Source organism: Hyphomonas oceanitis, from assembly GCF_036964545.1.
Lineage (GTDB): Bacteria > Pseudomonadota > Alphaproteobacteria > Caulobacterales > Hyphomonadaceae > Hyphomonas > Hyphomonas oceanitis.
The window spans coordinates 898,116-954,613 of sequence record NZ_JBALTL010000001.1 but is presented as its reverse complement, the minus strand read 5'-3'; the positions used below and the strand labels follow the sequence as shown (position 1 = coordinate 954,613).

At 62.0% G+C, this 56,498-nt stretch carries 52 protein-coding genes (1 of these 52 only partly in view); 29 read left to right on the top strand and 23 right to left on the bottom strand.

What is annotated here, in order from left to right; genetic code table 11:
• Positions 1-1,001, top strand: partial view of an IncP-type conjugal transfer protein TraG gene (traG, locus tag V7651_RS04690; RefSeq protein ID WP_035535047.1) — the 3' portion only. It extends 952 nt beyond the left edge of the window; 1,001 of the gene's 1,953 nt are visible here — the last part of the coding sequence; the start codon falls outside the window, past its left edge; its stop codon occupies positions 999-1,001.
• Between the two features lie 2 nt (positions 1,002-1,003).
• On the top strand, positions 1,004-1,417 hold the full coding sequence (locus V7651_RS04685; protein ID WP_051624406.1) for a ribbon-helix-helix domain-containing protein: 414 nt from the start codon (positions 1,004-1,006) through the stop codon (positions 1,415-1,417).
• 8 nt (positions 1,418-1,425) lie between these two features.
• Here V7651_RS04685 and V7651_RS04680 read toward each other — a convergent pair whose 3' ends face one another.
• The gene (locus V7651_RS04680) at positions 1,426-2,484 is read right to left on the bottom strand and encodes a site-specific integrase (protein WP_035535045.1); all 1,059 of its coding nucleotides are present in this window, start codon (positions 2,482-2,484) and stop codon (positions 1,426-1,428) included.
• 111 nt (positions 2,485-2,595) lie between these two features.
• Between V7651_RS04680 and dusA the strand changes: the two genes are divergently transcribed.
• Positions 2,596-3,597, top strand: a complete 1,002-nt coding sequence (gene dusA, locus V7651_RS04675) for a tRNA dihydrouridine(20/20a) synthase DusA (protein ID WP_335612402.1) — start codon at positions 2,596-2,598, stop codon at positions 3,595-3,597.
• A 374-nt stretch (positions 3,598-3,971) separates the two neighbouring features.
• Here the strand turns inward: dusA and V7651_RS04670 are convergent, their stop codons facing one another.
• On the bottom strand, positions 3,972-5,189 hold the full coding sequence (locus V7651_RS04670) for a hypothetical protein (protein ID WP_335612401.1): 1,218 nt from the start codon (positions 5,187-5,189) through the stop codon (positions 3,972-3,974).
• Between the two features lie 160 nt (positions 5,190-5,349).
• On the opposite strand from V7651_RS04670, the gene V7651_RS04665 reads away from it, so the two are divergent.
• Genes V7651_RS04665 through V7651_RS04655 form a run of 3 tightly spaced genes read left to right on the top strand, consistent with a single transcriptional unit; the run spans position 5,350 to position 10,181 of the window.
• Positions 5,350-6,897 carry a YifB family Mg chelatase-like AAA ATPase gene (locus tag V7651_RS04665; protein WP_335612400.1) on the top strand — a complete coding sequence of 516 codons (1,548 nt, stop codon included), beginning with the start codon at positions 5,350-5,352 and terminating at the stop codon, positions 6,895-6,897.
• A 45-nt stretch (positions 6,898-6,942) separates the two neighbouring features.
• Positions 6,943-8,433, top strand: a complete 1,491-nt coding sequence (locus tag V7651_RS04660; RefSeq protein WP_335612399.1) for an ATP-binding protein — start codon at positions 6,943-6,945, stop codon at positions 8,431-8,433.
• On the top strand, positions 8,430-10,181 hold the full coding sequence (locus V7651_RS04655) for an MFS transporter (RefSeq protein ID WP_335612398.1): 1,752 nt from the start codon (positions 8,430-8,432) through the stop codon (positions 10,179-10,181). The genes V7651_RS04660 and V7651_RS04655 overlap by 4 nt, the downstream gene beginning before the upstream one ends.
• 2 nt (positions 10,182-10,183) lie before the next feature.
• On the opposite strand, the gene V7651_RS04650 is transcribed toward V7651_RS04655, so the two are convergent.
• Positions 10,184-12,460: an NADP-dependent malic enzyme gene (locus V7651_RS04650; protein ID WP_035535031.1), complete on the bottom strand. Its 2,277-nt coding sequence runs from the start codon at positions 12,458-12,460 to the stop codon at positions 10,184-10,186.
• A gap of 180 nt (positions 12,461-12,640) precedes the next feature.
• On the opposite strand from V7651_RS04650, the gene mutS reads away from it, so the two are divergent.
• Positions 12,641-15,352 carry a DNA mismatch repair protein MutS gene (mutS, locus tag V7651_RS04645; RefSeq protein WP_335612397.1) on the top strand — a complete coding sequence of 904 codons (2,712 nt, stop codon included), beginning with the start codon at positions 12,641-12,643 and terminating at the stop codon, positions 15,350-15,352.
• Between the two features lie 146 nt (positions 15,353-15,498).
• Entirely contained in the window at positions 15,499-15,750 is a 252-nt protein-coding gene (locus V7651_RS04640; RefSeq protein WP_035535027.1) for a hypothetical protein, read from the top strand.
• Between the two features lie 21 nt (positions 15,751-15,771).
• Here the strand turns inward: V7651_RS04640 and V7651_RS04635 are convergent, their stop codons facing one another.
• From V7651_RS04635 to V7651_RS04600, 8 genes are all read right to left on the bottom strand, one after another.
• Entirely contained in the window at positions 15,772-16,173 is a 402-nt protein-coding gene (locus tag V7651_RS04635; protein WP_335612396.1) for a helix-turn-helix domain-containing protein, read from the bottom strand.
• 157 nt (positions 16,174-16,330) lie between these two features.
• Complete coding sequence (locus V7651_RS04630; RefSeq protein ID WP_335612395.1) at positions 16,331-17,719, bottom strand: efflux transporter outer membrane subunit; 1,389 nt, start codon at positions 17,717-17,719, stop codon at positions 16,331-16,333.
• Positions 17,712-18,944 (bottom strand): ABC transporter permease, encoded by a 1,233-nt coding sequence (locus V7651_RS04625; protein WP_335612394.1) that lies wholly within the window; start codon positions 18,942-18,944, stop codon positions 17,712-17,714. Before V7651_RS04625 ends, V7651_RS04630 begins: the two co-directional genes overlap by 8 nt.
• Complete coding sequence (locus tag V7651_RS04620) at positions 18,941-19,642, bottom strand: ABC transporter ATP-binding protein (RefSeq protein WP_335612393.1); 702 nt, start codon at positions 19,640-19,642, stop codon at positions 18,941-18,943. The genes V7651_RS04625 and V7651_RS04620 overlap by 4 nt, the downstream gene beginning before the upstream one ends.
• Positions 19,643-19,644: 2 nt before the next feature.
• Complete coding sequence (locus tag V7651_RS04615) at positions 19,645-21,147, bottom strand: efflux RND transporter periplasmic adaptor subunit (RefSeq protein ID WP_335612392.1); 1,503 nt, start codon at positions 21,145-21,147, stop codon at positions 19,645-19,647.
• A gap of 198 nt (positions 21,148-21,345) precedes the next feature.
• Complete coding sequence (locus tag V7651_RS04610; RefSeq protein WP_335612391.1) at positions 21,346-21,717, bottom strand: hypothetical protein; 372 nt, start codon at positions 21,715-21,717, stop codon at positions 21,346-21,348.
• A 28-nt stretch (positions 21,718-21,745) separates the two neighbouring features.
• The gene (gene gshB, locus V7651_RS04605; RefSeq protein WP_335612390.1) at positions 21,746-22,696 is read right to left on the bottom strand and encodes a glutathione synthase; all 951 of its coding nucleotides are present in this window, start codon (positions 22,694-22,696) and stop codon (positions 21,746-21,748) included.
• A 55-nt stretch (positions 22,697-22,751) separates the two neighbouring features.
• The gene (locus V7651_RS04600) at positions 22,752-23,435 is read right to left on the bottom strand and encodes a BON domain-containing protein (RefSeq protein ID WP_335612389.1); all 684 of its coding nucleotides are present in this window, start codon (positions 23,433-23,435) and stop codon (positions 22,752-22,754) included.
• A gap of 201 nt (positions 23,436-23,636) precedes the next feature.
• Between V7651_RS04600 and rsfS the strand changes: the two genes are divergently transcribed.
• The 3 genes from rsfS to V7651_RS04585 all read left to right on the top strand — a co-directional run bounded on the left by rsfS (position 23,637) and on the right by V7651_RS04585 (position 26,295).
• On the top strand, positions 23,637-24,035 hold the full coding sequence (gene rsfS, locus V7651_RS04595) for a ribosome silencing factor (protein WP_418887218.1): 399 nt from the start codon (positions 23,637-23,639) through the stop codon (positions 24,033-24,035).
• Positions 24,036-24,041: 6 nt separating this feature from the next.
• Complete coding sequence (locus tag V7651_RS04590; protein WP_335612388.1) at positions 24,042-24,506, top strand: 23S rRNA (pseudouridine(1915)-N(3))-methyltransferase RlmH; 465 nt, start codon at positions 24,042-24,044, stop codon at positions 24,504-24,506.
• 487 nt (positions 24,507-24,993) lie between these two features.
• Complete coding sequence (locus tag V7651_RS04585; RefSeq protein WP_335612387.1) at positions 24,994-26,295, top strand: TAXI family TRAP transporter solute-binding subunit; 1,302 nt, start codon at positions 24,994-24,996, stop codon at positions 26,293-26,295.
• Here V7651_RS04585 and V7651_RS04580 read toward each other — a convergent pair.
• Positions 26,292-27,032 carry a LytTR family DNA-binding domain-containing protein gene (locus V7651_RS04580; protein ID WP_335612386.1) on the bottom strand — a complete coding sequence of 247 codons (741 nt, stop codon included), beginning with the start codon at positions 27,030-27,032 and terminating at the stop codon, positions 26,292-26,294. The genes V7651_RS04585 and V7651_RS04580 overlap by 4 nt on opposite strands.
• 147 nt (positions 27,033-27,179) lie before the next feature.
• On the opposite strand from V7651_RS04580, the gene V7651_RS04575 reads away from it, so the two are divergent.
• The 8 genes from V7651_RS04575 (at position 27,180) to V7651_RS04540 (ending at position 37,490) form a co-directional block, all read left to right on the top strand.
• On the top strand, positions 27,180-27,734 hold the full coding sequence (locus V7651_RS04575) for a DUF2306 domain-containing protein (RefSeq protein ID WP_335612385.1): 555 nt from the start codon (positions 27,180-27,182) through the stop codon (positions 27,732-27,734).
• A gap of 75 nt (positions 27,735-27,809) precedes the next feature.
• Positions 27,810-28,979 (top strand): alkaline phosphatase D family protein, encoded by a 1,170-nt coding sequence (locus V7651_RS04570; protein WP_335612384.1) that lies wholly within the window; start codon positions 27,810-27,812, stop codon positions 28,977-28,979.
• 39 nt (positions 28,980-29,018) lie between these two features.
• Entirely contained in the window at positions 29,019-30,263 is a 1,245-nt protein-coding gene (locus tag V7651_RS04565; RefSeq protein ID WP_035535004.1) for an MFS transporter, read from the top strand.
• Positions 30,264-30,387: 124 nt separating this feature from the next.
• Complete coding sequence (gene sucC, locus V7651_RS04560; RefSeq protein ID WP_335589993.1) at positions 30,388-31,575, top strand: ADP-forming succinate--CoA ligase subunit beta; 1,188 nt, start codon at positions 30,388-30,390, stop codon at positions 31,573-31,575.
• Between the two features lie 9 nt (positions 31,576-31,584).
• Positions 31,585-32,487: a succinate--CoA ligase subunit alpha gene (gene sucD / locus V7651_RS04555; RefSeq protein WP_335612383.1), complete on the top strand. Its 903-nt coding sequence runs from the start codon at positions 31,585-31,587 to the stop codon at positions 32,485-32,487.
• Between the two features lie 160 nt (positions 32,488-32,647).
• Positions 32,648-35,656 (top strand): 2-oxoglutarate dehydrogenase E1 component, encoded by a 3,009-nt coding sequence (locus V7651_RS04550; RefSeq protein ID WP_335612382.1) that lies wholly within the window; start codon positions 32,648-32,650, stop codon positions 35,654-35,656.
• A gap of 37 nt (positions 35,657-35,693) precedes the next feature.
• Entirely contained in the window at positions 35,694-37,223 is a 1,530-nt protein-coding gene (gene odhB / locus V7651_RS04545) for a 2-oxoglutarate dehydrogenase complex dihydrolipoyllysine-residue succinyltransferase (protein ID WP_335612381.1), read from the top strand.
• A gap of 6 nt (positions 37,224-37,229) precedes the next feature.
• Complete coding sequence (locus V7651_RS04540) at positions 37,230-37,490, top strand: CBU_0592 family membrane protein (RefSeq protein WP_335612380.1); 261 nt, start codon at positions 37,230-37,232, stop codon at positions 37,488-37,490.
• 4 nt (positions 37,491-37,494) lie between these two features.
• Here the strand turns inward: V7651_RS04540 and V7651_RS04535 are convergent, their stop codons facing one another.
• Positions 37,495-37,923 (bottom strand): hypothetical protein, encoded by a 429-nt coding sequence (locus tag V7651_RS04535; RefSeq protein ID WP_335612379.1) that lies wholly within the window; start codon positions 37,921-37,923, stop codon positions 37,495-37,497.
• Between the two features lie 218 nt (positions 37,924-38,141).
• Positions 38,142-38,855: a class I SAM-dependent methyltransferase gene (locus V7651_RS04530; protein ID WP_335612378.1), complete on the bottom strand. Its 714-nt coding sequence runs from the start codon at positions 38,853-38,855 to the stop codon at positions 38,142-38,144.
• 147 nt (positions 38,856-39,002) lie between these two features.
• Here V7651_RS04530 and V7651_RS04525 point away from each other — a divergent pair, with 147 nt between their 5' ends.
• Positions 39,003-39,347 (top strand): chorismate mutase, encoded by a 345-nt coding sequence (locus tag V7651_RS04525; protein ID WP_335612377.1) that lies wholly within the window; start codon positions 39,003-39,005, stop codon positions 39,345-39,347.
• Here the strand turns inward: V7651_RS04525 and V7651_RS04520 are convergent.
• Positions 39,308-39,700, bottom strand: a complete 393-nt coding sequence (locus V7651_RS04520; RefSeq protein WP_335612376.1) for an Hpt domain-containing protein — start codon at positions 39,698-39,700, stop codon at positions 39,308-39,310. The genes V7651_RS04525 and V7651_RS04520 overlap by 40 nt on opposite strands.
• 182 nt (positions 39,701-39,882) lie before the next feature.
• Between V7651_RS04520 and V7651_RS04515 the strand changes: the two genes are divergently transcribed.
• The gene (locus tag V7651_RS04515) at positions 39,883-40,026 is read left to right on the top strand and encodes a hypothetical protein (protein WP_335612375.1); all 144 of its coding nucleotides are present in this window, start codon (positions 39,883-39,885) and stop codon (positions 40,024-40,026) included.
• A 77-nt stretch (positions 40,027-40,103) separates the two neighbouring features.
• Positions 40,104-42,182: a hypothetical protein gene (locus V7651_RS04510; RefSeq protein ID WP_335612374.1), complete on the top strand. Its 2,079-nt coding sequence runs from the start codon at positions 40,104-40,106 to the stop codon at positions 42,180-42,182.
• Here V7651_RS04510 and gcvA read toward each other — a convergent pair.
• Complete coding sequence (gene gcvA, locus V7651_RS04505; RefSeq protein WP_335612373.1) at positions 42,179-43,111, bottom strand: transcriptional regulator GcvA; 933 nt, start codon at positions 43,109-43,111, stop codon at positions 42,179-42,181. The genes V7651_RS04510 and gcvA overlap by 4 nt on opposite strands.
• A 109-nt stretch (positions 43,112-43,220) precedes the next feature.
• On the opposite strand from gcvA, the gene cysG reads away from it, so the two are divergent.
• Genes cysG through V7651_RS04475 form a run of 6 tightly spaced genes read left to right on the top strand, consistent with a single transcriptional unit; the run spans position 43,221 to position 48,398 of the window.
• Positions 43,221-44,612 (top strand): siroheme synthase CysG, encoded by a 1,392-nt coding sequence (cysG, locus tag V7651_RS04500; RefSeq protein WP_335612372.1) that lies wholly within the window; start codon positions 43,221-43,223, stop codon positions 44,610-44,612.
• A complete protein-coding gene (locus tag V7651_RS04495) occupies positions 44,609-44,914 on the top strand; it encodes a DUF2849 domain-containing protein (protein WP_335612371.1) in 306 nt (101 codons plus the stop codon). The genes cysG and V7651_RS04495 overlap by 4 nt, the downstream gene beginning before the upstream one ends.
• Positions 44,911-45,522 carry a glutathione S-transferase family protein gene (locus V7651_RS04490; protein WP_335612370.1) on the top strand — a complete coding sequence of 204 codons (612 nt, stop codon included), beginning with the start codon at positions 44,911-44,913 and terminating at the stop codon, positions 45,520-45,522. The genes V7651_RS04495 and V7651_RS04490 overlap by 4 nt, the downstream gene beginning before the upstream one ends.
• The gene (locus V7651_RS04485) at positions 45,515-47,173 is read left to right on the top strand and encodes a nitrite/sulfite reductase (RefSeq protein WP_335612369.1); all 1,659 of its coding nucleotides are present in this window, start codon (positions 45,515-45,517) and stop codon (positions 47,171-47,173) included. The genes V7651_RS04490 and V7651_RS04485 overlap by 8 nt, the downstream gene beginning before the upstream one ends.
• The gene (locus V7651_RS04480; protein ID WP_335612368.1) at positions 47,160-47,648 is read left to right on the top strand and encodes a DUF934 domain-containing protein; all 489 of its coding nucleotides are present in this window, start codon (positions 47,160-47,162) and stop codon (positions 47,646-47,648) included. Before V7651_RS04485 ends, V7651_RS04480 begins: the two co-directional genes overlap by 14 nt.
• 6 nt (positions 47,649-47,654) lie before the next feature.
• A complete protein-coding gene (locus V7651_RS04475; protein WP_335612367.1) occupies positions 47,655-48,398 on the top strand; it encodes a phosphoadenylyl-sulfate reductase in 744 nt (247 codons plus the stop codon).
• Between the two features lie 75 nt (positions 48,399-48,473).
• Here V7651_RS04475 and V7651_RS04470 read toward each other — a convergent pair whose 3' ends face one another.
• The 4 genes from V7651_RS04470 to V7651_RS04455 form a co-directional block, all read right to left on the bottom strand.
• Positions 48,474-49,352 (bottom strand): TrmH family RNA methyltransferase, encoded by an 879-nt coding sequence (locus V7651_RS04470; RefSeq protein ID WP_335612366.1) that lies wholly within the window; start codon positions 49,350-49,352, stop codon positions 48,474-48,476.
• 53 nt (positions 49,353-49,405) lie between these two features.
• Positions 49,406-50,320 carry an RNA polymerase sigma factor RpoH gene (rpoH, locus tag V7651_RS04465; protein ID WP_035534953.1) on the bottom strand — a complete coding sequence of 305 codons (915 nt, stop codon included), beginning with the start codon at positions 50,318-50,320 and terminating at the stop codon, positions 49,406-49,408.
• A gap of 245 nt (positions 50,321-50,565) precedes the next feature.
• On the bottom strand, positions 50,566-52,218 hold the full coding sequence (locus tag V7651_RS04460; RefSeq protein WP_335612365.1) for a SulP family inorganic anion transporter: 1,653 nt from the start codon (positions 52,216-52,218) through the stop codon (positions 50,566-50,568).
• Positions 52,219-52,241: 23 nt separating this feature from the next.
• The gene (locus V7651_RS04455) at positions 52,242-52,910 is read right to left on the bottom strand and encodes a carbonic anhydrase (RefSeq protein ID WP_335612364.1); all 669 of its coding nucleotides are present in this window, start codon (positions 52,908-52,910) and stop codon (positions 52,242-52,244) included.
• Between the two features lie 288 nt (positions 52,911-53,198).
• Between V7651_RS04455 and V7651_RS04450 the strand changes: the two genes are divergently transcribed.
• Positions 53,199-54,146 carry a hydrogen peroxide-inducible genes activator gene (locus tag V7651_RS04450; RefSeq protein WP_335612363.1) on the top strand — a complete coding sequence of 316 codons (948 nt, stop codon included), beginning with the start codon at positions 53,199-53,201 and terminating at the stop codon, positions 54,144-54,146.
• Here V7651_RS04450 and zapE read toward each other — a convergent pair.
• The 3 genes from zapE to V7651_RS04435 all read right to left on the bottom strand — a co-directional run bounded on the left by zapE (position 54,133) and on the right by V7651_RS04435 (position 56,422).
• Positions 54,133-55,260 carry a cell division protein ZapE gene (gene zapE / locus V7651_RS04445; protein WP_418887217.1) on the bottom strand — a complete coding sequence of 376 codons (1,128 nt, stop codon included), beginning with the start codon at positions 55,258-55,260 and terminating at the stop codon, positions 54,133-54,135. The two genes, V7651_RS04450 and zapE, sit on opposite strands and share 14 nt — an antisense overlap.
• Positions 55,261-55,267: 7 nt before the next feature.
• Complete coding sequence (locus V7651_RS04440; RefSeq protein ID WP_241765624.1) at positions 55,268-55,897, bottom strand: rhomboid family intramembrane serine protease; 630 nt, start codon at positions 55,895-55,897, stop codon at positions 55,268-55,270.
• A 93-nt stretch (positions 55,898-55,990) separates the two neighbouring features.
• Entirely contained in the window at positions 55,991-56,422 is a 432-nt protein-coding gene (locus tag V7651_RS04435) for a response regulator (protein WP_035534944.1), read from the bottom strand.
• Between the last annotated feature and the right edge of the window lie 76 nt (positions 56,423-56,498).

Genomic DNA, 56,498 nt, shown 5'->3' with positions numbered 1-56,498 from the left:
AGCGCTCGGGTGTCTTGTCGACAGCGCTCAGTTTTCTGGATCTCTATCAGGATCCGGTCGTCGCGACTGTCACGGGTGCAAGTGATTGGCGCATTGCTGATCTTGTCGGTGCGGACCGGCCTGTTTCGCTCTACCTAGTGTGTCCGCCATCAGATCTGTCGCGCACCAAGCCTCTTATGCGCTTGCTACTCAACCAGATCGGACGAAGGTTGACAGAAGAAAAGCCGGACCCGGCACGACGCAAATTGCTCCTGATGCTGGATGAGTTTCCGGCGCTCGGGCGACTCGACTTCTTTGAGCAGACTTTGGCGTTCATCGCGGGGTTCGGCATCCGGGCCTACCTGATTGCGCAATCCCTGAACCAGATAGAAAAGGCCTACGGTCCCAACAATTCGATCTTGGACAACTGTCACGTACGCATCGCTTTTGCGACGAATGATGAGCGGACCGCCAAACGGGTTTCAGAGGCGCTCGGAACGGCGACAGAGCTGCGCGCGCAAAAAAACTATGCGGGGCACAGGCTGGCGCCATGGCTGGCTCACATGATGGTCTCGCGGCAGGAGACGAGCCGACCGCTTCTCACGCCCGGCGAAATTATGCAGCTGCCGGCGGCTGACGAACTGGTCATGGTGTCCGGTGCACCACCCGTCAGGGCGCAAAAGCTTCGATACTACGCCGATCGGAGTTTTGTTGATCGTGTCATTCCCCCCGCGCCCAGACAACTTAGTCTACGCTCTTCGTATGATGAATGGAGCGATACCTCTCTGGCTGATGCGAAGGGCGACGGTAGTCGGCGAAGTGGCGGTGAGCGCTCGGATGGCGGTTTGGAAACTGTTCCGGAACTTGCCTTGGCTCCCGAACTGCGCAGCAAGGACGTCGCCAGCGATGAACAGCCGGATCTGGAAGATACACAGGATGCCGGTGATGCCGATCACCTGGACGCGGTTCGCCGCGCCGTCGCCATGGATCGCGGCGACAAAGACATGCTGCCGGATTTCTGATTATGCCCAAACCGCGCGCCAATCTGAGACTGTCACCCAAACTGAATGATGCGCTCTGCGCAGCAGCGGAACGTCCAGGCGTGACGAAAACAGCGATCTTGGAAGCCGCACTGCAGCAGTTCCTGTTCCCGGAAGAGGATCGGGGGCTGGAAGCGCGACTTATCGGCCGCATGGATGCCTTCGATGCGCGGCAGGGCAAGATTGAGCGAGACGTCACTCTGACGATGGAAACACTCGCACATTACGTCTTCTATTGGCTCACGCGCACAGATCCGATTCCGGAAGGGGACCGTGATGCGGCTCATGCGCTCGGGCAGCGCCGGTTTGACTTCTTCATCGAACAGGTTGCCCGAAAAGTATCCGGGCAGGGTTCCTTGGCGGATCGCATTCCGTTGGAACATGACGATCTGGACTAGTTTAGCGATTAGGCACTCCGGCCGCGCGCAAAATTGACGATCATGTCCGCACTGAGATGGGTGTATCGCTTCAGCATTTTCCAGTCCTTGTGGCCTGTCACGAGCGCAACCTGTTCGATCTGGAGACCCGCTTCGAACAGTCGGCTGGTCCCTTCATGTCGAAGATCGTGAAAGTGCAGGTCTTCAATCTCTAGTTCCTGGCAGGCGCGGCGGAACGCTGTGCCAATCGAACGCGGATTGTATGGGAATATCCGGCCCTTGGTGGGCCGGGATGCGCGCTGTTCTGCAAGCAATGCCCACGCGTCATATCCCGCCAGGTCGACAAGCGGCACACGCTGGTCGTTTCCATCCTTGTTGCGAGGGTCCTTGCGGTCGCGGACAAGAACCGTACGCTTGCGCTCATCAATGTCCGACCATTCGATTGAGCAGATTTCTGACTGGCGCATCGCGGTAGCGATCGCGAACTTTACGATCCGGGCCATGGGTGACTTCAGGCGTTCATTGGATTCGAAGTGAGCAATGAGTTGGTCGAGTTCTTCCTGTGTCGGGCGCCGGTCACGCTCACGGCCCTTTCCGACAAGGCCGAGCCGGAAGAGAGCCACCCGCGCAAGATCAACTTGTTCGACTTGAAGGGGCACGCCGTGAACAGCGGTCGCATGCAGCATGATGGTCTTCAGGTAGGAGATGTCCATGGCAATGGTGACGGGGCCGGCACCTTCGCTCCGGCGATCCCTTGCGAACTCGATGATCCTCTCTCGCTCAATCTGGTTAAGGCGTAAGTGGCCGATATCGTCTCTCAGCTTGTTCAGGGAGTATGCCTTCGAACGGCGCAGCGGTTTGCGTACATCCAGCATGTCGGCAATGTGGAGATCGACGAGATCGGCAACCGTGTTTATAAGGTCCGGGCGGTGCTTGGAGACGCTTTCTCCACGGTCCACCCGGCGCTCCATTTTGAGTGCCCATTCTTCGGCGTCCTTGCGGCGCAGGAATGACTGGGAGACATACCGTCCTTTGCGGCGGACCTGTGCCCGCCAATTGCCGGAAGGAAGCTTCGTGATTGACGACATTTCGTGTGCGCTCCGTGTGCACAGAGGGATCAAAACCGGTACAAACGCGTGCAAATCAGTGCACACGAATTGCACACGTTCTCGTTATAGTCCTTTGAAACTACTGAAAAAATGAATAAAAATCAAGTACATAGATTTTCTGTCGCACCTATGATGGACTGGACCGACGCGCATTGCCGCGCCTTCCATCGCTGCCTGACAAAAAGCGCGCTGCTCTACAGCGAGATGGTCACCGCCGACGCCGTCATCCATGGCGACCCCGACCGCCTGCTGCGCGAGGATCCCGCCTGCCACCCGACCGCGCTGCAGCTTGGCGGCTCCGACCCCGCGAAGCTCGCGCAAGCCACCAGCATCGGCGCCAGCTGGGGCTATGAGGAGATCAACCTCAATTGCGGCTGCCCCTCGTCGCGCGTCCAGTCCGGCAGTTTTGGCGCCTGCCTGATGGCCGAGCCGGACCTCGTGGCCGAATGCGTCGCCGCCATGGCTGAGGCGGAGCCAGAGCTGCCCATCACGGTCAAATGCCGCATCGCCATCGACGATATGCCCGCCCGCGAAACCCTCTTCACCTTCATCGACAAGGTCTCTGCCGCAGGCTGCAACCATTTCACCGTCCACGCCCGCAAGGCCTGGCTGAAAGGCCTCAGCCCCAAGGAAAACCGCGACATTCCCCCGCTCGACTATGCCCTCGTCGCAGACCTGAAAGCAGAGCGCCCGCACCTTTCCATCACGCTGAATGGCGGCATCACGACGATCGAGGAGTGCCGCACCCACCTGAAAGTCTTCGACGGCGTCATGCTCGGCCGTGCGGCCTACCAGAACCCGTCTTTGCTGGGCGAGGTCGACGCAGCTTTCGGCTGGGCAGGCGCCCCGATTGTCTCGGCCCATGACGCGACCATCGCCTATATGCCCTATATGGCCGACCAGCTCGAACGCGGCACCGGTCTTCATGCCATGACGCGCCACATGCTGGGCCTCTTCAATGGCCAGCCCGGGGCCCGCGCCTGGCGCCGTGTCCTGTCAGAGCGCGCGCCCAAGCCCGGCGCGGGGCTCGATGTGCTCGACGCCGCCGTCGAAGCGATCACGGGGCATACGGTCAATCTCACCGAAGTCTGAAGCCGCCTCTCCCACACAGTCCGCGCCGCACCCTGCAGCGCCTTCGGCAAAAGCGCCCGCGTCTCTCCGCCCCCGCCACAATGCGCGTATAGTCTCATCCGTCGCCGGATTTCCTCCCCGGCGGCAGGTCCGGGGCACTTGCCTGCCCCACGCGGATGGGACGGCGGCCAGCTGTGCACGGCAGGGCGCAACACTATCCAATAATAATTGAACTATCAGCCTTGCCCAGGCGGCCCCGCCGCCCATCCGCAAGGACCTTGCAAGCAAAGCAAAAACCGGAAGGGCAGGGCCCTGCCCGGCTTTTGGTGCTGGGTGCTTGGGCCGCTCTGCCGGCTCGGCAGTCTAAAGCTCGGATATAGGATTGTTTGGCTGGACTAAGTGGCGCCCGCATTCTCGGGATCATCCTCAATGCCATCGAAGTACTGCGAGCGCTTGCCAATACCTCGCGCAAACTTTTTGATCCGTTTGTGTTGTATCGGGCGGATTCCTCTGCGTGATTCTGGTTCAATGCCCTCAAGTTGGAATATCGAATAATTTGCGAATGGGAAGCTAACGCCGTCCCATGGGGGAGTATAGACGTGTGGTCGCGTAAAATGCTCGTCCCCATCCTCATCGACCGCCAAGATGTTTTCGTATGGCAGAACCAAATACATTTCGAGCCAACCCTTGTGGTTTGGTGGCAGCGCGTTCCAAACACTACTTGCACTCTGACGGTCAGGAGCATCATACCGATCCCGCTCTGACCACGGGTCAGTGGAATGGTGGACTGGGCCGTCATTCATCCTTTCCGCGTAGTCCCATTCGCCCGTTTCCACGTCCAAGAATGCGAGGTGTCGGTGCCGCAGTACTCTAACCCCATCAGAGGCGCAGTCCTCTATCCTATAGACCTTCCAATGGCCCTGGCTAACGCGGTCCGGCCTGCTGATATCTAGGTAGGGATATCGAGAGTCTGCTACGTCGCGAATAAGCACATCGTCGTAAGGGTGCAGCACTTTCTTGCATTTTCTTTTGGTGGCGAGCTTTGTTCTAATCTCTGTCTTCAGCGACCGCTTTCGCGTTTGCAGTGAGATCCCATAGTACGCGAACAACAGACCGTCATTCTTGGGCTGGAATAGCTGATCCTCAAGCTCGCCACTGCCCCACAGGTAAGCCTCAGCTATGCCCTTTTTGCGAACAACCTCAAAAAACACCTTATGAGATGCCATCGTGAAGTTGCAGGCGGCGGCGAATATAAAGCCATGTATCGGCTCATCATCAGATACAATGATTGACTCGAGATATTTGCGAAGCTTTGCCGGGCCGATTGATTTTTCGCGCTTACACTGGACCATCCATAGACGGTCGCGTTGTGCGTCTTCGCCCTCAACCTCTTCTTCGCCGTCAGCAGACGCCACCTCTGGGCCTTGGGCGCCAACTATCTCGTAGCCCCGGGCATCAAAGCCTTCGTCGCCGCCGCCTCTGCCTGTGGCTTCGAGCTTTCGCCAAATTCGGAAGTCATAAGCGAGTTGCCGCACAAGGTCTTCAAATCGCTTGGGCTCCAAGTCCTCCGGGTGGAGAGGCCCAATGGTCCGCGTCGTTACAGGCTTTGCCATTTATGTCTCCGAGTATGACTCATCGACAATAGCGCAAATCACACCCCAATCGAAATCCGTGGTTAAAGAGTCTGATCACGACAGCTTTCTCGGACAGTTCGTTCTTCCTTTGTTCGTTAACGTGTGTTAACGCTTTTCCCGCTGACGGGGAAAGGCGCACATGGTTTGCCGCATTACGACATTTGCGTTCGAGGGCGTTGAGGCGCAGCCGGTTGATGTGCAGGTACAGCTCACCGGGGGCCAGCCTGCCTTCAACATTGTCGGCCTTGGCGACAAGGCGGTGACCGAGAGCCGCGAGCGTGTTCGCGCGGCGCTGGCCGCGCTCGGCCTCGCCATGCCGCCCAAGCGCGTCATCGTGAACCTCGCCCCGGCAGACCTGCCCAAGGAGGGCAGCCATTACGATCTCGCCATCGCGCTTTCCATCCTCGCCATCATGGGTGTCATCCCGCCCGACATGCTCGAAGGCCACGCGGCCATTGGCGAGCTGTCGCTCGACGGCCGCCTCGGCGAGACGCTCGGCGTGCTGCCCGCCGCCATGGCCGCCGAGGCGCTGGACCTGAAACTGATCTGCCCGGCCCCCTGCGGCGGGGAAGCGGCCTGGGCCGGCGGCAGCGTGCTCGCCGCGCCGAGCCTCATCGCCCTGATCAATCATTTCACCGGCCGCGCTGTCATCGGCCCGCCCGCCGCCGGTGTGCTGGCCGAGCCGCCGATGGGGCCTGACCTGCGCGACGTAAAGGGCCAGGAAGGGGCCAAACGCGTCCTCGAAATAGCCGCTGCGGGGGGGCATAACCTCCTCTTCTGCGGCCCGCCGGGGTCCGGGAAGTCCATGCTCGCGCAGCGCCTGCCGGGCCTCCTGCCGCCGCTTTCGGCGCGCGAATTGCTCGAAGTCTCGCAAATCCAGTCCATCGCGGGCCTCCTCGAACGCGGGCGCCTCTCGCGCACACGGCCCTTCCGCGCGCCGCACCATTCCGCCTCCATGGCCGCCCTTGTCGGCGGCGGCATCAAGGCCAAGCCCGGCGAGGTCTCGCTCGCCCATCACGGCATCCTCTTCCTCGACGAACTGCCCGAATTTCCGGCCCATGTGCTCGACAGCCTCCGCCAGCCACTGGAGGAGGGCGAAGCCGTCGTCGCCCGCGCCAATCGCCATGTGCGCTATCCCGCCCGGTTCCAGCTTGTCGCCGCGATGAACCCCTGCCGCTGCGGGGGCGGCCCGGGCGCAGCGGCCTGCACGAAGGGGCCGAAATGTGCCCAAACCTACCAGTCGCGCCTATCCGGTCCGTTCCTTGATCGCATCGATCTCTACTATGACACGCCCCCCGTTACGGCCGTCGATCTGGCCTTGCCGCCCGCCGCCGAAGGCACGGCAGAGGTCAAGGCCCGCGTCCTGAAGGCGCGCGACATCCAGACCGAACGCTTTGGCGAGATCACCAGCGACCAGCGCCGCCCCGTCAATGCCGATGCGCCCACCGGCGACATTGAGCGTCTCGCCGCGCCCGATGCCCCCGGCGCGGCCCTGCTTGCCGATGCCGCTGTCAAGCTCCAGCTCACCGCGCGCGGCTATCACCGCGTCCTCAAAGTCGCCCGCACCATTGCAGATCTCGATGGTGCGACGGGCGTGCGCCGTCTCCACATTGCCGAGGCGCTGACCTATCGCCGCCGCGCGCCGGGGCAGGCCGAAGGCGTCCAGGCCGATGCCCTTGCGCGCTAGGCGCATTAAACGAATGCTAAAGCCTTGAACCTAGGGTTCCTCCCTATGACTGACGCATCCGACACGCACAAATCGTCCCCTTCGCCCGAGGAAACCTTCCTCGCCACGGCGAGCCATGAGATTCGTACGCCCCTCAATGGCATTCTCGGCACCGTGTCACTGCTGCTGGAAACCGACCTCCAGCCCTCCCAGCGCGAATATGCCGAAGTCATCAAGCAGAGCGGCGCCCGCCTGCTCGAACTCCTGAACAATGTGCTCGACTATGCCCGGCTCGATGCTTCCGCCGTGGAGCTGGAAGCCGAAAGCTTCTGCCCCGCCCAGCTCGGCCGTGAAGTGATCGAATTGCTGAGCCCCCGCGCTCATGCCGCCGGGCTCGACCTGGCCACCCGCAAATCGCAACTGCCCATGCCGACCTATTCGGGCGACTCGGGCCGCATCCGGCAGATCCTGTTCAACCTGGTCGGTAATGCGCTGAAGTTTACGGAGAAGGGCGGCGTCCTTCTGGACATAACGGCCCTCGAGAACGGACTCGAATTCCGCATCATCGACACCGGCCCCGGCATCGCAAAGGACGATCTCGCGCACCTGTTCGAGGCCTTCCACCAGGCCGGCCGCGCCGATGCCTACAAGGATGGCGGCGTCGGCCTTGGGCTTGCCATCACCAAACGCCTGACAGATCTGTTGGGCGGCCGCATCGATGTGCACAGCCTGCCGGGCGTGGGCACGGCGTTCTCTGTTTTCCTGCCGCTGGCGCGCACCGGTGTGGATCCCGATGCGACCCATGTGAACCTCGGTGGCCGTGTGGGTCTTGTTGGCCTGCCGCTTGTCACGAGCCTCTCCATTGCCGCTGCGCTGGAGGAGGTTAACGCCGCGCCAATCCTCGTTGATCCGTCACGCGGCCAGTTGCCGGAAGGCGTTGATGTCATGCTGATCGGCGCCGACCTGCCGGAAGCGACCGTTCGGGCCTATGCCAAAATGGCGCCTGCGCTGGTCGTCCTGCGACCGGAAGACCGTGGCGCGCTGCCACGGTTCCGCTTGCTGGGCTGCGTCGGCTGGCTCGTGCGCCCGCTACGCACATCATCGCTGGCGGAACGTATCTTTCTCGTGCGCGCAGGCGGCGAGGCGCATGAAGAGGAAGAGGCGCAGACCGGCGCCGGCCACGTCCTGATTGCGGATGACAACCCGGTCAACGCGCTGATTGCACGCCGCGCCTTGGAATCGGCAGGATTTACCGTCACAGTCGCCTCGACTGGCAGTGAGGCACTGGAGGCCGCAGGCAATATGAACCCCGCACTCATCCTGATGGATCTGCGTATGCCCGTGATGGATGGCTTCGAGGCCATGCGCCAGCTAAGGGCAGGGGGCTCACGCGTGCCGATCATTGCGGTCTCCGCCGAGGTGAATTCCGATATCGAGCGTCGCGCCGTGGCTGCGGGCGCTGACAAGGTCGTGGCCAAGCCGCTGGACGCTGAATCCCTGCGCATGCTGGCCATCCGCTGGACGAGCCCGAAACGTCCCGCCGCAGGCGCCGCATGAGCGAAGCGGCGATCCCACCTCCGCCGCTGAAAAAACCGCCCCGCGCTGTGCGCGCCCTCAAGGCCCTGCGCGACAGGCGCATGGCCGCGATGGCTCTGTTCGCCTTCGCGGCGGGCCTGCCAATGGGCGTTACGCTGGGCCTGCTGAATGCCTGGCTCACTAAGCTCGGGATCACGCCGTCAACGATCGGCACGCTATCCCTGCTGACGCTCGGCTATTCCTTCAAATATCTCTGGGCGCCAATCTTCCAGACGGCCCGGCCTGCGCCGATCACCGGATTTCTTGGGGGGCGGCGGTCATGGCTCCTGCTGTTGCAGGGCGTCATGGTCATCCTGATTGCCATTTTCGCCTTCACGAACCCGGCGGCCAATATCGGCCTTGTTGCGCTGATTGCGCTGGCCATCGCGCTGATCTCACCGACGCATGACATCGTGCTGGATGCCTGGCGCATCGAGGTTGCCCGGTCGGACGAGGACAAGGACCTCATGTCCGCCCTCTACCAGTTCGGCTACAAGTCGGCGGGCTTTATCTCCGGCTTCATTGCGCTGCTGGTGGCAGCCCGTGCGGGCTGGACGGTTACCTTTCTGATGGTCGCCTTCGTGCTCGCTTTGTCGATGATCGGCAGCATCATTGCGCCGGAACCGGCCAGTTCGAAAAAGCCCAATGCCGACCGGCTCTCCTTCCTGCCCAGCCTGCCGCGCGGCGTGTCCGTGCCTGCCGTGACAGTCGTGTCGATCGGTTGGCTGATCGGCTTTGTCATGATCCTCACTTTCGTGATGCAGGCCCTGTTCTCGGCGACGCCGCCCTCCGGCGGTACATTTGTGCGCTCGGAAGGCCCATGGATTGTCGGGCTGACCGTGCTTGTGCCAGCGATCGTGTCAGCCATTCTCGTCTTCCGATTCGGGGCGCAGGCAGCTGAAACGCCAGTGCGTATTGCCAATGAGACGCGCGCGGATTCCGTGCTGCGCAATCTCTTCCGGGCGATCTTTGACCCGCTTATGGAGCTGATCTCGCGCCTCAAATGGGGCGCTGTTCTGGTCCTGCTTTTGGCGCTGACCTATCGCTTTACCGATGCCGTGTGGGGCGCTTTTGCGTATCCGTTCTATCTGGGAGACCAGTTCGGTGCGCTCGGCCATTCGCTGGACGATGTGGCCATTGCGTCGAAGTTCTTTGGTGTCATTGCGACCATTCTCGGGTCGTTGCTGGGGGCTGTTCTAATTGCCGTCCTTGGCCGTATGCCGGTCTTCTTCGTCGGTGGCGTTGTCGCAGCGGCGACGAACCTGCTCTATGCAGACCTCGCAGCGGGCGCCGTCGTGCTCGACAGTTTCCTGCAGGTATCTCATCTCGGCCCACCGCTCAGCGCGCTGGCGGACTGGGCGGCGAAGCTTTCACCCGATGTTGTCGCCGCAGACCAAGGCCAGCGCATGGCGCGCCTGATGGTCACCATTTTTGCCGAGAACCTTGCGGGTGGTTTCGCGCTGGTGGCGATCACGGCCTACCTGACGTCGGTGGTGAACCCGCGCTTTGCGGCTGTGCAATATGCGCTGCTGGCGTCGCTCACCATGCTGATCGGAACGCTGGGACGGCCATGGCTCGGCGAGATCATTGAGCGGCAGGGCTATTATTCAGTCTTCATGATCACGTTCTGGCTCGGCGGTGTCGCCGTCGTGCTGTCGATCTTTGAATGGATCCGTCAGGCCCGTGACACCAGTCATGCCACGAGCCTTGTTCTGGATCAGGACGACTAGGCCTAGTCTGGGTGGACGCGGTCCACGTCATAGGCGGCAATCGTCGCGAGATTGACGATATCGCCAACCGTTGCGCCGAGTGAGGCAATCTGCACCGGCTTTTCAAGGCCGAGCAGCATCGGGCCAATCACGGTCGCGCGGCTCATGGATTCCAGCAGCTTGGTCGAGATCGACGCGGCGTGGATCGCCGGCATGACCAGCACGTTGGCAGGGCCCTTCAGGCGCGAGAACGGATAGAGCAGGGAATGGCCCGGGTTGAGCGCGATATCGGCGTTCATGTCGCCTTCGTATTCGAAGTCGACATCGCCCATCTCGTCGAGAATGGCGACGGCCTCACGCACTTTCTCGCCGCGCTCGCCCATCGGGTTGCCGAAGGTGGAGTAGGAGAGGAAGGCAACACGCGGGACAAAGCCCATGGCGCGCACGGCGGCGGCGGCTTCCAGTGCGATATTCGCAAGGTCATCGCCCTGCGGCAGTTCGGTCACGCTTGTATCGGCGATGAACACGGTGCGGCCGCGGTTGATGACCATGGACATGCCAATCAGCGCCTTGCCCGGCAGCGCGTCGAGCACCAGGCGGGAATCGCTGAGGGCCACGTCGTAATTCCGGGTCACGCCGGTGACCATGCCATCAGCATCGCCATTCTTCAGCATGCAGCAGCCGAAGATGTTCCGGTCCTGGTTCACGAGACGTTGTACGTCGCGCTTCAGGTAGCCATCGCGCTGCAGGCGGGCATAGAGGAAGTCTGTGTAGATGGGATTGTTGTCGGAGAGGCGAGCATTGATGATTTCCAGCGTACCGGCCGGCACGCCCATCTGTTCCATCGTCCGCTCGACCTGGGCTTCGCGGCCGATCAGGATCGGATGGCCAAGGCCCTGGTTCTTGAAGCTGAAAGCGGCGCGCACGACGGCGGGCTCTTCCCCCTCTGCAAACACGATGCGGCGCTGCACGTCGCGAGCGCGGGCCTGAACACCCTGGATAAAGGCGGCAGCCGGATCGGCGCGCTGGGCCAGCGAGGCGCGGTAGGCGTCCATGTCGGCAATCGGCTTGCGGGCAACGCCTGTGTCCATGGCGGCCTGCGCCACGAAAGGTGGAATGAAGCTGATCAGGCGCGGATCGAACGGGGTGGGGATGATGTATTCACGGCCAAAGCTCGGGCGCGCACCGTGATAGGCAGCGGCCACTTCATCCGGCACGTCTTCCCGTGCCAGCTCAGCCAGCGCGCGGGCGGCAGCGACCTTCATTTCCTCATTGATGCTTCTTGCGCGCACGTCGAGCGCGCCGCGGAAGATGTAAGGGAAGCCGAGGACGTTGTTGACCTGGTTCGGGTAGTCCGAGCGGCCTGTCGCGATGATCGCATCGTCACGCACCGACTTGATCTCTTCGGGTGTGATCTCGGGATCCGGGTTCGCCATGGCGAAGATGATCGGGTTCTTGGCCATGGATTTGACCATGGCCTTGGAGACAGCACCCTTGGCCGAGAGGCCGAGGAGGCAATCGGCGCCTTCGCAGGCTTCCGCCAGCGTGCGCTTGGAGGTTTTCACGGCGAAGGCAGACTTGAACTGGTCCATCTTGTCGGTGCGGCCTTCATAGACCACGCCGGTGGAGTCGCACATCAGGATGTTCTCGGCCTTGACGCCGAGATGGCGGATCAGGCCTGCGACCGAAAGGCCCGCAGCGCCGGCACCCGAGACGGCAACCTTCAGGTCCTTCAGTTCGCGGCCCGTGATGTGGCACGCATTGATGATGCCGGCGGCGGCGATGATGGCTGTGCCGTGCTGGTCATCATGGAAGACCGGAATATCGAGCTCTTCGCGCAGGCGGCTCTCGATGATGAAACAATCGGGCGAACCGATATCCTCGAGGTTGATGCCGCCCCATGTGTCGCCAATGTTACGGACGGTGCGGATGAAGTCTTCGGCATCGGTCGTGTTCACTTCGACATCGATACTGTCGATATCGGCGAAGCGTTTGAACAGGACGGACTTGCCTTCCATGACTGGCTTGGAGGCCATGTGGCCGAGGTTTCCGAGGCCGAGGATCGCGGTACCGTTGGAAATGACCGCGACCATGTTGCCCTTGGACGTGTAGTCATAGGCCTTGTCGATGTCTTCCGCGATTGCCAGTACCGGAATCGCAACACCGGGGCTGTAGGCCAGCGACAGGTCGCGCTGCGTTCCCATGGGCTTTGTTGGCGCCATGGAGATTTTGCCGGGTGTCGGTTTGGAATGGAAATCGAGTGCTTCCTGATCAGTGAAGCTAGGACGCTTGGAGGTCATGGAGAGGGGTAGTCCGATGCTAACGAGTGAGAATGAACGCTAGCGGTCGACCCTAGGCCCCGTGGCCAAGCGTGCCAACCGCAAATGTGGACCATGTGGTCACGCAATCAGGCGATTTGATGGCCAATCGCAGTGCGAACGCTTTGCGAATCTACTGGCGAGGCGCTAGCGTCCGCCACCATGGCTGACACTGCTCCCCCTTCGAAACAGGCCGCTGCCAAGGGCAGTGAACCGACGCCGTTCATGGCGCAATATCTCGGTATCAAGGAGCGCCATCCTGAATCGCTCCTGTTCTTCCGAATGGGCGATTTCTATGAGCTTTTCTTCAATGACGCGGTCGAAGCAGCCCGAATCCTCGATATTACGCTGACAGCTCGCGGGGAATACAATGGTAAACCAATTCCTATGGCGGGCGTGCCTTATCACGCCGCCGAGGGCTATCTGGCACGGTTGATCAAGTCCGGTGCGCGTGTCGCCGTGTGCGAGCAGACCGAGAGCCCGGCTGAAGCCAAGAAGCGTGGGTCGAAGTCCATCGTCAATCGCGACATTGTCCGCATTGTCACACCCGGCACGCTGACCGAGGATTCGCTGCTTCCCGCGCGGCAGGGGCAGGCATTGGCCGCCATTGCGCTTGCCAAGGGCGGCACGGAAGCGGCGATAGCGGTCTGTGATGTGTCGACAGGCCGGTTTGATGTCGCCCCGGTCCTGCCGGGTGCGTTGGCGGACATGCTGCTCGGCTGGCCGCTGAATGAATTGCTGGTCAGTAGCGGCGATATGGACCGACCGGCGATTGCGGCGGCGGCCGAGGCATCGCGTGCCCCGTTGACCGAGCGGCCCGCGCGCGCCGCGACGCCCAAGTCCGGCGAGGACCTGCTGAAGGAAACGTTCGACGTGGCGGCGCTGGAAGCCTTTGGCGATTTCAGCAAGGCGGAGCTGTCGGCGATTGGGCTCTTGCTTGATTATGTAAAGCTGACGCAGGCCGGGGCGGATATCAGGCTGGATGCGCCGCAAAGACCGCCGGTAAGGGGGCATGTCGCGATCGACCCTGCCACGCGCGCCAGCCTCGAGATCGACCGGTCGATGAGCGGCGGCCGGGACGGGTCGTTGTTGGGCACGATCGATCGGACGGTGACCGCCCCGGGCGCGCGCCTGCTGGCGACGCATCTTTCGCGTCCATCCCTGGACCGTTCCGAGATCGAATCGCGGCTGGAGGCTGTGGCCTGGCTGGTCGATGATGCCGACATGCTGGAGCGTTTGCGCGCCCGGCTGAAGGCGGCGCCTGATATCGAACGCGCGCGCTTGCGGCTGCGTCTTGGCCGGGGTGGCCCGCGTGACCTGCAGGCCATTGGCCGGGCCCTTGCAGCCGGGGATGCTGCTGCGCGTGGCCTCTCTGCCATGGATGGCGGACTGCCCGCCCGGCTCGCGGGGGCCGTCGAGAAGCTCTTACTGGACAATGCGCCAGCGCTGGAGACCTTCGCTGCAGACCTTGGCCGTGCGCTGAATGAAAGCCTGCCCATGCTGGCGCGCGATGGCGGCTTCATTGCACCGGGCTGGGACGCAGCGCTGGATGAAGCGCGCGGGCTGCGGGATGACAGTCGCCGGATCATTGCGGAACTGCAGGCGCGTTATGCCAGTGAGACCGGCATTTCGGCGCTGAAGATCAAGTTCAACAATGTGCTCGGCTATTTCATCGATGTGCCGGCCCGACATGGCGAGGCGCTGCTGGCGCCGCCCTTGTCGGAGACATTCATCCATCGCCAGACGCTGGCCGGTAATGTGCGTTTCTCGACGCGTGAGCTGTCAGACCTTGCAGGGCGCATTTCGCGGGCGGAGGAAGAATCCAAGGGCCGCGAGACGGCGCTGTTTGATGAATTCTGTGGCCGTGTTGATGACCTCAATGAAGCGCTGGCCGTATCCGCTGGTGCGCTGGCCGATCTCGATGTTGCGGCGGCCAATGCGGCGTGGGCGGTCGAGTGCGATGCGGTGCGGCCAGTGATTGCCGATGCGCCGGAATTTACCGCTGTCGGCCTGCGGCATCCAGTGGTCGAAGCGGCGCTCAGGCGTGACGGCAAGGGCTTTACCGCGAATGACCTGTCGCTTGATGCGGGCGGGGATGGGGCGCCGCGCCTCCTGCTGGTCACTGGCCCGAACATGGCGGGTAAATCGACCTATCTGCGGCAGGCCGCACTGGCGGTGATCCTGGCGCAGGCGGGCTGCTTCGTACCCGCCCGATCCATTACGCTGGGCCTTGCAGACCGGGTGTTCTCGCGCGTCGGTGCGTCGGACGATCTCGCGCGCGGCCGGTCGACCTTCATGGTCGAGATGGTGGAGACAGCCGCGATCCTGACGCAGGCGACGCCCGACAGTTTCGTTATCCTGGACGAAGTCGGCCGGGGCACGTCGACCTATGATGGCCTTGCCATTGCCTGGGCGGCGGTGGAGCATCTGCATGGCGTCAATGCCTGCCGGGCCCTCTTTGCCACGCATTACCATGAGCTGACGCAGCTCGCTGAAGACCTGCCCGGCGCAGCGAACGCCTCCCTCCGGGCGCGTGAGTGGAAGAATGATCTTGTCTTCCTGCACGAGGTGCAATCCGGGCCGGCTGATCGCTCCTATGGCGTGCAGGTGGCGCGCCTTGCCGGCCTGCCCAAACGGGCCGTCGCGCGTGCAGCTCAGATATTGAAGCGGCTTGAAGCTGATCCCGCTGCCGCCGAGAGCTTGCCGCTTTTTGCTGCTTTTGCAGAAGATGCTCCGTCCGCCGAATCCTTTGATCCGCCTGAGGCAGACTCTGAATTGCTCCGTATTCTTGCAGATGTGGATCCCGATGCCCTGACACCGCGCGATGCGCTGGATATCGTATACAAGATGATAGCGGAAACAAAAAAAATATAAGCAATCTTTGAATTTATTGGACGCGAGCCATCATGACACTAATGTAATTTCCAGCTGGCGACTATTGCGTCGTCGGCAGGGGTTCCTGTGAGGGGCGCCTGAAGGGTGCCGCACTCCGGGAATGCCAGTTACATGGAGCTGTCACGATGTCCAACAAGTCAGGAAATTCAACAGAAATACCTGTCTGCCGTGCGCAGATACGGATTGAGCTGGAGAGTGCCCGACAGACCGTGGACCGCCTTGCGAGCGTGATCCGCATTGTTGGCGACGCTGGTGCGACCGACCCGAATACGTCCCATGAGCTGGAAACCACCCTCGGCGCCGCCTATGCAGCGGCCTATAGGTGGCTGCTTGAATCCCGCCTTATGGCTGCCGGTGTCGGTATTGCGTCAGCCTGACGGTAACGATCGCGTCTGACGTCAGTTTGTCTCGAGGGCCTGCAAAAGGCGCACGGCGACCTGCAGGTCGTCGGCGTCACCAATCTGGTCGATCAGCTTCTTTGCGTCGCGCCGGAGATCCTTGACCCGAAGGCGTGTCTCTGCGGCATGCGACTTGCGGCCCGTCGATTCAAAGGGCTCGTAGAAAAAGCTAATGGGCTTTTTTAGTGCAATCGCCACCTCCCGGAGGCGACCTGCTGACATGCGGCTGTGACCAGCCTCATATTTTTGGATTTGCTGGAAGGTAACGCCAAGGATTTGGGCCAACCCATCTTGGGTAAAGCCCATTTCGCGGCGTCCCTGACGCAATTGCTGGCCAACGAAGCGATCTGCATCGGTTGGCTTTCGGGCATCGTGGCCGGAATTATTCTCTGATTTCAACATTATAAAACCCACTATCTAGCATATGTTATAGAGGACAAGCGTGTTCGGCAGATTTGTTACATAAAAGCGGCATTAAGCGGCAATACGTCGCGTTTTTGCGCCTCGCGAGCGATCCCTATAGGGATTTTTGAATGATAGTTGTGAAAGTGCTCATGTTTTAAATGGCCCCTCCAAGGGCCAGATAAAGCGTGATGCGGGATTCGATTTGTGCCCGCCGCAGCGACAGCAGTGTCCGGTCTGCCTGAAAGCTTCTTTGGCGGAATGTCAGGACATCGAGAAGGTCGATGGCGCCTTCGCGATACTGGATCTCGGCAAGGCGCAATGTTTCGCGTGCATTCTCGGCAGCTGTCTCGACATAGCCTGCGCGGTTGCGCAGTGTCTGGACATCATCCAGTCGGCCTTCGACATCGGCATAGGCGTCCAGCACGGTGGACCCGTAATTGGCGAGCGCAATGCGCCCGTTCGATTCAGCCGCATCAATACGCGCCGTGGTCAGGCCGCCATCAAACAGCGTTCCGGCGAGCCGGATGCCGAGGGAGAGGGCGAGCGCTGCCGGATCGACGAGGTCGCCAAGTTCTGACGTCGCACTGGAGACGCCGCCGGACAGCGACAGGCTGGGCCAGCGCCCGGTGCGCGCGATGGCCGTATTTGCAAAGGCGGAGCGGACAGAGGATTCAGCGGCAACAATGTCAGGCCTGCGGCGCAGGAGATCGGCCGGCTGGCCGGCAATGACGACATCGGTCACGGCAGGCAGTGTATCGGGAATGGGGAGCGTGCCGTCAGGATAGCGGCCGAGCAGGACTTCCAGTGCGCGCACGGCGCTGCGTTGCGCAGCCAGCGCCTGTTCGAGGGAGTCGCGCGCGCTGGCGATATCGGATTCGGCAAGCACCTGTTCGCGCCGGTCGGCGGCGCCAAGTTCGTACCGCACATTGACGATACGCAGCGTTTCTTCCTGCGCAGTAAGTGTAGCTTGGGAGAGTGCGACGGCATTGCCTGCATCAATGGCCACGACATAGGCGCGGGCGACGGCGGCGGCCAGGGATTCGCGGCTCGACCGGTAAACGGCTTCGGTGCTGACGAGATCATATTCGGAGGCGAGGATATCCGAGCTGATGGCGCCCCAGAGATCAGCTTCCCAGCTCGCACTGACGCCGAGACTATAGTTTTCCGACAGGTCGGCATCCTCAAAGGGCGAGGAGCCCGAGGCGCCGGCACTGGCACCGAGGCTGGGCAGGAGGCCCGAGCGTGACTGGCGCAGGAAGGCTTCGGAGCGGCGCACGCTTTCGGCGCTGGCCCGCAGGCCCGGATTGGCGGCGAGCGCCTCGTCCATCAGCGCAAGGAGGGCGTCATCCTTGATGATCTCGGACCAGCCGGCGGCCACTTCGCCATCCGTCTCCGGCCCGAAGGCCCAGCGTTCGGGCGCGTTTAGCGCTGTTGCTTCCTGCGTGATCAGCGGTTCGGGCGACGTCTGACTGCGGCTGGAGGCGCAGGACGGGACGGCCGTGGCCAGAAGGACCAGCGCAAGGGCAGGGGAGAGCTTATTCATGTCGTAGGGCCTCGATTGGGTTGAGCCGCGCCGCCTGCCGGGCGGGGAAGAATCCGAAGAACAGGCCAATCAGAGCTGATGCGCCAATGGCTATGATGGCAATACGCGGGGAAATCTCAACAGGGAACTCCCCGAGTTTCGCTGCAAGCTTTGCAGCGCCCACGCCCAAGGCAGACCCGATCAGGCCGCCGAGCAGGCAGAGCGCCAGCGCTTCGGCCAGGAATTGCCCGAGTATATCGATGCCGCGTGCGCCGATGGCCATGCGCAGGCCGATCTCGCGGGTGCGCTCGGTGACCGACACGAGCATGATGTTCATCACGCCGACACCGCCGACGATGAGCGAGACGGCAGCGGTGAAGGCCAGCAGGACGCCGAAGGTCGCCTGCGTGCTGGAGCGGGCGCGGACGAAGTCTGCAATGTTGAACACGCGGAAATCATCTGTCCCGCCGGGCGCGATGCGGCGGATTTCGCGCAAACGGGTTTCGAGTTGTTCCTGGGCCGTTGTCATGTCGTATCCGTCTGCAATGCCGACTTCCATGCTGCCGACATAGCGCGCGACGGTGGCATTCCCACCAAGGATACGGTTACGGGCCGTGCTGATGGGCACGATGACGATATCGTCGCGGTCACCGCCCGGCCCGGATGACTGGCCGCGCGTGACGAGCACGCCGATTACTTCGACCGGCACATTGTTGACGCGGATCGTCTGCCCGACCGGGTTTGTTCCCTCGAACAGCGCGTCGGCAACGGTCTTGCCAATAACGGCCACGGCGGCGCCGGAGCTGGCTTCGCGGTCGTCGAACAGGCGTCCCTCACTGGTTTTCAGCGATTGGGTGACAAAATAGTCGGTATTGGTGCCTTGCAAGCTGGTCGACCAGTTATCCTCGCCGGAGACGACCATGACGGAGCCGGAGATGCGGGCGGCAACGGCTGTCACGAAGGGTTCCTGCTTGAGCTGGGCGACATCGGATTCGGTGAAGGGCTGGTCGGACGAGGCGCCGCTGGAGCGGGCCCGACCACGCGACGCGCCGGGGAATATGGTCAGGTTGCTGGCGCCCAGCTGCGCGATCTGGGCATCGACCTGTTTGGCCGCGCCCTCGCTGATCGCCATCATGGCCATGACCGAGGCGACGCCGATCATGATGCCCAGCATTGTAAGGAAGCTGCGCAGGGGATTTGAGATCAGCGCTTCAAGGGCTGACTGGAAGGCAACACCGAACTTCATGACGCGCGCCTTTCATCCCGTTCGATCTGGCCGTCGCGGAAATGGATCTGGCGCGTCGCATAGGCGGCGACTTCCGGCTCGTGGGTGACCAGCACGACCGTGATGCCTTCGCTGGAAAGGCCTGTCAGCAGGTCCATGATTTCCTCGGAGGTTTTCGTGTCGAGCGCGCCGGTCGGCTCGTCGGCCAGCAGGATGGATGGACGACCGGCAAGCGCGCGGGCAATCGCCACGCGCTGCTGCTGGCCGCCGGACAATTGCATCGGACGGTGGTCCATGCGGGTGCCAAGGCCGACCATTTCGAGGCATTCGCGGGCGCGGGCGACAGGGTCTGCCACAGGTGTGCGGGCATACATGAGGGGGAGTTTCACATTGGCGAGCGCGGTCGCGCGGTTCAGCAGGTTGAACTGCTGGAAGACAAAGCCGATCGTCTCGTTGCGCAGGTCTGCCAGTTCGTCGCGGCTGAGCTTCGAGAGGGGACGGTCCTTGATCAGAAGTTCGCCACTGGTTGGCACGTCGAGTGCGCCGATCAGGTTCATCAGCGTCGACTTGCCGGAGCCGGACGGACCCATGATCGCGGTCATCTCACCCTCGACGAAATCCACGTTGACGCCGCGCAGGGCGAAAACGTCCTGCGTGCCCATGCGATAGACCTTTGTCAGGTCACGGCACGAAATGAGGGGTGTCGCCTCTGAGGCCATGCTCAGTTGCCTGCTGTCGGAACGGTCAGGCGCGTGATGAAGACATCACCTGCCTCCGCGCCGCGTGTGATCTCGGCATACTGACCGTCGGACAGGCCGATCGTGACGGGGGCTGTTTTGAGTGTGCCGTCGCCGACCGGCTGATAGAGGTCGACGCGGGTCTGCGTTGTGCGCTCATTGATCTTTTTCTGCACGACGGCAAGTTCTTCACGGCTGAGATTGTCGCGCAGCACCTTGTCCATACGGGACTGGATCTTTTCGCGCATGCCGGAGCGGTCGAATGTGGCGCCGGCCTCGCCCATGCTGGCGCGAACCTTTTCGAACTCGGCTTTCATCTCGGCCTGGATCTTTTCCTTGCGGGCAGGCTCAAGGTCGAGGCCGGCAAGGAGGGCATCCGCCGGGTTACCGCCCGGGCCGCCGGGACGACCGCCGCCACTGCGCGGGGCCTGGTCACTGCTGGTTTCGGACGAGATGACGGTCACGCCATCGCTCGGCGGGCGGAAGCGTACAGCGGCTTCGGGAATGCGCAGCACGCCTTCGCGCTTTTCAGCGGTGATTTCCACATTGGCCGTCATGCCCGGCAGGAGGCGGCCGGAACGGTTTTCGGCGGCGATGACGACCGTATAGGTGACGACATTGGAGAGGGTTTCAGAGGCGAGGCGGACCTGTTCGACCGTGCCCTTGAAGGTTTCGGTCGGGTAGGCGTCCACCTTGAACGTCGCCGGGTCGCCGGCATCGATGCCGCCAATGTCGGACTCGACGACCGCTGCGTCGATCCGGATGTCGCCAAGGTCCTGAGCGATTTGGAAAAGGATAGGGGCGGAGAAGGAGGCCGCGACGGTCTGGCCGACATCGACCGAGCGTTCGATGACAACACCATCAATGGGGGAGCGGATGATCGTGCGGTCAAGATCGAGCTGGGCCGATTTCAGTGACGCCTGACGCTGCGTGAGCGCGGCCTCTGACGAGCGCAGCTGCGCGCGCGAGACATCGAGCGAAGCCTTGGACACGGCGAGGGTGCGCTCGGCATCTTCAAGCGAGGAGCGGGCAATCGCGTCCTGCGCAAACAGGGCCTTTACCCGCTCATATTCTTTTTCGGACTGCGCATAGCTGGCTTCGGCCGACGCAATATTGGCCTTTTGTACATCGAGGCTGGCGCGGGCGCTGGCAATGTCGGCCTGCGCCGAGGCCACGCGGCTTTCGAACGTCTGCGGGTCGATGCGGGCGATGATCTCGCCTTCCTTGACCTCGGAATTGAAGTCGGCATCGAGCTCGATGATCTGGCCGGAAACCTGCGAGCCCACCTCGACCGTCGTCAGCGCGCGCACGGCGCCGGAAGCGGTCACAAGACGGGCAACATCGCCCGTGTCGACAGCCGCCGTTTCCACGGTGAAATCGCCCGCTGCGGCTTTGCCCGGTCCGCGCAGGAACAGGGCCCAGACAAGGAACAGGGCCACGAGGGCACCGAGGCCATACAGAAGTTTCGGGTTAATCTTGCGGATCAATGGACTGCACTCGCTCTCGCATCAGGGTCATGGTCAACACGTCCGGCCAACCTGGAGGGGGCCGGGCGCATGGGCCTTTTTATTTCGGAGCGTTGCAACGCGCCTGCCAGATAAACGACCGGCGCACGTCTTTCCGTCGCTTGGAACTGTAATTCCAGTCAACGATAGAGGGAAAACAGCCTGAAAAGGCGTTTTTGCCTATTTCTTGGGTTCAAGACGGATGATGCCGTCATCCTGCGAGCTGGACTGGGCTGCTTCTGAGTCGAGCAGGGCAGTCTCGGAATCCAGGTTCAGGTTAAGGTCAACAGTGGGATCGCCACCAAAATCGCCGCCGCCGAACGTGCCGGAGCCGATCAGGCGGGATTCGCCGCTGCCACCGAGATTAAGGTTCATGGAACCACCGGACGATGTGGTCTCGCCCGTAGTCGGGCTCGGGAGGTTCAGATTGAACGAGCCAGCCGCGTTTTCATCCGTCGAAACCGTCTGGACGTCTGCGCTGTCGGAGCCTTGCGAGCAGGCCGTGCCGGCGAGAACAAGGGAGGCGAGGGCGAAAGCAGTGATCGATTTCATGTTCATGCACCTGATCTTGCAGCGGCCATCAGCGGTCCGCAAGCTTCTGTTGCACAACGTCCCAGAAAATGGCGGCACTATCAATGCCGGAGAGGGCCTTGATGGCCTGCACGCCGGTCGGCGAGGTGACGTTCACTTCCGTGAGACGCCCGCCGATAACGTCGATACCCGTGAGGATCAGCCCGCGGCGCTTGAGTTCCGGGCCGATTGTTTCGCAGATTCGCATGTCGGCATCGCTGAGATCGGATTTTTCGGCCGTCCCGCCGACGACCAGATTTGACCGGACCTGCCCACTCATCGGGCGCCGGTTGATCGCGCCAACGGGCTCGCCGTCGATCAGGATGATTCGTTTGTCGCCCTCGCTGACGGCCGGCAGGAAAGCCTGCACCATGACCGGCTCGCGCGAGCGCGTGAAGAAGACTTCCAGCAGGGAATCGAGGTTCGAGTCGTCAGGCTTCAGGCGGAACACGCCTGCGCCGCCATGGCCGTAGATCGGCTTGACGATGATGTCCTTGTGCGTGTCGCGGAAGGCGAGAATGTCCCGCATCTCCCGCGTCACCAGCGTCGGTGGCATGATTTCGGGGTGGAGGAGGGGGAAGATTTTCTCGGGGCTCGACCGCACGCCTTCGGGATCGTTCACAACGAGCGTCTCGCCGGAAATCAGCTCCAGCAGGTGGCAGGCGGTGATATAGTTGAGGTCAAAGGGCGGATCCTGACGCATCAGGATGACGTCGAGGTCCTTTGCAAGATCCAGCTTGGCTGCTTCGCCAAAGACGCCCGGCGTCTCGCGCACACGCTGCACCTTTGCCGGCCGGGCCCAGGCGGTGACCCGGCCCTGCTCATAGGACATCTGGTCCGGCCCGTAGACAAAGAGTTCCGCCCCGCGCGCCTGGGCGACTTCCGCCAGTGCAAAGGTGGTATCACCGTCGATCTTGACGTTTTCCAGTGGATCCATCTGGATCCCGACACGCAATGCCATGTGGCGCCCGCTCCCATTTCATGCGGGCGGCGGCTTTAGTGGCGCACCGGCCCTGTCAGTAACTCACTCCGAGCAATTCGGCATCGGTCTCGGTTCCATATGTAGGGCTCGGCGTCGGATTGTAAGAGGGGGCAGCCTGCGTCGTCGGCGCGGCCGGGCGCTGGACCAGCTCACGGATGCGCACATACGAGACGACCTGGCGCACGCCGCCGACCACGCTGGCCTCTTCAGCGGCGCGTTTCAGTTCATCAGCCGAGCGGGCCGTGCCCATCAGGTAGACCACACCGTCATAGGTCTCGATATTGTAGTTGAGGCTTTTTACCGTGCTCGATCCGATCAGGCGGGCGCGCACGCGGCTGGAGATCAGCTCGTCGGACATGTTGGCCATGAAGCCGCCCGCGGGCTCGATCTTGATCTCGTTGGCAACGTCCATGGCCCGTGTTGACGTCCATGCGATGCCTTCGGCCTGTACGCGGTCAGTCGGATCATCGACCCGGCCGGAGAGCAGGACGAGGCCGTTATTCACTTCGACATCAACCTCGCCGAAGCGATTGAGGCTTTCGGCGAGCAGCTTGGTCTTGATTTCGGTGGAGGCGGTCGTGTCGTCGACGGACTCGCCCAGCGTCTTGTCTTTCGCGGCAGCGAGGCCCACAGCGCCAGCGGCACCGACGGCTGCAACGGCGCATCCTCCCAGAGGCAGGACAAGGGCAAGGGCGGCGGCGGCAAGTCGCAGGTTCATTCTACATACTCCAGTGGCTGGCGGTCCGGGGACGTCGGAATGACACTCGTCCAGACTTACGGCGAAATTCTGGCAGTCTCCAAGTAAATTGCAGTTCACATTGCGTTTGGGCGCATGTGTGACGGGCCTGAGTGTTTGGGCTGGCTGTGACTCGGCAGGCATGTTAAAGTCCCATTATAGATACAAGAAGGAATTGAGACCCTGACTTCCAGCGCCCCGCGGACACTGCCCGCAAAGAGTGCCACGATTGACGACATCCGCACGGTTGCCGAGGCTCTTGCCAAGGCCCTTGAGGATGACAAGGCTGAAGACCTCCTGTTCATTGACCTGGACGGAAAATCTTCCCTCGCCGATTTCATGATCATTGCGTCAGGCCGTTCCGGCCGGCATGTCGCCGCGCTTGCAGACCATCTTTCCCATACGGTGAAAAAGCTGACCGGCCGCCCGGCCAATGTCGAAGGCATGCCCAATGCTGACTGGGTGCTGATCGATACCGGCGACGTGATCGTTCACCTCTTCCGGCCGGAAGTGCGCGAATTCTACAATCTCGAAAAGATCTGGGCCTCCGACACGAGTGCCCATCGCGCCACGCAGCACTAGGCGCCTGTGCGCCTGACGCTCCTGTCCGTCGGCCGCCTGAAATCAGGCGCCGAACGCGACCTGTTCGATGAATATGTCAAACGGGCCCTGCCGATTGCGCGCAGCCTTGGCTTTCGTGGAATCGAGGAGATTGAAGTGGCGAGCGGTGGCGGGCTGGACGCCGAGGCCGAGCGTATCCTCGCGAAGATACCGGCCGGTGCCAATGTGATCCGGCTCGACGAGTTTGGCCGTAACGTGACTTCGCAGGATTTCGCGAGCCAGCTGGGCCGACTGCGCGATCAGGGCGTGCCTGATCTTGTCTTCCTGATTGGCGGGGCAGAGGGTTATGGCGAGGCCGTGCGGCGCGCCGTGCCTGATATCATGGCTTTCGGGGCGCAGACCTGGCCGCATCGGCTGGTCAAGGCGATGCTGGCTGAGCAGCTTTACCGGGCCATGTCGATCCTGGCGGGCATGCCGTATCACAAGGCCTGAAGCTTACTTTTTGAAGGGGTAAAAGAAACCTCGAAGCTGAAAGGTGGGGGGACGCAGCTTCGAGGTCTCTTTATAGATGTCCAGCGCTTGGGAGGGTTCAGTCGGGAGGGACTTACTGGCCATCTGAGAGTGTTTACGTGCAAGGCGGGATTTTGGTTCCAAAATAATCCGGAAAAAAATCAGCCGGCGTAGAGCGACGGATTTGGAGCCAGCGCCATCATGAAAAGCGCCGTCGCGAGAATCCCAAGAGTCGCCACAGAAACGACCTTCGCAATCACATTTGCCTGACCCATTTGTATCACCCTTGTGTCTTGCCAGAGTCCCAAGTGGGGACGTGTCTGCATGATGAACACATTCTAAACGGAATAGGTTCCATGCGAGGCGCGTATGGGGCATTTTAAGGGCAGGCCCGCGTACGCGATTGATCCGGCGTGCGTGTCGCCCTAGACCTTGTTGCGGGACATTTCGAACAGAAAATGGGACGCAGATGGTCACGGCCGTAAAGGACTTCCTGAAGGTTTACTGGCCGTTCGTGCTGGTCGCGGTACTGGGTGTCATCGTCACCCTGATGCTGATGGACCCCGCGCCCCCGAAACACATCAAGTTTGCCGCTGGCGCGCAGGGCGGGGCCTATTACGCCTTTGCCGAACGCTATCAGCGCCTGCTGGACGAGCAGGGGATCGAGGTCGAGCTGATCCAGACGGCCGGTTCGGTCGAGAATTTGCGCCTGCTGGATGAGGGGCAGGTGGATGTGGCGCTGGTCCAGGGCGGGCTGGCAAAGCCCGGCGATGCGGCCACGCTGCGCTCGCTCGGCGGCCTTTTCCATGAGCCTTTCTGGGTGTTCGTTCGCGAAGAGGCGGGCGTTACAGAATTTGGCGACCTCAGATCGAAGCGTTTCGCCATCGGTCCGCTCGGGTCCGGCACGCGCATCCTAGGTGTCGAGCTACAGGAAGAGTTCGACGGGACATGGCCGGAGGCGTCGCGCAATACACTTTCAGGCACGCCGGCGGCCGAGGCCCTGATTGCCGGTCAGATTGATGCGGCGGGTTTTGCAGCCTCGCCGGATGCGCCTTATGTGCAGACGCTGTTGCGGGCACCCGGCATTTCCCTCTTGTCCTTTGAGCGGTCGGAAGCCCTGTCGCGCCGCCAGCCGGCACTTGCGGCGGTGACTCTGCTCCGCGGTGTGGTCGATATTGGTGCAGACATTCCGGCGCGCGACGTGCCGCTGGTTGCTCCCGTCGCGCAGCTTGTTGTGGCGAAGTCGCTCCACCCGGCGATCGAAGCACTGCTGGTCGATTCCGCGAATGCGATCCATCAGGATGGCAGCATCCTGGCCCCTGCCGGCGCCTTCCCGGACCCGAATTGGACCGACCTGCCGGTCAGCCGGCAGGCGGAGCGTTATTACGAGAACGGCCCATCCTTCCTGCGCCGTTATTTCTCTTTCGACGTTGCGAACTTTCTCGACAGGGCCTGGATCCTGGCGATTCCGTTGCTGACATTGATGTTCCCGCTCGTAAGGGTGGCGCCGCCGATCTATCGCTGGCGTGTGCGCCGCAAGATCTACATCTGGTACAAGGACCTGCGCGACCTTGAGGCGCGCGGCCGGGCGATGCCAAGCAAGGAAGAGCGCGTGGAGATCACCGATGCGCTGGAAGACCTGCAGGTCGAGATCGGCGAGATGGATGTGCCGCTCTCCTATACCGACGACCTCTACCGCCTGCGCAACCATGTCGAGTTCGTGAAGCACCTCGTGATGAACACGCGGCCGACGCCGGGCCTGGGTATCTAGGCGAGGTTTGCGTCTTTGACTGCCGACAGGAATGTACGCGAGACGGGTGCTTCCTTGCCGGATTTCAGCACCAGCCAGAGCTTGCCGCCCTCGCGGCGCGTATCGGCAACGCCGTCGGTTGCCACCCACCATGACCGGTGCACCTGAAGCCCGCCAGCGCCTAACAGCTCCCGCATGGCATCTGCGAGCCGCATCAGGATCAGCTCCTCGCCGCGATCGGTGTGGATGCGCAGGTAATGGTCTTCAGAGGAAATCGCCCAGATCGCTGCGCCGCGATATTTGACCGGCAGGCGCTCAAGGAATGTTGCCCGCGCGTCAGAGGCCTCGGCGGCGCCGAGCGGCGGGGCGCGTCTTGCCTGTGCTACGACAACACCGCTCGCCACCATGACAAGGCAGACAGCGTAGACATAGACGTATTGGATAAGGAGGCCGGTCGCGCTGAAATACCCGCCCAGCGCCAGGAAAAAGACGACGAGCGAGATCGTCACCGGAACCGCGATCAGGGCCGCCGCTACGCCAACCCTCAGCGCAACATGCTGTTCTGCAAGGTAGCGCTCGAACGTCGCCGGAATGGCCCAGATCGCCGCTGCGCCCCCGACGCACATGGTGATCAGCCACATAAACAGCCGTAGCGTGAAGGAGCCGCCCGTGTCGTAGACGCCAAACCATGTGAACGCCAAGGATACGCCGATAAAGATGGCGGACGTTCGCAGGAAGGGGGTCAGGCGGCCCGTCATCGGCTTAAGAATCCTCCTGCATTTCGCGCTTCGTGAACTGTTCTGACTGCATTTCACGCAGGATTCCAGTCACTCCGTGCAAACGCGGTGGCGGGCATGCGGGGGAGGGGAGAGGTGTGGGTCACAACCCGCCCCAAGGAGTTTCCCATGACACAGCCTGCCCCCTCCCGGACCCATCGCCGTCCGTTCCGTGACCAGATCCGGCGCAACAAGACCTGGATCGTCCTGATCATCGCGGTCATCGCCTATCTTCTGATCAGCCGCATGATGCTGGAAGCCGCTGGTAGTCCGCCGATCCGTTTCCGGCTGGATGTCACGCCCCTGATGACGTCGCCCTGGGTGCTCAAGGCGCATGTCACCGGCGCGCTGGCTTCGTTCGCTATCGGCGCTTTCCTCCTGGCTTACAGGAAGGGCAGGCGCCTGCACCGGGTGCTTGGCTATACCTGGGTGGTGACGATGGCCGTCACCGCAATCAGCTCGTTTTTCCTGACAGGGCTGAATGGCGACCATTTCAGCTTCATCCATGCGCTTTCCGCCTGGTCGGTGATTGTCCTGCCAATGGGCGTGGCGGCGGCGCGGCGGCATGACATCAAGGCCCACCGCAAGCACATGACCAACATGTTCCTGGGTGGCATGATTGTGGCCGGTCTGTTCACCTTCCTGCCCGGTAGGATGATGTGGTCAATTTTCTTCGGGGTTTGACCCATTCTTGCCTTACTGCAGCAGCAGAACCCCGCTACACATGTTGGCAATACGTCAGAAAGGCGGGAGGCAGACATGAAACGCGCAATGGTCCTGGCCGGCTTGATTGGTCTTGCGGCGTGTCAGGCGCCGGGTCCGATTTCGATCCCCGGCCTTACACGTTCACCCGCCAGCCCCGAAGAGGCGCTGGAAGCCTATTACCGCACACTGCCGGATAATTTCTTCCCGCGCGCGCCAAAAGGCCTGCCGCTTCCGCCCGCCGACCAGCCGCTCACGCGCGTGCTGGTCGCGTCCTGCCTGAACGAGGAGGCCGCCGAAGCGCCCGCGCTTGAGGAAATCGCGAAAGAGAAGGCCGACCTCTTCCTGATGATGGGCGACAATGTTTATGGCGACATGGACGGCAAGCAGGTGCTCAGCAATCAGGCTGAGCTGGACGAATTGCGCGAGAGTTTCCGCGATCTGGCTGCGCGGCCGGATTTTCAGGCCGTACGCGCCGCCCATCCGATGATGGTGGCCTGGGACGATCATGATTACGGCGCAAATGATGGCGGCAAGAATTTTCCGTTCCGGCGCCTCTCCGAGCGCATTCACGAGCGGTTCTGGGGCCTCGAGAAGCAGGATGTGGGCGCATGGCCGGGCACCTATTATGCCCGCACGTTCGGGCCTGAGGGCAAGCGCACCCAGATCATCATGCTGGACACGCGCTTCTTCCGCACACCGCTGACGCGCACGGACGAATATGGCGCGAAGGGCAAGGAACGCTATGTGCCCTCGGCGGATGTGCGTCAGGACATGCTCGGCACTGACCAGTGGACCTGGCTGGAAAACCAGCTGCAGCAGCCGGCTGACCTGCGCCTCATCGTGTCGTCGGTGCAGGTCGTGGCGACCGACGGGCAGGGCTATGAGTCCTGGTCGCGCCTGCCGCTCGAGCAGTCGCGCCTGTATGGCCTGATAGGCGAGACCGGGGCCAAGGGTGTCGTGTTCGTATCAGGCGATCGACATGCAGCTTTCCTCTATCGCAAGGAGGGCGTTCTGGACTATCCGGCCTATGAGCTGACCGCATCCTCACTCAATGCCTCCTTCTCCGACACGACGGACGAGATGGACATCGCCCAGATCGGCGCTGGCTATTCTCCTGAAAATTTCGGGGCGATTGATATTGATTGGGAAACCGGCACGGCTGCATTGTCGATCAAGGCCGATGATGGCGCGACCGTTGAGGAGACCACGGTCAAATTCAAATGATAAAGGCGCGGGACAAGCCCGCCCGCCACCAGGAAGTCGATGTCTGACACCCGTAACGTATTCGTCCTGATTCTTTCCGTCATGATCGTGCAGATCGCGGGAGGACTGCTGAGCATGCTGACGCCGCTCGGTCTTGAGGCGATGGGAACGGGGCCGCAGGCCATTGGTGTGATTGCCGGCTTCAATGCTGCCGGCTACATGATCGGTGCCTGGTCGGCGCCGCGCATGCTGGGGCAGGTCGGCAATATCCGCCTGTTTGCAGCGGCTTCCGCGATGAACGCCGTTGCCGTGCTGGCGCTGTCGCTCTGGCATGATGCCGGCTTCTGGGCGATTGCGCGTCTCGTGCAGGGCGTCGCCTTTGCCTACATGTTCACCAGTATCGAGAGTTGGATGGGCGAGGCCGTGCCCGACAAGTCGCGCGGCAATGTCATGGGCATCTACCATACGGGCGCCAAGCTCTCGCTGATGATCGGGCCTTTCTTTGTGGCCGGCATGTCGCCGCTCGACAGCCGGGCCTATGTCTGGGCCGCGCTTTTCCTGACGCTGGCGCTGGTGCCGGTCTGCCTGACCCGGCAGAAGGAGCCGTCGCCGCCGGATCGCAAGTCGATGCCCGTGGCCGAGCTGTTCCGCATCGCTCCTGCGGCCGTGATTGGCGTGTTCCTGGCGGGGGTGATCAATACCGGCACGCTGGCCCTGCTGCCGATCTATTTCGAAGGGTTCAAGCTGGCGGGTGGCGGCACGGCGGCTGTGGCCATTGCTGGCGCGGCAGCCTGGCTCGGCGGCCTTGTGCTGCAATGGCCTGCCGGTGTGCTTTCCGACCGTATTGAGCGGCGCCTCGTTATTGCCGGCATGTGCACAATGTCTGGCATCGCGTCATTGCTGATCGCCATTTTCGGTGTGGCGCTTGGCGAGATCGGCGTGATTGCCGTGCTCACCGTCTGGGGGGCAGGGGCCCTGTCTTTCTATGGCCTCTGTGTGGCGCATGCGATTGACCGCACGCCGCGCGGCCGGGTGCCGCAGGTCATGTCCGGTCTACTCTTCGTCTGGGCGGCGGGATCCATTGTCGGGCCGCTGATGTCGGGCACGGCGATGCGCATGGCCGACCGGGTCGGCCTGTTCGGACTGGCAGGCGTGCTGCTGCTGGTACTGGCAGGCCTGATGGTGCTGCGCGTGAAGCAGCGGGCGGCCCCGACGGAAGCCCAGCAGGAAGAGTGGAGCCCGATAACGCCAACATCGCTCGCCTCGGTAGAGCTTGACCCGCGCAATCCGGAACTTGAGGCCTGAGGCTGCATCCAGATACGCGTACCCAGCCAGTTGTCGGCACGAATAAGCCTGTTATACAGCCCCAACCAATAGCGGGGCGGCACGCGGCCTTCTCGCACGCGACGCAACCATCAGGGCATTCCATATGAATATTCACGAATACCAGGCAAAAGCGGTGCTGAAATCCTTCGGCGCTCCCGTTGCCGAAGGCGTACCGGTCCTCTCCCTCGACGACGTCCAGAAGGCGGTCGATACGCTGCCAGGGCCGCTTTGGGTGGTGAAAAGCCAGATCCATGCAGGCGGACGCGGCAAGGGCAAGTTCGTGGAAGCCGAAGCCGGTGAAAAAGGCGGCGTACGCCTCGCTTTCACGAAGGAAGACGTCCTGGCCCACGCCAAAGAGATGCTCGGCCATCACCTCGTGACCGCCCAGACCAGCGCAAGTGGCAAGCAGGTCAACCGCCTCTATATCGAAGACGGCGCCGACATTGACCGCGAGCTTTATCTCTCGATCCTCGTTGACCGTGAATCCGGCAAGGTGGCTTTCGTCGTCTCGACCGAAGGCGGCATGGATATCGAAGCGGTTGCCCACGATACGCCTGAGAAAATCATGACCCTGCCAGTTGATGGCGGCGTGACCGAAGACGATGCCTCGAAGCTCTGCGATGCGCTGAAGCTGGAGGGCACAGCCCGCGCCGACGGCATGAAACTCTTCCCGATCCTCTACAAAGCCTTCACCGAGAAGGACATGGCGATGCTGGAGGTCAACCCTCTGATCGTCATGGAGAACGGTCACCTGCGCGTGCTCGACGCGAAAGTCTCGTTCGACGGCAACGCCCTGTTCCGTCACCCGGACATCGTGGAACTGCGCGACAAGACCGAAGAAGACGAGAAGGAAATCGAGGCCTCTGAATGGGACCTTGCCTATATCGCCCTCGACGGCACGATTGGCTGCATGGTCAACGGCGCGGGCCTCGCCATGGCCACCATGGACATCATCAAACTCTACGGCGAAGAGCCAGCGAACTTCTGTGACGTCGGCGGCGGCGCCGGCAAGGAGAAAGTGGCTGCTGCGTTCAAGATCATCATGAAGGACCCGAACGTGAAGGGCATCCTCGTGAACATCTTCGGGGGCATCATGAAATGTGACGTCATTGCTGAAGGCGTGATCGCGGCCGTGAAGGAAACGAACCTCGCTGTTCCGCTGGTCGTTCGCCTGGAAGGCACGAACGTGGAACTCGGCAAGAAGATCATTGCCGACTCCGGTCTCAACGTCATCTCCGCCGACGATCTCGACGACGCGGCCCAGAAAATTGTCAACGCGGTTCGCGGCTAAGGAATACTCATGTCCATTCTTATTGATAACAATACCAAGATCCTGACGCAGGGCATGACCGGTAATACCGGCTCGTTCCACACCAATCAGGGCCTGGCTTATTACGGCACCAAGATGGTTGGCGGCATTCACCCGAAAAAGGGTGGCGAAATCTGGAAAGCCGACAACGGCACCGAACTGCCGATCTTCTCGACTGTCGCTGAAGGCAAGGAAAAGACCGGCGCAACCGCGTCCGTTGTCTACGTCCCGCCAGCCGGCGCTGCTGCAGCCATTGAAGAAGCCATCGACGCGGAAATCCCGCTGATCGTCTGCATCACCGAAGGCGTGCCTGTGCTCGACATGGTTCGCGTCAAGGCGAAGCTCGCGAAATCCAAGTCGCGCCTGATCGGTCCGAACTGCCCCGGCATCATCACCGCCAATGAGTGCAAGATCGGCATCATGCCGGGCTCCATCTTCAAGAAGGGCTCTGTCGGCGTCGTTTCGCGCTCCGGCACGCTGACCTATGAAGCCGTGTTCCAGACCACCCAGGTGGGTCTTGGCCAGACAACGGCTGTCGGCATTGGCGGCGATCCGGTCAAAGGCACCGAATTCATCGACATGCTGGAAATGTTCCTTGCCGATGACGAAACAAAGTCCATCATCATGATTGGTGAAATTGGCGGCAGCGCAGAAGAAGACGCAGCCCAGTTCCTCATCGATGAGGCCAAGAAAGGCCGCAAGAAACCGATGGTCGGCTTCATCGCCGGTCGCACGGCGCCAAAAGGCCGCACGATGGGCCATGCAGGCGCGATCGTGTCCGGTGGCAAGGGCGATGCAGAAAGCAAGATTGCTGCGATGGAGGCTGCGGGTATCCGCGTGTCGCCATCACCTGCACGCCTTGGCACGACCATGGTCGAGGTGCTGAAGGGCTAAGTCGCCCTGAATTGTATGAGCCAGGGCGGCCGGTTGGCCCGTCTGGCGAGGCCAGGTTCTGACCGCGTCGGCCGTCCTGCAAAAAGTTCCTGGTGACAGGAACACAGCAAGGTTTCGTTCCTATATGATGGGGAACGATTTGGTCCAGAGGACGGAAGACATGGCAGACGACGGCAGCCCGGTGAATGGCGCGCGCAGCAAAGGCAATGCGGCGATGCTCGACACGGCTTTCCTTTATGGGGGTTCGGCCCAGTGGCTCGAGCAGATGCAGGCAGCTTATTCGCGCGACCCTTCGTCGGTGCCGGAAAGCTGGCAGGCTTTCTTTGAAGAGCTTGACGACAATCCAAACAATTCTGCGCTGAACGCCGCCGGCGCCAGCTGGAAACGCGCCGACTGGCCGTTGCAGAAGAAGGGTGACGAAGTCGCCGCCTTTGACGGCAACTGGGCCGGGCTCGATCCGCGTATCGAGAAGAAGATCAAGGCCGACAAGCCAACCGCGTCGGAAGCCGACATCGCCCAGTCGGTCAAGGATTCCATCCGCGCGATCATGATGATCCGCGCCTACCGGATGCGTGGCCACCTGGCCGCCAAGCTCGATCCGCTCGGTCTTGAGGATTTCGGCGCGCAGCCGGAACTGAACCCCGAGACCTATGGCTTCACCGAAGCCGACATGGAACGCCGCATCTTCATCGATTTCTATCTCGGCCTCGAATACGCGACCGTGCGCGAGATGCTCGACATCCTGCGCCGCACCTATTGCTCGACGCTCGGCATCGAGTTCATGCACATTTCCGATCCGGCCGAGAAATCCTGGCTGCAGGAACGTATCGAAGGCCCGGACAAGGGCGTTGCCTTCACGACCGAAGGCAAGAAAGCGATCCTCGCGAAGCTGATCGAGGCGGAAACATTCGAGCGCTTCCTGCACAAGCGCTATCCCGGCACCAAGCGCTTCGGTCTTGATGGCGGTGAAGCCGCTGTCCCGGCGCTGGAACAGATCATCAAGCGCGGCGGCGCCCTTGGCGTTGAAGAAATCGTTGTCGGCATGCCCCACAGGGGCCGCCTCAACATGCTGGCGGCCGTGATGGGCAAGCCCTACGAGCAGATCTTCTTCGAATTCCAGGGCGGCAACACGCAAGGCGCCGACCAGTTCGGCTCGGGCGACGTGAAATACCACCTCGGTGCCTCGTCCGACCGCACGTTCGACGACAATAATGTCCACCTGTCGATGAATGCCAACCCGTCTCACCTTGAAGCGGTTGACCCTGTCGTGCTCGGCAAGTCGCGCTCCAAGCAGGAAATGCTCCACCGCGAAACCGGCGAACTGGTGCGCACGAAAGTGCTGCCACTTCTGCTGCACGGCGACGCTGCCTTTGCGGGGCAGGGCGTTGTGGCCGAGTGTTTCGCGCTGTCGGGCCTTTCCGGCTATCGCACAGGCGGCACGATCCACTTCATCGTCAATAACCAGATCGGCTTTACGACCAGCCCGATGTATTCGCGCTCGTCGCCGTATCCGTCGGATGTTGCGCTGATGGTTCAGGCACCGATCTTCCACGTCAATGGCGACGATCCTGAGGCTGTCACCTATGCAGCCAAGGTCGCGACCGAGTTCCGGCAGAAATTTGCCAAGGACGTGGTCATCGACATGTTCTGCTATCGCCGCTTTGGGCACAATGAGGGCGACGAGCCCATGTTCACCCAGCCGGTCATGTATAACGAGATCAAGGGCCATCCCTCGACCCGCGAGATCTATGGTCAGCGCCTCGTCAGCGAAGGCATCCTGACAGCCGAGGAACTCGACAAGCAGGTCAGCGATTTCGAGAACTATCTCGATGCCGAGTTTGAAAAGAGCAAGAAATTCCAGGCCAAGAAAGCCGACTGGCTGGACGGCGAATGGAAGGGCCTCGGCCTGCCGGAAGACGATGAGCGTCGCGGCAAGACCGGCGTTGCCAAGAAGCGCCTGCAGGAACTCGGCAAGACGCTGACGACCGTTCCGGACGATATCGAGATCCACAAGACGCTGACCCGCGTGATCGAAGGTCGCGCCACGGCGATTTCCATAGGCGAAGGCCTCGATTGGGCCACCGCCGAGCATCTCGCCTTCGGCACGCTGCTGGATGAAGGCTTCCCCGTCCGTCTCTCGGGCCAGGACGTAGGCCGCGGCACGTTCTCGCAACGCCACAGCCATTTTGTCGACCAGAAATCAGGTGAGCGCTACACGCCGCTGAACCATATCAGCGAAAAGCAGGCCCATTATGAAGTCATCGACTCGCTCCTCTCCGAGGAAGCGGTGCTTGGCTATGAGTATGGCTATTCGCTGGCCGACCCGAACACGCTGACCCTGTGGGAAGCCCAGTTCGGCGACTTCGCGAACGGTGCGCAGGTCTTCTTTGACCAGTTCATTTCCTCGGCGGAGCGCAAATGGCTGCGCATGTCGGGCCTGGTTTGCCTGTTGCCGCATGGCTATGAAGGGCAGGGGCCGGAGCACTCCTCCGCCCGCCTCGAGCGCTTCCTGCAAATGTGCGCGGAAGACAATATGCAGGTGTGCAACCTGACGACCCCGGCGAACTATTTCCACGCCATCCGTCGCCAGATCCACCGCGACTTCCGCAAGCCGCTGATCATCATGACGCCGAAATCACTGCTGCGTCACAAGCTGGCGACATCGGCGCTGGACGACATGACGACGAAGTCCTCATTCCACCGCATCCTTTGGGATGATGCCGAAACGCCGGGCCGCGAAGGCAAGGTGAAGCTCGCCAAGGACAACAAGATCCGCCGTGTCGTGATGTGTTCGGGCAAGGTCTATTACGACCTGTTCGAAGCTCGCGAGGAATCCGGCGTGGATGATGTCTACCTGATGCGCTTCGAACAGTTCTATCCGGTGCCACGCCGCTCGATCATGGCCGAGCTGAAGCGTTTCCCCGGCGCCGAACTGGTCTGGTGCCAGGAAGAGCCGCGCAACATGGGCGGCTGGACCTTCATCCGTGACGAGATCGAATGGTGCGCTGGCCAGATCGGCTCCAAGAACCCGCGTCCGCGCTATGCCGGTCGTCCGCCTTCGGCAGCGACCGCGACGGGCCTCATGTCCAAGCACAAGGCCGAAATGGCCGCCTTCATCAACGCGGCCCTCGGCCCCGATCCGGTCGACGACAAGATCGTCGCCATCTGATCGCCCTTTCCAGATATTCCAATACGGACCTTAAAACATGACCGACATTACAGTCCCTACACTCGGCGAAAGCGTCACCGAAGCCACCGTCGGCCAATGGCTCAAATCGGCCGGTGACAGCGTCAAGCGCGACGACGTGCTCGTCGAACTGGAAACAGACAAGGTTTCCGTCGAAGTTTCGGCGCCAGAAGACGGCGTACTCTCCGATATCGTCGCCAAAGAGGGTGACACGGTGGAAATCGGCGCGCTGCTCGGCCGCGTGAATGCCGGTGGCAGCGCGGGCAAGGCTGCCCCTGCCAAGGCCGAGGCCGCAGCGCCCGCCAAGGACTCCAAGCCCGCCGCCAAGGAAGAGGCTGCCCCCGCAGCGTCCGGTGGCAAGATGACCGACGTTGTCGTGCCTGCGATGGGCGAAAGCGTCGCCGAAGGCACGCTCTCGACCTTCCTCAAAAAGGTCGGCGACAGCGTCAAGAAAGACGAGACAATTGCCGAGATCGAGACTGACAAGGTCGCGCTCGAAGTGCCGTCACCGGCTGATGGTGTCATCGCCGAACTCGTCGCCAGTGAAGGCGACGGCGTGACGCCAGGCTCCGTCATCGCGCGCATCAGCGCCGGGGGTGCCGGAGCGGCCCCGTCGGCCAGCCCGGCTTCGCCGCCACCACCAGCCGCCAAGGCCGCCACCGAAGGCGCGCCTGTCTCGCCATCCGTGCGCCGCATCTCGACCGAAGCCGGTGTCGACGCCGCCAACATCCCGGGTTCCGGCCGCGATGGTCGCGCCACCAAGGCCGATGCCCTTGCCTATGTGAACAGCGCGCCGAAGGCCTCGTCCTCCAACGCCGTCACGGAATCCCGGGCACCGCGCGACATTGGCCCACGCGAAGAACGTGTCCGCATGACGCGCCTGCGCCAGACCATCGCCCGCCGTCTCAAAGAGGCCCAGGACAGCGCCGCCATGCTGACCACGTTCAATGACGTGGACATGGGTGCCATCATGGACCTGCGGAAGAAGCATCAGGACAGCTTCGTTGCCAAGCATGGCATCAAGCTCGGCTTCATGAGCTTCTTCGTGAAGGCCTGCGTCAACGCGCTGAAAGAAGTCCCGGCCGTCAATGCCGAGATCGACGGCACCGACATCATCTACAAGAACTATTATGACATCGGCGTCGCCGTCGGCACCGACAAGGGCCTTGTCGTGCCGGTCGTGCGTGACAGTGATGACCTGTCGCTGGCCGGTATCGAGAAATACATTGCCGACTTGGGCAAGCGCGCCCGTGACGGCGATCTCACGATCGGCGACATGCAGGGCGGCACGTTCACCATCTCGAACGGCGGCATCTATGGCTCGCTGATGTCGACGCCGATCCTGAACCCCCCGCAGTCCGGCGTGCTCGGCATGCACCGGATCGAGAACCGCCCGGTCGCCATCAATGGTCAGGTCGTGATCCGTCCGATGATGTATCTCGCGCTCTCCTATGACCACCGTATCGTTGACGGCAAGGAAGCAGTGACCTTCCTCGTCCGCGTCAAGGAAGCGCTGGAAGATCCGGAACGCATGCTGCTGGAAGTCTAGTCCCTGATGGTCAGCCTGTTCGACGCCATCGGCATTGTTGGCGTCGTTCTGACCCTTCTCGGCTACCTGCTGCTGCAGGCAGAGCGGATTGAATCGCGATCGCGGCTCTATTCGGCGCTGAACCTGTTCGGGTCCGTCGCGATCCTCGTGTCGCTCGCTTTCGACTTCAATCTCTCGGCCGCCCTCATGGAGGGCTGCTGGGCCCTGATCAGCCTTTACGGGCTGGTCAAGGCCGTGCGGTCCTTCTGGCGCGCGCCGCCGGTCTAGACATCTAGAAGGGAAGGGGCTGCAGGTCCGGTTCGACCCAGCTTCGCCGCGCCTCTACCGAGAACAGGACCGGCTTCGACCAATAGGTCAGCAGCCAGTCCGATTGGCCGAACGCACCCGCCATCAGCTCCCGCAGCACCAGATGTAGCTGCGTGCCCGGTGCCGCCCGGTCCATCACGTGCCGCGCCGCGCGCAGCGAGGCTTGCGTGATCGTCTCGTGATAGCCTTCCGTGTCGGAATTCACGCCGCCCACGGATTCATTATAGGCGCGGATCATGCCCGGCATCTCGCGCTGCGCGGCCTCAAAGTCCGCAGCGACCAGCCAAAGGGCGCCTGCGAAATGGGCTTCGTGCGTCCAGGCCTCTTTCGGCAAGGTGCGGTCGATCATGCGGCGCGTGGTGTGCTCAATCTCGGTATCGGATGTGAAAGCCATGATACATCTTCCTTTTGGCTGGCCGGCAGGATGCCCGAAAAACAAAACCCCGCCAGCGATGGCGGGGTTGGGGTTCCGGAACTTCCTGACCTGGTGTTCAGTCAGGCATATTCCCGGCACGCACACGCCCGCTCCATCCGGAAATCCGGACCTGCTGTTGCTGCTGGAGGGTGTTCATCGTGTGCATATCGTCCGCTTACCAAGGGATGTGGACGATTTCAAGCATGGGCGGATAACGTCTTCGCGGTCAGCCAGGTCCGCATCAGAAGTGTTTGCGCCAGAGGGGAGGGGCGCTCGAATCCGTTCTCTTGAATTAGCGCTTCGACGGCAGCCGGCGAGTGGACGGCAAAATCGCGCCCGAAGCCTGCGCGGTAATTGGCGAGTCCTGCCGCGTCTGCGCCCGTCTCCCGCAGCATCTGTTCCCAGGTCGCATAGAGGCGTGCGCTGGTCTTGTCGGTCATGTCGGCGGCAAGGTCGGCGTTGACCAGCAGGGCGCCGGGCTTCAGCCGCGCGGCAATCTCCGCAAAGAAGGCCCCGCGTGATGCGTCGGTTTGCAGGAAATGCGAGACCAGCAGGCTCGTGGTGGCGTCATGGAGAGGTGTGGCGGCAAGGGTCTCGATATAGCCGACATGGATCGTGCAGCGGTCGAGAATTCCCGCGGCTGCAGCCTTCTCCCGGAACACGTCCAGCATGGCGCCGGCCGGGTCCACAGCCGTGAAGTGCCAGCCGGGATGGCGGCCCGCAAGGGCGACGATTTCCGATCCCGTTCCCGCACCGACGACAAGGATGTTTGCGTCATCCGGCAGGGACGCGAATGCAAGGTCGGTTACGAGATGGATCACATCGCGGAATGGCTCTGCGCGGGCGAATTTGGTGTCATATTTTTCGGCGTGCGCCTTGTCGAACATGATTGTGGGATCGAGTTGGGACATGGAATCTCCGGGTAAGGGCAAGGAAAATGTAATATAGTTACATTTCCATCCTGCGCAATGCCCGCGCTTGCCTGTCGCACCTGTCTCCCTTGCCGCCCGTGCCATCCCCATGTAACGGGCAGCACTCAGCCAGACGGGGCAAAGCCCATGACGACCTATACATCCGACCAGCGCCATCATACGGCCGAGACGAGCGAGACCATGGAACAGGTCCGCTACGAGATCGACCGCATCGACCGCCTGCTTGTGGAAATCCTGGCTGAGCGCCAGTCCTTCATGGACGCTGCTGCCCGTATCAAGGGCGACCGCAAAATCGTGCATGACCGTCCGCGCATCGAGGATGTTGTCGCCAAGGTGCTGGCTGCTAGTGCTGAGGCAGGCTTGTCACCGGCCATCGCGGAGCCTGTGTGGCGCACGCTGATCGACCGCTGCATCGCTTATGAATTCGGCAGCTATGACACGCGCTTCGGCCCCGGTGACGCCAGTTCGTAAGCGGTCCTTGCGACCGCCTCCAGCGTGTCGCCCAAGATATCCTTCACATCACCCAGCATGACGGCGGCGGCCGTGCGGCTGGGCGTTGCTTCGCCGCGGCCGAGCCGTTCGGCTTTCTCGCAGATGGACGCAAGGCGCAGGGCACCGATGCCGAGGCTGGCACCCTTCAGCGTATGGGCGGCATCGGCCCATTGCGAGGCATCGGCCATGGGGTCGAGCAGGCGGGACCAAATCTCGGCCTGATGCCGGAAAATCTCGATCACTTCGACCGCCAATGACTGGTCGCCCCCTGTCATGGCGCTCAGATGGTCCCGATCGAGCAGGGCAAGCGGGGCAGGGGCAGTATCGGTCATGGGCAGACTCCGGAAGCTCCGTCGCACTCTCTCATGATCATCTTTCCTCAAAGGTTAACGCAATCCGTCGGTCTGTTCACGAACCCTTACGAAGATTTATCGATTGGCGGAAAAGCCCTTTCGCTGTATGCTAGAGCCTTCATCCGGGGCCTGAGAGTTGCCCCGCGTTTATGGGGACTATCATGATCGGGATCGCCGTGTTCATCCGGAACCTTGTCCTTGCAGGCATTTTGGCCTGGCTGGGTCTTGAATTCGCGCCATCAGAGCCTGATGAAAGTGCTGACACGTCGCAGGCAGAGCCTGTTGTTGTCAGTATGCTGGGTTAGGGCAGCGGCCTGCCAGGCCCTGAAAAAGCCTGTATTCCGGCCTCGCCGCAGGCTTATTGTCGCGGTATAGTTTCAACATGACGGATACGCCTGCAGCTCGCCCGTCCGGCCGGGATCTCCTGGCCAGGCAAGAGGCGTCGGAAAACTTCGAGTACGCCCGGCATGGTGGCGGCTGGATGGTCGTCACGGGATTCCTGATAGGTGTGCTCTGGTTTGTCGCCGTCGCGGCAGGCGTGCTCGGCTTTGTCGGCCTTGATCCACTGCTGGCACAGCCTCCGGCGATCCTTTTGGCCGGTGGCCTTGCCGCGCTCATTCCCGGCATGATCATCATCATGGCCGGTTTCATGGCGCGCACCAATCGCCGCGCCTCGGCCTCCAATGCCCTCGTCATGGAAGCGGCCATTCGCCTGCTTTCGCCAGCGCGTGAGGCCGGCACTGAAGGCATCACGATTGCCGAACAGATGAAACAGTCTGCGTCCGAGGTCGACCGCGCCATGGCGCACGCGATCTCGGCGATGAAGGCCATGTCCGGCGAGATTGGCGACGAGCGGATGCGGCTGGAATCTGTCGCCTATGCCAGCGCCGACAATGCGCGCGATCTGGCCCAGCGCTTGGCATCCGAGCGGACGGCGCTTGAGGGCCTTGCCCGCGACCTGCGCGCGCAGATCGAGTCCATGAACGAAGCCATCCCGCGTCAGGCTCAGCAAATGGTCAATGCGGCCCGCATGGCCGGTGATGAAGTGGCCCGCGCCGATGAAGCGCTCGACGCCCGCCTGCATGGCATGACGGTCGCGGGCGAGTCGCTGGCGGCCAAGCTGATCGATCTTGATGGCCTGGCGCGCGATGCGTCTGTTCGCACCGAAACACTCACCTTCGCCGTCACCCGCGTCGAAGAGAAGCTCGAACAGTCGCGCAAGCTGGTCGACGCCGCTGTCAGGGCAGGGGAGATCGCTGCTGCCGCCGCCTCGACCACCGGCGACGCGCTGAAGGATGCCGTCTCTTCCGCGCTCGATGGCGCCCGCTTTGCCAATCGCGAGATCAACCAGTCGACCCGCGCCGCGGCCGAGGAAGCCGCCAGCGCGCTCGCACGCCTGCGCGAAGCCGGCGAGCAGGCTGCCGTCGCCGTACGCGCTGCCGGCAATGCCGCGCGCGCCGAGACGGACATGATGAACCGCCGCCTCGGGGCGACGTCAGCCGCGCCGAGTCTCCCTGCAGCACCCGTAAAGGCCCCCGAAACGGTCCGGGAATGGTCCGAAACGCCCCCCGCCGCGACCGCAAGCCAACCCGTCAAGCCACCCGCTGCGCCCCCTGAACCGCCGCGCATGAACGGCCATGCCAATGGCAATGGCGCGGCCAATGGCTATGCGAATGGTCACACGTATCCTGCTGCAGACCTGTCCAGTACGCCCGTCCCGCCGCCATCGCGCCCTGCGCCGACGCGCCCCGCGCCGCGCCCGAGCATGGAAGACGAACTCTTCGACGCCGCCGCAGACCTCTTGGCCTCTGCCAGCCTTGGCGCAGACGCCGAGAAAGAAAAAGACAAGGATATCAAGGCGCCGGAAGCGCTCGCGCAAGATGCCAGCCCGGCGGAGTCCAACCCGCCCATGCTGCGCCGCCGCTTCGATGACAACGAACCAGCCAAGCCTGCAACGCCTGCGCGGCGGGCAACCGATGTGCCTGGCACGCAAGCCAGCAGCGGCGCGCTCGTGCCGTCCTCCGGCCGGTCATTGCAGTCGAGCAGCGACATGGGCTGGCGGGACATCATTTCCGACATGAGCCGCGATGAACCTGCTGCAACGCCGACAGATCGCGAAGAAATTGCCGACGAAATGATCCAGCGCCTGCAGACCTCAGGCATCCTTTTGCCGGAAGCCTTCCGTCCGAAGGCCAAGCGCAAGATTGCCGAAGCGGCCCGCCAAGGCGACCGTGAGCGCCGCGCAGCCATCATGGACAATGCTGGCCGTCAGGTGGAGCGCGTGACCCAGCGCCTGCGCAGTGACCGGGACCTCTTGCAGCTCGCCCGCGAGTTCATCTCGCTGGAAGAGGAAGACGCGCTCAACGCGCTGGAGCAGACGCAGAAGACCAGCCGCAATGCGAGCCCGCGTCTTGCTGCCTACCTGCTGCTGGATGCCGCTGCGGGCGCCAACGCCTCCTAGACGCCGACAATCTCGCCCTTGGTGGCTTCGGTCTTTACCCATTTCATGAAGTCACGCACATCCGGCGACAGGTGGCGCCCCTTGGGCCAGACCAGCCAATAGCCGAAATCGATCAAAGTTGATCCATCTGCAAACGGCGCGACCAGCCGACCTGAAGCCAGGTCTGCTGCTGCGATGGCCTGTTTGGCGAGGGCAACGCCCCGTCCGGCGGCCGCGGATTCGATGACGAGGATCGCCTGGTTGAAGCGCGGCCCGCGTGTGCCGTCGACGCCTTCCACGCGGCGGGCGCGCAGCCAGCTCGCCCAATCGGGACAGGACGGATCGTTCTCGCTGCTTTCATCGTGCAGCAGCGTGTGGTGGCGCAGGTCTTCCGGGCGGCGGATTGCGTCCGGGCCTTCGAGCAGGGAAGGGGAGCAGACCGGCAGGACGGTTTCGTCGAGCAGCTTTTCCGATTTCAGGCCGTCATAATTGCCCCTTCCATAGCGGATGGCGAAATCGGCATCGGCCATGGTGAAGTCTGTCAGTCCCATGTCGGCCGAGATCCAGGCTTCGGTATCGGGGTGTTCACGGTGGAAACCGTCGAGTTTCGGTGCGAGCCATTTGGCGGCAAAGCTGGGTGCGCAGGAGACCATGACGCGTCCCTTGCGGGCGGGGGCCTGCATGATGCGCCCGGCTTCAGATATGCGCTCAAACGCTTCCCGCACCAGCGGCAGGCTGGCCTGCGCGGCATCCGTCAGCAAGACGGAACGGCCCGTACGCTTGAAAAGCGGCGTTCCGGCATAGTCTTCCAGCTGGCGGATCTGTTGTGAAATCGCCCCCGGCGTGACATTGAGTTCGTCGGCCGCCTGTGTGAAAGACAGGCGTCTGGCAGCCGCTTCAAAGGCGCGCAGGGCGTTCAGGGGCGGCAGTCGGTCGTTCGGATCAGACATGAATAGTAACTCTAAAGGCTCGCTGTAGGGGTTCACGGTTGCGCCTGAGCCGTCAATAGCCAATTTGACCTTTGATCGATCAGCAATACTAAACAAGAGTGGCCTTCGCATGCGCCAGTTTCCGGCCTTCTTCAACCTTGATAATGCATCCGTTGTTGTTTTCGGAGGCGGGGAAGAAGCCCGTCGCAAGGTTCGCCTTCTGGCCGCGACACCGGCCCGGATTACCGTCATTGTCTCGAAAATCGACCCCGGCTTTGCCGAGGAGTTCGCGGGCCGTGTCACGATCGCGCCGCCGGAACATGCCGGTCCGGCGCTAGATGTGGCGCGGTTTGCCATTGTCGCAAACCGCCTCGATGCCAACGCGGAAAAGGCGATCACCATGGCGCGCCAGTATGGGGTGCCGCTGAACGTGGTCGACCATCCGGAGCTTTGCGACTTCACCGTGCCCTCGATCATTGACCGGGGCGATGTGGTCGCCGCGATCGGCACGAACGGGTCGGCGCCCGTACTTGCAAAGGCTATCCGCGAGAAACTCGAAGCGCTGCTGCCGAAACGTATCGGCGACCTGGCCGCGCTCGCCAGTCGCCTACGCCCGGACGTGAAGGCCGCAATCCCCGACAGCAAGGCGCGCCGCCGTTTCTGGGAAACCGCGCTGACCGGCCCGACCGCCGACCTCGCCTATGCGGGTGATCTTGAGGGCGCCGAAGCCGCCATGCGCGCGCAATTGGCGTCAGGCATTGCCGCCGAAGGCATCGTCCATATTGTCGGCGCAGGTCCGGGTGATCCGGAACTGATGACATTGAAAGCGCTGCGCCTGATTCAGGAAGCGGATGTTGTCTATTATGATCGCCTTGTCAGTGACGAAATTCTCTCCCTGATCCGCCGCGACGCTGACCGCGTTCCGGTCGGCAAGTCCAAAGGCGACCATTCGGTGCCTCAGGAGACGATCCACGAGCTGCTGATCGCCTCGGCGCAGGAAGGCAAGCGTGTTGTGCGCCTCAAGGGCGGCGACCCGTTCATCTTTGGCCGGGGCGGGGAAGAGCTGGAAGCCGTGCGCGCGGCCGGTGTTGCGGCGACTGTGGTTCCCGGTATCTCCTCGGCACTTGGCTGCGCTGCTGCTGCAGGCCTGCCGCTCACACATCGTGACCATGCGCAAAGCCTTACGTTCGTGACCGGCCACGCCCGGGCAGGCGGCGTGCCGGATCTGGACTGGGCCTCGCTTGCACGCCCTGCGCAGACCGTTGTTGTCTTCATGGGCGTCGGTACGTCGGCGACGATTGCCGAGAAGATCATCGCCGCAGGACGCGCGCCGTCGACGCCTGTTGCGGTCATCGAGAATGGCACGCGCGATAATGAAATCCGTGTGTTCGGCACGCTTGCCGAACTGCCCCATCTTATCCAGCGCGCGGGCATCAAGGGCCCCGCGCTTCTCGTCATCGGCGAAGTGGCTGGTCTTCCCGCAGAAGCCATTACCCAAGCCTTCAAGGAACATGTCGCATGAGCTCCGTTCGCCCCAAGCTGAAACCTGAAACGCCGAAATCCATCACCGCCTGGGAAACCGCAACCGGACGCACTGTCTGGCTGACGGCCAATGGCGACTGGACGGCAGACACGTCGCAGATCGCTGCCTTCACAGGCGATGAGGCCGAGGAACGCCTCGCGGCCGCTGCGAAGCAGGAAGCCATCATCACTGATCCCTATTTCATGGAAGTGACCGAGACGGGCGGTATCACTGGCCGTGAAACCTTGCGCGAATCCATCCGCGCGAATGGGCCAACCGTCGCCTATGGAGACAAGGCATGATCCGCATCTTTGGCGATTCGATTTCAGGCAACTGCCTGAAGGTGAAATGGGTGGCGACGCAGCTGTCCCTTCCGCATGAATGGATCGAGATCGACATCTTGAAGGGCGAGAGCCGCACGGACGAATTCCTTGCACTGAACCCCTTTGGTCAGGTGCCGGTGGTTCAGTTCGACAATGGCCGCAGCCTTGCGCAGTCCAACGCCATCATCCTGCATCTTGCTGAAGGCTCTGACCTGATCCCGGCTGACGCATTCGAGCGGGCCAAGATGTTCGAGTGGATGTTCTGGGAGCAGTATTCGCACGAGCCGACAATTGCCGTGCGCCGTTTCCAGAAGCTCTACCTGAAGAAGTCGGACGACGAGATTGATGCGGACCTGATGGCCAAGGGCCGCCGTGCGCTTGGGCGTATGGAAATGGCGCTCATCTCCAGCGACTGGATCGCCGGGGGAGAGGCCCTGACGCTCGCTGACATTTCGCTGCTGGCCTATACCCGCCTCGCGCATGAAGGCGGCTTTGACCTGAACGAATTTCCTGCCGTGCAAGCCTGGGTCGCCCGCTGCGAGCTTGAACTCGGCCTGCCACACCTTCACGAGGTCACCCATGTATAGATATGATGAATTCGACGCGCAGATCGTCAAGGAACGCGTCGCCCAGTTCCGCGGGCAGGTCGAGCGCCGCCTGTCGGGTGAATTGCTGGAAGACGAGTTCAAGCCGCTGCGCCTGCAGAACGGCGTCTACCTCCAACTCCACGCCTATATGTTGCGTGTGGCCATTCCCTATGGCCAGCTGAGCGCCCGCCAGATGCGTATGCTCGCTCGCATCGCCCGCGAGTATGACCGCAATTACGGCCACTTCACCACACGCCAGAACATCCAGTTCAACTGGGTTGCCCTGAAGGACATTCCGGACGTGCTTGCTTTGCTGGCCGAGGTCGAGATGCATGCCATCCAGACAAGCGGCAACTGTATCCGCAATACGACGTCGGACCATTATGCCGGCGCCGCGCGCGACGAGATCATGGACCCGCGCCCCTGGTGCGAGATCATTCGCCAGTGGTCTACCTTCCATCCGGAATTCGCCTTCCTGCCACGCAAGTTCAAGATCGCCGTCACCGGCGCCGCGCATGACCGCGCGGCGATCCGCGTGCATGACATTGGCCTGCACATGCGCGAGCGTGATGGCGTGCGGGGCTTTGAAGTGCATGTCGGCGGGGGGCAGGGGCGCACGCCGCACATCGCTGCGCTGGTCAACGAGTTCATGCCGGAAGACCGGCTGCTCGATTATCTCGAAGCGATCATGCGCGTCTACAACCTGCACGGCCGCCGGGACAACAAGTACAAGGCGCGGATCAAGATCCTCGTGAATGAGCTTGGCGAGGAAGAATTCACGCGGCAGGTCGAAGCGGAATTTGCCGCTCAGCGAAGCCACGAGAAGATCGACCTGCCACAGGCCGAGATCGACCGCATCCATGCCTATTTTGCGCCGCCTGAACTGGCGACCAAGCCTGAAGTGTCGGACGCGTTCGAGGCGGCAAAAGCGAGCGATAAGGTCTTCGCCCGCTGGGCGCGTACGAACCTGCATCCGCACGTCACGCCGGGCTACACGTCTGTCACGGTGAGCCTGAAGCCGATTGGTGGGTTGGCGGGCGATGCGACCGACGCGCAGATGGAGATCATCGCCAATCTGGCCGAAGCTTATGGTCAGGACGATATCCGCGTCAGCCACGCACAGAATATTATCCTCGCGCATGTCGCGCTCGACGATCTGCCAGCACTGCACGCAGAGCTGGACGCGGCAGGCCTTGCTACGCCGAACGAAAGCCTGATCACGGACCTGATCGTCTGCCCGGGCCTCGACTATTGCAACCTCGCCAATGCCCGTTCGATTCCGGTCGGGCAGGCCGTGCAACAGGTGTTTGCCGATCCTGATTACCAGGAAGATATTGGCCGCCTGCACATCAATATCTCAGGCTGCATCAATGCCTGTGGCCACCACCATGTCGGTCATATCGGCATCCTCGGCGTCGACAGGAAGGGTGAGGAATTCTATCAGATCACCTTTGGTGGCCGCGCCGACGAGAAGGCCGCGATTGGCGATATCGCCGGCCCCGGCCTCAAATCCGAAGACGTTCCCGGCGCCCTCAAGCGCGTCGTAGACCGCTACCGCGAACTGCGGAGCGGCAAGGACGAGCTGTTCATCGACACACTGGGCCGCCTCGGCCATGACCCATTCAAGGAAGCCCTCTATGCCGCTGATTAAGAATGGCGCCGAAATCGACGATATCTGGGCCTATGTTGACGGTGAAGCAGAGCTATCCGAAGGCGGCTGCTTCACGGTTCCGCTGGCGCGTTTCATCGCTGAGGCGTCGACCCTGTCCGAGCGTAATACGCAGGTCGGCGTGCGACTTTCGCCGGATGACGATGCAGCGCTTCTGGAGCCGTACCTGCAGCAAATACAGCTGATCGAGATCGCTTTCCCGAAATATACGGACGGTCGCGGCTTCAGCCAGGCCCAGCTCCTGCGTCGCCGCTTTGGATATGAAGGCGAGCTGCGCGCGGTGGGCCACGTCCTGCGGGATCAGTTATTCTATATGAACCGTTCAGGCATCGATGCTTACGAGACGTCCCGTGCTGCCCTATCTGAAGTGATAGACGCATTGAAGGAATATTCCGAAGTCTACCAGCCCGCTGCGGGCGGTCAGGTGCCGGTGTTCCGCAAGAGACACGGAAACTAGAGCCACATGCCTTATGGTGACATCATCGCTCGGAACGCTGAAGCGCCCGAGATCCGCCTCGAACGCCTGAATACCGAGTTGCGGGATGCTTCGGCCCAGACGGTCCTGCGCGTTGCGATGGTGCGTGAGTGGCCTGAAAGCCTGACCTATGTGTCGAGCTTTGGCGCGGAAAGCGTCGCCATGCTGGCCCTTATCGCCGATGTCGATCCGTCGCTGCCGATCGTATTTCTCGATACGGGCATGCACTTTCCGCAAACGCTTGATCACCGCGACGAAGTGATTGAACGGCTCGGCCTGACGGGTGTGCGTTCGATCCCGCCGTCGGAGACAGAGCGCAAGGTGCTCGACCCGAAGAACGATCTCTGGAAAACCGATACGGACGCCTGCTGCGCCCTGCGCAAGGTGCGGCCGCTGGAGCCGGCCCTTGAAGGTTTCTCGGCCTGGATCACGGGTCGCAAGCGCTTCCATGGCGGCGCACGGATGTCCCTGCCGGTCTTCGAATTCGCGAATGGCCGCTACAAGGTCAACCCGCTGGCCAACTGGACCCCGGAAGACGTCGAACTGATGATCCAGCAGCGCAACCTGCCGCGTCATCCGCTGGTCTCGCAAGGCTATCCGTCCATCGGCTGCTGGCCCTGCACCAAGCCTGTCGCCGAGGGCGAAGACGTGCGCGCTGGTCGCTGGGCCGGTCAGGCCAAGACTGAGTGCGGTCTGCATGTCGACAAGAACGAACGCCCACGCGTATTCTAAACCAACACTACGGGTGGGGCGTCACACCACGCATTCCCGCAGCGCCCTCTCCGGTTTGGAGGGGGCGTTTTCTTTTCAGGATCGGGCTGCGAAGACGTGCGCCAGCGCGACAGCCCCGGCGGTTGCCACGTTAATGCTGTCAAAGCCCGCCGACATTGGGATGCGCACGGGCACGGCTGAGGCGATCAGCTTGTCAGGCAGGCCCGACCCCTCGGCGCCGAGCAGGATGGCAAGCTTCTCAGGGACGGGCAGGGAGGCGAGCGGCGCGGCATCGGCACGCGGTGTCATCGCCCAAACCGTATAGCCGGCATCCTGTGCCGCCTGCATCATCTCTGCGCCGCTGCCGCCATGGGCGAAGGGCAGCCACAGGCTCGATCCTGACGAGACGCGGATGGCCTTGCGATAAAGCGGGTCGCAGCATTGCCCATCGAGCAGGACCGCATCGGCCCCAAACGCGGCCGCATTGCGGAAGCAGGCGCCGACATTGTCGTGATTGGACAGGTCCGACAGCATGAGCAGGGTTGATCGGGCCGTGTCCCCTGCGCAGGCAGGGGCCTGGCCGGGCCCAGCATCGCCGCCCCTGCCTGCGCAGGGGAGACGGGAAATCTGTTCAAGAAGGTGTGCGGTCCCGGCGGCCTCGCCCTTCAGCCCACAGGCCAGCACGCCCCTGTGCATGGGGAACCCAGCCACGGCGTCCATCACGTCTTGCGGAGCGACATAGACCGGCACATTTGCGGGAACGTGAGTCAGGATATCGGCCAGTGGCTCAAGCCGGGTCTCGCACAGGAACAGGCTTTCAACCGCGAAGCGACTGCGGCGCAGCAGCGTTTCGAGTGTGACTTTGCCTTCGACGATGAACCGTCCGCCATGGCCGGAGGTCAGGTCCTTCTCGCGGATCGACGTGTAGGGCGCGAGGCGCGGATCGGCAGGATCGCTGACATGAAAAAGGGGCATGCGCGCTGCATGCCCCTTTGTCGTTACTGGATCAATTCAGAAGATCGCGGTGATCAGTTCGCCACCGCGCCTGCGGCTGTCGGCATGCCCTGTTCCTTGGCCATGCGCTTCATGGCCTTTTGCAGCTTTTCGAACGCCCGCACCTCGATCTGCCGGATACGCTCGCGGCTGACATTGTAGGTTTCGGAGAGTTCTTCGAGTGTCTTTGGCTCTTCCGAAAGGCGCCGCTCGGTGAGGATATGGCGCTCGCGCTCGTTGAGGTCTTGCATGGCATTGCCGAGCAGATCCATTCGGGCGTCATATTCCTGACGATCCGCGAAATTCTCGGCCTGGCCCTGGTCGTCATCGGCCAGCCAGTCCTGCCATTCCATGTCGCCATCGGTGCCCATGGGCACGTTCAGCGAGGCATCGGAGCCCGACATGCGGCCGTTCATCGAGAAAACTTCTGCCTCTGTGACGTTCAGTTTTTCGGCGATCAGGCGGGCCTGTTCGGGGCGAAGGTCGCCCTCGTCGAGGGCTTTCATCTCGCCTTTCAGGCGGCGCAGGTTGAAGAACAGCTTCTTCTGGGCGGCTGTCGTGCCGAGCTTCACCAAGCTCCAGGATCGCAGGATATATTCCTGGATAGCGGCGCGGATCCACCACATGGCATAGGTGGCCAGGCGGAAGCCTTTTTCAGGGTCGAATTTCTTGACAGCCTGCATAAGGCCGACATTGCCCTCTGAAATCACTTCGGCCATTGGCAAGCCATAACCCCGATAGCCCATCGCGATTTTCGCCACGAGGCGAAGGTGGGAGGTCACCATCTTTTCGGCGGCTTCTGTGTCATCATTCTCAAGCCACTTGCGGGCGAGCATGAATTCTTCGTTCTTCTCAAGCATCGGGAACTTGCGGATTTCGCTGAGATACCGGCTGAGGCCCTGTTCGGGGCTGAGGGCGACCGAACTGCGTGCAGAAACTGGGTTGGCCATTATAAATCCTCCTTTTGGAACCTATCCCGCACCTGCAGCAATGGTTCCCGTTTAGGTGTTCCGAATGTGTTCTTAGCCCCGCTTTGCGGCGACGTATTCCCCGGAAATGCGCATGTATGTCATCGCGCTGCAGCATAAATAGGAAATACGGCCTTCCTGTGAAGGTGGCGTGGGCAAAAAAATGCCCCGCTCCGGGGGGGAAGAGCGGGGCAGTTACGGGGTTTGTTGGTAAACGTACCGGAACTCTATGCCCGACTTGGTTCCAACCTCGTCAGCGCTGCTTTGAGCGCATCAAGACGTGTGTCGAACTGCTTCTCCTCGCTACCGGGCAGGCCGGTGGCGAATTGGTGCAGCACTTGTCCGACAGACTCGTTCAAGCCGGTGACATAAACCTGCTTGCCGGAGTCTGCTGCGTCCTCGACGATTGTTTCCACGGCCCTGACGGCTGAGACATCAATGAAAGGGACACGGGAAAAGTCGAGAATGATGATCTCCACCTTGTCACTTGCCTTGCTACGAACATGGTGGCCGAGGTCCGCCGCCGCACCAAAGCTGAGTGGTCCGCCAAAGTCGAACATCATCACCCGGCCGCCCGAGCGTGACAGGATCTGCGTCTCTTCTTCGGTCGATAGGCGTGGTTCGTCTTCCTGAACGGCCTTGATCTGATCATCGGCCAGGTTCTTGATGAAGGCGAGCGCTGCGAGCACCACGCCAACTGCCACTGCCGTGATCAGGTCGACAAACACGGTCAGGCCAAGCACGAGCACCATGAGGCCCAGGTCCCAGCGAGGCCCTTTATGGGCACGCTTCAGGTAGGAGAAGTCGATCGTATCGACACCGACCTTTACCAGGATACCGGCCAGAACCGCATGAGGAATCTTCGCCGCAAGCGGGCCAAGGCTTATGACGATCGCCAGCAGAACGAGGGCGTGTGTCATGCCGGAAATACGTGTGCGGCCACCGGACCGGATGTTGATCACGGTGCGCATGGTTGCGCCAGCGCCGGGAATGGCCCCAAAGAAGCCGCCTAGCGCGTTACCGATGCCCTGACCGATAAGTTCCTTGTTCGATTGGTGGCGCGTTCGGGTCATGTTGTCGGCGACCAGTGAGGTCAGCAAGCTGTCGATTGAACCGAGCACGGCGAGAATGAAGGCCGCCTCGATGACGATGAGGGCGGAATCCACATTTACAGCCGGCAGTACGAAGCTTGGGAAGCCTGTCGGGATGTCACCGAGTAGCGGTGCCCCCGGGATGGCGATGCTGACCAGCGTGCCGATGACGAGCGCGGCCAACGGGCCGGGCACGTAGGCGGCAAACTTCTTCGGCCAGCTGAACACGATGCCAAGCGTCAGAAGGGCAATGCCGACGGCAATGACGTTGGGGTCCATCACCGCGCCAGGCACGGCGGTAAAGGCCGGAATCGTGCCGCCGCCATCCGGTTCGTGACCAAACAGGCGGGCAAGCTGGAGGGCGATGATGATGACACCGATACCGCTCATGAAACCCGAGATGACCGGGTAGGGCACAAGTTTCACATATTGGCCGAACCGCATGAAGCCGAGCAGGATCTGCATGAGGCCCGCAAGGATAACGGCGCCAAAGACGAGGGCAGGGTTGCCGCCGAGCGCGGCATAGAGACCCGCAAAGACGACGACCATGGGGCCGGTCGGCCCTGAGACCTGTGATCCGGTGCCGCCAAACAGGGCCGCAAAGAAGCCCACGAAGATGGCGCCCCAGAGGCCGGCAATGGGGCCGGCGCCTGAGGCTTCACCGAAGGCAAGCGCAAGGGGAAGGGCGACGATACCGGCGGTCAATCCGCCAAACAGGTCGCCCTTCAGATTCGAAAAGTCAAAATAGGGCGCGCCTTTCGGCTGCGCCCCTGTCTGGGGTGTTGTCATGGACTTTTTCCGTTGTCTGGGGGTCAGGCCGCGCAGCCATGATCACCGGCAAGTTGGGCAATCTGGCTGGCATAATGCGCATCAACCCGGATGAATGTGTTTTGGTCGGCGTCGAAGGCGGACACGTCGCCTGTGCGGATGTCGTAGACCCATCCGTGCAGTTCGAGATCGCCCTTGGCGAGGCGGCGCGCGACGCTTGGATGCGTCCGCAGGTGCTGTAGCTGGACGAGGACGTTCTGCTCGATCAGCATCTGCATCCGCTCTGCCGGTGTGCCGTCTGGCGCCAGCTCGTCGACAATGTCGACGGCCGACTTGGAATAGGCCAGCCATTTGCGAACATGGTCCAGGCCTTCAAGGCCGTCCGGGTGCATGGCGCCATTCATGGCGCCGCAGCCCGTATGTCCGCACACGACGATATGCGGCACTTTCAGAACCGACACTGCATATTCGATGGCGGCTGTCATGCCGCCAGTATGTTCGGTGTGGGGCGGCACAATGTTTCCGGCATTACGCGCGTGGAACAATTGACCGGGTTCGGTTTGGGTAATCATTGCCGTTTCGATACGGCTGTCGGAGCAGGTGATGAACAGGGCTTCGGGCGACTGGCCCTGGCTGAGTTCTTCAAACAGGTCCTGTTTACCGGGATAGACGTTATTCTGGAAGCGGACGACGCCCGCAGCAAAGCGTGGCATGCGAAACTCCTTTTCGATGCGTGGGAGGAAAGCTGGATAGGATGTCAGGTGCGACGCGGTGGGCGTCTCAGGTATCGTGCGGCGGATCCACAGCTGAGCGGGTTACCTCGCTGTAGCAGCGGCAAGCACTTCGGCTTTTAAGGTCTGTCGCTGGCACTAAAGGGACACTCCGGTTCGTTGGCACAGTCGGTATTTCGGGGCTTCCAATACATAGTTCCAATACGAAAGCACTCTTGTTTTGATAGTCAAAATCTATCAAACTATCGGCTTCAACCAGAGGAAACCCAGATGCGTCCTACGTTGCGGCAATTACAGTATATCGTCGCCGTGGCCGAGACCGGCAAATTCCACGAGGCAGCGAAAACCCTCAACGTCTCTCAGCCCAGCCTGTCGGCGCAGATCGCTGCAGCCGAGGCGCAACTGGGTGCCGTGCTGATCGAACGCGGGCGCAATGGCGCGATCATGACGCCCACGGGAGAGGAAGTGGTTCGACGCGCACGCGTGATCCTCACACAGCTGGAAGACCTGAAGACCGTTGCTCGGCAAACCGAAGGCCTCGTCGCCGGACGCTACCGCCTCGGCACGGTGCCGACAATCGGGCCCTACCTGCTGCCGAGCGCTGTGAAGGAACTCCACCGCCTCTTTCCGGACCTGCGCATGAGCGTGCGCGAGGAGCGCACGATCGACCTTGAGGAGAAGCTCAATGACGGCCGCCTCGACATGATCATCTCGACGCCGGAAGACCATGTGAATAGCGAAAGCATGTCGCTATTCCAGGAGACACTTTTCGTATGTGCCGCGTCCGATGATGAGCTCTCGCAAGGCGAAGGTCCGGTTGATATCAGTGCCTTGCAGGGCAGGGAATTGCTCAGCCTTGGTTTCGGTCACCGGCTCAGCGTCGTGATCCAGATGCTCGCCGATGCAGCGGGCGCGCATGTCAGTACGGAATATGAAGGTACGTCGCTGGACGCTGTGAGGCAGATGTCAGCCATGGGGGCTGGCGTTGCCATCCTGCCCAATCTTTACGCCGTGGTTGAAGCCCAGCGTGATCCGGGCCAGGTCGTGCGGCCGCTGCGCCATCCGCTGGCGACCCGTGATGTCAGCCTGATCTGGCGCACGGGCTCGCCACTCGGCCGGGACATTGAAGCGCTTGGCCTTGTTTTCCGCGATGTCGCGATGGACTTGCTTGATTCTGGTGCGTTGCAGCCTGTCGGCCGGCCGCTCAGACGTCGGTGACCTGTTTGTGCGCTTCGGCGAAATATTCGGTCGAGCGCATTTCGTGGAGGCGGCTGGCGGTACGCTGGAATTCGAAACTGCCGTCGCCGGACGGATAAAGCGCATCCGGCTCGGCCGCAGCACTTGCGACGAGTTTCACCTTGGCCTCGTAAAGCTCGTCGATCAGCATCACGAAGCGGGCGGCTTCGTTGCGGTTCTCAGGCGAGAGCAGGGGGATGCCTTCCAGAAACACCGTGTGGAAATGGGCGCCGATCGTATGATAATCGCGGGCGCCGAGCGGGCGGGCACACAATTCTTCAAAGGTGAAGCGTGCCGTGCCCGCTGCCTCGCGCGATACTTCCAGCTTTCGGCCCTTGACCTTGAGCGTACAGTGCTGCGGCGTCGCGCCAAGCGTCAGCCGGTGCCACGCCTTGTCAAGTGCGGCATCTGCCTCATGCCCCAGCGGCGCATACCAGACGGGCGCCTCGCTCAGGCGGTCGAGGCGGTAATCCCTGTCGGAGCTCAACTCGAACACGTCGCAATTGGCCTTCAGGATATCCACGAAGGGCAGGAAGAGGGGACGGTTGATGCCGTCTGTGTAGAGGTCGTCGGGGTGGCGGTTGGAGGTTGCCACGACGGTGACGCCCTCGTCGAACAGGGCTTCGAACAGGCGCGACAGGATCATCGCGTCGGCGATCTGCGTCACCTGGAATTCGTCGAAGCAAAGAAGGCTCGCCCCTGAGGCGATGCGTTTCGCGGCTGGCGCGATCGGGTCGTCGCCCGCTCCCTTGACGCGCCATTCAGATCGCTTGCGTTCGCTCGCGTCCAGCTTGCGCCACTCGCCCAGCATGTCGTGCACGCTGCCCATGAATTCGTGGAAGTGAACCCGGCGCTTAGGGGTGACAGGAGCGGCCTCGAAGAAGAGGTCCATCAGCATGGATTTACCGCGCCCGACGCCGCCCCACATGTAGAGACCTTGGACAGGCGTGGGCTTGGAGAACCAGCCACCCTTGCCCTTGTTGGCCAGTCGGCGAGCGAGGTCGTCGAGGCGCGCGGCAGCCTTGGCCTGCGCGCTATCGGCATCGATCAGGCCTTCGGCGATCCGGGCTTCGTATCGCTCCAGCACCGAGATCATGCCATCTTCAGCCAATGCGGTGCGCCACTTGCTCGATCAGTTCCCGCCAGGCAGCCGGACGCAGCAGCATCGCGATAACGAGACCTGTCAGCGCGCCGCCGAGGTGGGCGCCGTGCGCCACCATGGTCTGGTCGCGCTGGGAGAGGATGAAGCTGACCACGATGAAGCCAACGCCGAAGACGATGGCCCACATGGGGATGGCGAAGAAAAGGTAGAGCATGGCAAAGGGGTAGAAGAGGCAGAATCCTGTAATCACACCCGATGTTGCGCCCGAGGCACCGACGGCGCGGTAGTTCGGCTGGTTATGCTTGTCGGCATATTCCCAGACATTTCCGCCCAGCATGGAGGCCGCGTACAGGATCAGGAAGCCGCCAGACCCGACATAGGCTTCGAGGATCTTCCCGAACGTGTAGAGCACGTACATGTTGATGAAGAGGTGCATGCCATTGACGTGCAGGAAGGCGGACGTGACGAAGCGGAACCATTCCTCGCCTTCCCGGATCGGCTTGATCCAGAAACAATACCGGTCGAACAAGTCGCGATTGTTGAACGCCAGGACGCTGGCGATCACATTCAAAGCGATCAGCACAAGTGTGGCAGGGTAGACGAGCAGGGCGTCCATGGCATTCGGGTCCATCAAATGGGCAAAGCCGCCCGAAGGGTTAACCCGGGCGGCTTAGCAAGGTCATTGGGGAGTCTGCAAGCACAAGCTCCCGTAAGGTGTATTCGCTCAGGCGGCCCGGGCTGGGGCGGCAGCAGCAGGCATTTGCTCAAGCAGGAAGTCCTCGAACGTATCCGGGCGCTGGATAAAGCGATTGAAGGGCAGGCTGGCCTTGAAAACGGCCTTTGGCGCGATATTGGCGCCGCAACGCAGCGCGGCTTCCACAACCTGGTCGCGCGTGTCCATCGAGGAGACAACCGCGATGCGATATTTGCCCATATTGGCGACGCGCGCGATTGTCATGTCGGGGTCAACACTGTCGGGCAGGCCAAGGTCGAGGACAACGAGGTCGAAGCGCTCAAGGCGGAGGCGTGCTTCGGCTGCCATCAGTGTCGGCGCCAGGACAAGATCCACCTGGATGCGCGAGCGGGCGGCTTTGTCGGCGGCAATCGCCAACATGTCGCGAACCGGCTCGTGATCTTCAACCCAAAGAACTTTCATACTACTCTACCCCGTAAAGGTTATTGCTGCCTGAGCGTCTGTGTGTGTCTGCGCCCGTCTGAAGATGACCTTGCCA

What these genes read in the sequence shown, in the direction of transcription:
- V7651_RS04550 (WP_335612382.1), top strand. Translation starts at nt 32,648, where the DNA reads ATGGCAGACGACGGCAGCCCGGTGAATGGCGCGCGCAGCAAAGGCAAT.
- V7651_RS04510 (WP_335612374.1), top strand. Translation starts at nt 40,104, where the DNA reads ATGACGGATACGCCTGCAGCTCGCCCGTCCGGCCGGGATCTCCTGGCC.
- V7651_RS04535 (WP_335612379.1), bottom strand. Translation starts at nt 37,923, where the DNA reads ATGGCTTTCACATCCGATACCGAGATTGAGCACACCACGCGCCGCATG.
- gcvA (WP_335612373.1), bottom strand. Translation starts at nt 43,111, where the DNA reads ATGTCTGATCCGAACGACCGACTGCCGCCCCTGAACGCCCTGCGCGCC.
- V7651_RS04650 (WP_035535031.1), bottom strand. Translation starts at nt 12,460, where the DNA reads ATGACCTCCAAGCGTCCTAGCTTCACTGATCAGGAAGCACTCGATTTC.
- rpoH (WP_035534953.1), bottom strand. Translation starts at nt 50,320, where the DNA reads ATGGCCAACCCAGTTTCTGCACGCAGTTCGGTCGCCCTCAGCCCCGAA.
- V7651_RS04435 (WP_035534944.1), bottom strand. Translation starts at nt 56,422, where the DNA reads ATGAAAGTTCTTTGGGTTGAAGATCACGAGCCGGTTCGCGACATGTTG.
- V7651_RS04520 (WP_335612376.1), bottom strand. Translation starts at nt 39,700, where the DNA reads ATGACCGATACTGCCCCTGCCCCGCTTGCCCTGCTCGATCGGGACCAT.
- sucC (WP_335589993.1), top strand. Translation starts at nt 30,388, where the DNA reads ATGAATATTCACGAATACCAGGCAAAAGCGGTGCTGAAATCCTTCGGC.
- gshB (WP_335612390.1), bottom strand. Translation starts at nt 22,696, where the DNA reads ATGGCATTGCGTGTCGGGATCCAGATGGATCCACTGGAAAACGTCAAG.
- odhB (WP_335612381.1), top strand. Translation starts at nt 35,694, where the DNA reads ATGACCGACATTACAGTCCCTACACTCGGCGAAAGCGTCACCGAAGCC.
- V7651_RS04525 (WP_335612377.1), top strand. Translation starts at nt 39,003, where the DNA reads ATGACGACCTATACATCCGACCAGCGCCATCATACGGCCGAGACGAGC.
- sucD (WP_335612383.1), top strand. Translation starts at nt 31,585, where the DNA reads ATGTCCATTCTTATTGATAACAATACCAAGATCCTGACGCAGGGCATG.
- V7651_RS04585 (WP_335612387.1), top strand. Translation starts at nt 24,994, where the DNA reads ATGGTCACGGCCGTAAAGGACTTCCTGAAGGTTTACTGGCCGTTCGTG.
- zapE (WP_418887217.1), bottom strand. Translation starts at nt 55,260, where the DNA reads ATGATCTCGGTGCTGGAGCGATACGAAGCCCGGATCGCCGAAGGCCTG.
- V7651_RS04540 (WP_335612380.1), top strand. Translation starts at nt 37,230, where the DNA reads ATGGTCAGCCTGTTCGACGCCATCGGCATTGTTGGCGTCGTTCTGACC.
- V7651_RS04565 (WP_035535004.1), top strand. Translation starts at nt 29,019, where the DNA reads ATGTCTGACACCCGTAACGTATTCGTCCTGATTCTTTCCGTCATGATC.
- V7651_RS04495 (WP_335612371.1), top strand. Translation starts at nt 44,609, where the DNA reads ATGAGCTCCGTTCGCCCCAAGCTGAAACCTGAAACGCCGAAATCCATC.
- V7651_RS04570 (WP_335612384.1), top strand. Translation starts at nt 27,810, where the DNA reads ATGAAACGCGCAATGGTCCTGGCCGGCTTGATTGGTCTTGCGGCGTGT.
- V7651_RS04630 (WP_335612395.1), bottom strand. Translation starts at nt 17,719, where the DNA reads ATGAATAAGCTCTCCCCTGCCCTTGCGCTGGTCCTTCTGGCCACGGCC.
- V7651_RS04515 (WP_335612375.1), top strand. Translation starts at nt 39,883, where the DNA reads ATGATCGGGATCGCCGTGTTCATCCGGAACCTTGTCCTTGCAGGCATT.
- cysG (WP_335612372.1), top strand. Translation starts at nt 43,221, where the DNA reads ATGCGCCAGTTTCCGGCCTTCTTCAACCTTGATAATGCATCCGTTGTT.
- V7651_RS04460 (WP_335612365.1), bottom strand. Translation starts at nt 52,218, where the DNA reads ATGACAACACCCCAGACAGGGGCGCAGCCGAAAGGCGCGCCCTATTTT.
- V7651_RS04475 (WP_335612367.1), top strand. Translation starts at nt 47,655, where the DNA reads ATGCCTTATGGTGACATCATCGCTCGGAACGCTGAAGCGCCCGAGATC.
- mutS (WP_335612397.1), top strand. Translation starts at nt 12,641, where the DNA reads ATGGCTGACACTGCTCCCCCTTCGAAACAGGCCGCTGCCAAGGGCAGT.
- V7651_RS04580 (WP_335612386.1), bottom strand. Translation starts at nt 27,032, where the DNA reads ATGACGGGCCGCCTGACCCCCTTCCTGCGAACGTCCGCCATCTTTATC.
- V7651_RS04455 (WP_335612364.1), bottom strand. Translation starts at nt 52,910, where the DNA reads ATGCCACGCTTTGCTGCGGGCGTCGTCCGCTTCCAGAATAACGTCTAT.
- V7651_RS04485 (WP_335612369.1), top strand. Translation starts at nt 45,515, where the DNA reads ATGTATAGATATGATGAATTCGACGCGCAGATCGTCAAGGAACGCGTC.
- dusA (WP_335612402.1), top strand. Translation starts at nt 2,596, where the DNA reads ATGAATAAAAATCAAGTACATAGATTTTCTGTCGCACCTATGATGGAC.
- V7651_RS04450 (WP_335612363.1), top strand. Translation starts at nt 53,199, where the DNA reads ATGCGTCCTACGTTGCGGCAATTACAGTATATCGTCGCCGTGGCCGAG.
- V7651_RS04575 (WP_335612385.1), top strand. Translation starts at nt 27,180, where the DNA reads ATGACACAGCCTGCCCCCTCCCGGACCCATCGCCGTCCGTTCCGTGAC.
- V7651_RS04620 (WP_335612393.1), bottom strand. Translation starts at nt 19,642, where the DNA reads ATGGCCTCAGAGGCGACACCCCTCATTTCGTGCCGTGACCTGACAAAG.
- V7651_RS04610 (WP_335612391.1), bottom strand. Translation starts at nt 21,717, where the DNA reads ATGAAATCGATCACTGCTTTCGCCCTCGCCTCCCTTGTTCTCGCCGGC.
- V7651_RS04665 (WP_335612400.1), top strand. Translation starts at nt 5,350, where the DNA reads ATGGTTTGCCGCATTACGACATTTGCGTTCGAGGGCGTTGAGGCGCAG.
- V7651_RS04490 (WP_335612370.1), top strand. Translation starts at nt 44,911, where the DNA reads ATGATCCGCATCTTTGGCGATTCGATTTCAGGCAACTGCCTGAAGGTG.
- V7651_RS04600 (WP_335612389.1), bottom strand. Translation starts at nt 23,435, where the DNA reads ATGAACCTGCGACTTGCCGCCGCCGCCCTTGCCCTTGTCCTGCCTCTG.
- V7651_RS04640 (WP_035535027.1), top strand. Translation starts at nt 15,499, where the DNA reads ATGTCCAACAAGTCAGGAAATTCAACAGAAATACCTGTCTGCCGTGCG.
- V7651_RS04440 (WP_241765624.1), bottom strand. Translation starts at nt 55,897, where the DNA reads ATGGACCCGAATGCCATGGACGCCCTGCTCGTCTACCCTGCCACACTT.
- V7651_RS04625 (WP_335612394.1), bottom strand. Translation starts at nt 18,944, where the DNA reads ATGAAGTTCGGTGTTGCCTTCCAGTCAGCCCTTGAAGCGCTGATCTCA.
- V7651_RS04530 (WP_335612378.1), bottom strand. Translation starts at nt 38,855, where the DNA reads ATGTCCCAACTCGATCCCACAATCATGTTCGACAAGGCGCACGCCGAA.
- V7651_RS04660 (WP_335612399.1), top strand. Translation starts at nt 6,943, where the DNA reads ATGACTGACGCATCCGACACGCACAAATCGTCCCCTTCGCCCGAGGAA.
- V7651_RS04470 (WP_335612366.1), bottom strand. Translation starts at nt 49,352, where the DNA reads ATGCCCCTTTTTCATGTCAGCGATCCTGCCGATCCGCGCCTCGCGCCC.
- V7651_RS04680 (WP_035535045.1), bottom strand. Translation starts at nt 2,484, where the DNA reads ATGTCGTCAATCACGAAGCTTCCTTCCGGCAATTGGCGGGCACAGGTC.
- V7651_RS04480 (WP_335612368.1), top strand. Translation starts at nt 47,160, where the DNA reads ATGCCGCTGATTAAGAATGGCGCCGAAATCGACGATATCTGGGCCTAT.
- V7651_RS04635 (WP_335612396.1), bottom strand. Translation starts at nt 16,173, where the DNA reads ATGTTGAAATCAGAGAATAATTCCGGCCACGATGCCCGAAAGCCAACC.
- V7651_RS04685 (WP_051624406.1), top strand. Translation starts at nt 1,004, where the DNA reads ATGCCCAAACCGCGCGCCAATCTGAGACTGTCACCCAAACTGAATGAT.
- V7651_RS04670 (WP_335612401.1), bottom strand. Translation starts at nt 5,189, where the DNA reads ATGGCAAAGCCTGTAACGACGCGGACCATTGGGCCTCTCCACCCGGAG.
- V7651_RS04655 (WP_335612398.1), top strand. Translation starts at nt 8,430, where the DNA reads ATGAGCGAAGCGGCGATCCCACCTCCGCCGCTGAAAAAACCGCCCCGC.